At 67.9% G+C, this 55,647-nt stretch carries 42 protein-coding genes (1 of these 42 running past the window's edge); 15 read left to right on the top strand and 27 right to left on the bottom strand.

All coding sequences use genetic code 11. The features are described 5' to 3' along the window. Window positions 1-95: 95 nt before the first annotated feature. From AC1DCZ_RS13065 to AC1DCZ_RS13030, 8 genes are all read right to left on the bottom strand, one after another. Complete coding sequence (locus AC1DCZ_RS13065) at window positions 96-1,196, bottom strand: nucleoside hydrolase (protein ID WP_476974966.1); 1,101 nt, start codon at window positions 1,194-1,196, stop codon at window positions 96-98. Window positions 1,197-1,207: 11 nt separating this feature from the next. After that, a complete protein-coding gene (locus AC1DCZ_RS13060) occupies window positions 1,208-2,185 on the bottom strand; it encodes an aldo/keto reductase (protein WP_476974965.1) in 978 nt (325 codons plus the stop codon). Window positions 2,186-2,243: 58 nt separating this feature from the next. Continuing rightward, window positions 2,244-2,462, bottom strand: coding sequence for a helix-hairpin-helix domain-containing protein (locus tag AC1DCZ_RS13055; protein WP_476974964.1), 219 nt, complete (start codon window positions 2,460-2,462; stop codon window positions 2,244-2,246). Between the two features lie 104 nt (window positions 2,463-2,566). Beyond that, on the bottom strand, window positions 2,567-3,124 hold the full coding sequence (locus AC1DCZ_RS13050; protein WP_476974963.1) for a hypothetical protein: 558 nt from the start codon (window positions 3,122-3,124) through the stop codon (window positions 2,567-2,569). Window positions 3,125-3,207: 83 nt separating this feature from the next. Beyond that, on the bottom strand, window positions 3,208-5,181 hold the full coding sequence (gene dxs, locus AC1DCZ_RS13045) for a 1-deoxy-D-xylulose-5-phosphate synthase (RefSeq protein ID WP_476974962.1): 1,974 nt from the start codon (window positions 5,179-5,181) through the stop codon (window positions 3,208-3,210). A 152-nt stretch (window positions 5,182-5,333) separates the two neighbouring features. Beyond that, window positions 5,334-8,147, bottom strand: coding sequence for an aconitate hydratase (locus tag AC1DCZ_RS13040; protein ID WP_476974961.1), 2,814 nt, complete (start codon window positions 8,145-8,147; stop codon window positions 5,334-5,336). A gap of 166 nt (window positions 8,148-8,313) precedes the next feature. Next, complete coding sequence (locus AC1DCZ_RS13035; protein ID WP_476974960.1) at window positions 8,314-9,657, bottom strand: class I SAM-dependent RNA methyltransferase; 1,344 nt, start codon at window positions 9,655-9,657, stop codon at window positions 8,314-8,316. Beyond that, window positions 9,654-11,630, bottom strand: a complete 1,977-nt coding sequence (locus AC1DCZ_RS13030) for an APC family permease (protein WP_476974959.1) — start codon at window positions 11,628-11,630, stop codon at window positions 9,654-9,656. The genes AC1DCZ_RS13035 and AC1DCZ_RS13030 overlap by 4 nt, the downstream gene beginning before the upstream one ends. A 156-nt stretch (window positions 11,631-11,786) precedes the next feature. Here AC1DCZ_RS13030 and AC1DCZ_RS13025 point away from each other — a divergent pair, with 156 nt between their 5' ends. Next, on the top strand, window positions 11,787-12,458 hold the full coding sequence (locus AC1DCZ_RS13025) for a potassium channel family protein (protein WP_476974958.1): 672 nt from the start codon (window positions 11,787-11,789) through the stop codon (window positions 12,456-12,458). After that, window positions 12,459-13,202, top strand: coding sequence for a potassium channel family protein (locus AC1DCZ_RS13020; protein ID WP_476974957.1), 744 nt, complete (start codon window positions 12,459-12,461; stop codon window positions 13,200-13,202). A 21-nt stretch (window positions 13,203-13,223) separates the two neighbouring features. Here the strand turns inward: AC1DCZ_RS13020 and AC1DCZ_RS13015 are convergent, their stop codons facing one another. From AC1DCZ_RS13015 to dut, 4 genes are all read right to left on the bottom strand, one after another. Next, a complete protein-coding gene (locus AC1DCZ_RS13015; protein WP_476974956.1) occupies window positions 13,224-13,985 on the bottom strand; it encodes a DUF3159 domain-containing protein in 762 nt (253 codons plus the stop codon). Next, window positions 13,982-14,422, bottom strand: coding sequence for a hypothetical protein (locus AC1DCZ_RS13010; RefSeq protein WP_476974955.1), 441 nt, complete (start codon window positions 14,420-14,422; stop codon window positions 13,982-13,984). The genes AC1DCZ_RS13015 and AC1DCZ_RS13010 overlap by 4 nt, the downstream gene beginning before the upstream one ends. Beyond that, a complete protein-coding gene (locus AC1DCZ_RS13005; protein ID WP_476974954.1) occupies window positions 14,415-15,149 on the bottom strand; it encodes a DUF3710 domain-containing protein in 735 nt (244 codons plus the stop codon). Before AC1DCZ_RS13005 ends, AC1DCZ_RS13010 begins: the two co-directional genes overlap by 8 nt. A 178-nt stretch (window positions 15,150-15,327) precedes the next feature. Then, window positions 15,328-15,813, bottom strand: coding sequence for a dUTP diphosphatase (gene dut, locus AC1DCZ_RS13000; RefSeq protein ID WP_476974969.1), 486 nt, complete (start codon window positions 15,811-15,813; stop codon window positions 15,328-15,330). A 135-nt stretch (window positions 15,814-15,948) separates the two neighbouring features. On the opposite strand from dut, the gene AC1DCZ_RS12995 reads away from it, so the two are divergent. Further along, entirely contained in the window at window positions 15,949-16,434 is a 486-nt protein-coding gene (locus AC1DCZ_RS12995; protein WP_476974953.1) for a DUF3093 domain-containing protein, read from the top strand. On the opposite strand, the gene AC1DCZ_RS12990 is transcribed toward AC1DCZ_RS12995, so the two are convergent. Next, window positions 16,431-16,730 carry a DUF4193 domain-containing protein gene (locus tag AC1DCZ_RS12990; protein ID WP_018772415.1) on the bottom strand — a complete coding sequence of 100 codons (300 nt, stop codon included), beginning with the start codon at window positions 16,728-16,730 and terminating at the stop codon, window positions 16,431-16,433. The two genes, AC1DCZ_RS12995 and AC1DCZ_RS12990, sit on opposite strands and share 4 nt — an antisense overlap. Window positions 16,731-17,052: 322 nt before the next feature. Here AC1DCZ_RS12990 and sepH point away from each other — a divergent pair, with 322 nt between their 5' ends. Next, window positions 17,053-18,429, top strand: a complete 1,377-nt coding sequence (gene sepH / locus AC1DCZ_RS12985; RefSeq protein ID WP_476974952.1) for a septation protein SepH — start codon at window positions 17,053-17,055, stop codon at window positions 18,427-18,429. A 68-nt stretch (window positions 18,430-18,497) separates the two neighbouring features. On the opposite strand, the gene AC1DCZ_RS12980 is transcribed toward sepH, so the two are convergent. The 3 genes from AC1DCZ_RS12980 to AC1DCZ_RS12970 all read right to left on the bottom strand — a co-directional run bounded on the left by AC1DCZ_RS12980 (window position 18,498) and on the right by AC1DCZ_RS12970 (window position 23,349). Next, the gene (locus tag AC1DCZ_RS12980; protein ID WP_476974951.1) at window positions 18,498-19,775 is read right to left on the bottom strand and encodes an alkaline phosphatase family protein; all 1,278 of its coding nucleotides are present in this window, start codon (window positions 19,773-19,775) and stop codon (window positions 18,498-18,500) included. Window positions 19,776-19,791: 16 nt separating this feature from the next. Continuing rightward, window positions 19,792-20,535, bottom strand: a complete 744-nt coding sequence (locus tag AC1DCZ_RS12975; RefSeq protein WP_476974950.1) for a DUF5998 family protein — start codon at window positions 20,533-20,535, stop codon at window positions 19,792-19,794. 111 nt (window positions 20,536-20,646) lie between these two features. Beyond that, window positions 20,647-23,349 carry a bifunctional acetate--CoA ligase family protein/GNAT family N-acetyltransferase gene (locus AC1DCZ_RS12970; RefSeq protein ID WP_476974949.1) on the bottom strand — a complete coding sequence of 901 codons (2,703 nt, stop codon included), beginning with the start codon at window positions 23,347-23,349 and terminating at the stop codon, window positions 20,647-20,649. 67 nt (window positions 23,350-23,416) lie between these two features. Between AC1DCZ_RS12970 and AC1DCZ_RS12965 the strand changes: the two genes are divergently transcribed. Further along, window positions 23,417-25,957, top strand: coding sequence for a DNA gyrase/topoisomerase IV subunit A (locus AC1DCZ_RS12965; protein ID WP_476974948.1), 2,541 nt, complete (start codon window positions 23,417-23,419; stop codon window positions 25,955-25,957). 77 nt (window positions 25,958-26,034) lie between these two features. On the opposite strand, the gene AC1DCZ_RS12960 is transcribed toward AC1DCZ_RS12965, so the two are convergent. After that, complete coding sequence (locus AC1DCZ_RS12960) at window positions 26,035-26,418, bottom strand: VOC family protein (protein WP_476974947.1); 384 nt, start codon at window positions 26,416-26,418, stop codon at window positions 26,035-26,037. 272 nt (window positions 26,419-26,690) lie between these two features. After that, window positions 26,691-28,316 carry an HNH endonuclease signature motif containing protein gene (locus tag AC1DCZ_RS12955; protein WP_476974946.1) on the bottom strand — a complete coding sequence of 542 codons (1,626 nt, stop codon included), beginning with the start codon at window positions 28,314-28,316 and terminating at the stop codon, window positions 26,691-26,693. 534 nt (window positions 28,317-28,850) lie between these two features. Between AC1DCZ_RS12955 and AC1DCZ_RS12950 the strand changes: the two genes are divergently transcribed. Further along, window positions 28,851-29,369: a DinB family protein gene (locus AC1DCZ_RS12950; protein WP_476974945.1), complete on the top strand. Its 519-nt coding sequence runs from the start codon at window positions 28,851-28,853 to the stop codon at window positions 29,367-29,369. A 73-nt stretch (window positions 29,370-29,442) separates the two neighbouring features. Here AC1DCZ_RS12950 and cydD read toward each other — a convergent pair whose 3' ends face one another. Genes cydD through AC1DCZ_RS12935 form a run of 3 tightly spaced genes read right to left on the bottom strand, consistent with a single transcriptional unit; the run spans window position 29,443 to window position 35,738 of the window. Continuing rightward, a complete protein-coding gene (gene cydD / locus AC1DCZ_RS12945) occupies window positions 29,443-33,054 on the bottom strand; it encodes a thiol reductant ABC exporter subunit CydD (protein WP_476974944.1) in 3,612 nt (1,203 codons plus the stop codon). A gap of 6 nt (window positions 33,055-33,060) precedes the next feature. Then, complete coding sequence (gene cydB / locus AC1DCZ_RS12940) at window positions 33,061-34,110, bottom strand: cytochrome d ubiquinol oxidase subunit II (RefSeq protein WP_476974943.1); 1,050 nt, start codon at window positions 34,108-34,110, stop codon at window positions 33,061-33,063. Between the two features lie 35 nt (window positions 34,111-34,145). After that, the gene (locus tag AC1DCZ_RS12935; RefSeq protein ID WP_476974942.1) at window positions 34,146-35,738 is read right to left on the bottom strand and encodes a cytochrome ubiquinol oxidase subunit I; all 1,593 of its coding nucleotides are present in this window, start codon (window positions 35,736-35,738) and stop codon (window positions 34,146-34,148) included. Between the two features lie 318 nt (window positions 35,739-36,056). Between AC1DCZ_RS12935 and AC1DCZ_RS12930 the strand changes: the two genes are divergently transcribed. Both AC1DCZ_RS12930 and AC1DCZ_RS12925 read left to right on the top strand, forming a co-directional pair. Continuing rightward, the gene (locus AC1DCZ_RS12930) at window positions 36,057-36,443 is read left to right on the top strand and encodes a BlaI/MecI/CopY family transcriptional regulator (RefSeq protein WP_476974941.1); all 387 of its coding nucleotides are present in this window, start codon (window positions 36,057-36,059) and stop codon (window positions 36,441-36,443) included. Between the two features lie 6 nt (window positions 36,444-36,449). Then, window positions 36,450-37,439 (top strand): M56 family metallopeptidase, encoded by a 990-nt coding sequence (locus tag AC1DCZ_RS12925; protein WP_476974940.1) that lies wholly within the window; start codon window positions 36,450-36,452, stop codon window positions 37,437-37,439. A 96-nt stretch (window positions 37,440-37,535) separates the two neighbouring features. On the opposite strand, the gene AC1DCZ_RS12920 is transcribed toward AC1DCZ_RS12925, so the two are convergent. Further along, on the bottom strand, window positions 37,536-39,644 hold the full coding sequence (locus AC1DCZ_RS12920; protein WP_476974939.1) for a DNA gyrase/topoisomerase IV subunit B: 2,109 nt from the start codon (window positions 39,642-39,644) through the stop codon (window positions 37,536-37,538). 239 nt (window positions 39,645-39,883) lie between these two features. Here AC1DCZ_RS12920 and AC1DCZ_RS12915 point away from each other — a divergent pair, with 239 nt between their 5' ends. Continuing rightward, window positions 39,884-40,105: a DUF7455 domain-containing protein gene (locus AC1DCZ_RS12915; protein ID WP_476896114.1), complete on the top strand. Its 222-nt coding sequence runs from the start codon at window positions 39,884-39,886 to the stop codon at window positions 40,103-40,105. Window positions 40,106-40,267: 162 nt separating this feature from the next. On the opposite strand, the gene AC1DCZ_RS12910 is transcribed toward AC1DCZ_RS12915, so the two are convergent. The 4 genes from AC1DCZ_RS12910 to AC1DCZ_RS12895 form a co-directional block, all read right to left on the bottom strand. Continuing rightward, on the bottom strand, window positions 40,268-41,605 hold the full coding sequence (locus AC1DCZ_RS12910; RefSeq protein WP_476974938.1) for an RNA polymerase sigma factor: 1,338 nt from the start codon (window positions 41,603-41,605) through the stop codon (window positions 40,268-40,270). A 268-nt stretch (window positions 41,606-41,873) separates the two neighbouring features. Then, window positions 41,874-43,154: a DUF4192 family protein gene (locus AC1DCZ_RS12905; protein WP_476974937.1), complete on the bottom strand. Its 1,281-nt coding sequence runs from the start codon at window positions 43,152-43,154 to the stop codon at window positions 41,874-41,876. Between the two features lie 77 nt (window positions 43,155-43,231). Further along, complete coding sequence (locus tag AC1DCZ_RS12900) at window positions 43,232-44,563, bottom strand: MFS transporter (protein ID WP_476974936.1); 1,332 nt, start codon at window positions 44,561-44,563, stop codon at window positions 43,232-43,234. 34 nt (window positions 44,564-44,597) lie between these two features. Then, a complete protein-coding gene (locus AC1DCZ_RS12895) occupies window positions 44,598-45,536 on the bottom strand; it encodes a proteasome assembly chaperone family protein (protein WP_476974935.1) in 939 nt (312 codons plus the stop codon). A 311-nt stretch (window positions 45,537-45,847) separates the two neighbouring features. Between AC1DCZ_RS12895 and AC1DCZ_RS12890 the strand changes: the two genes are divergently transcribed. The 5 genes from AC1DCZ_RS12890 to AC1DCZ_RS12870 all read left to right on the top strand — a co-directional run bounded on the left by AC1DCZ_RS12890 (window position 45,848) and on the right by AC1DCZ_RS12870 (window position 51,951). Next, entirely contained in the window at window positions 45,848-47,374 is a 1,527-nt protein-coding gene (locus AC1DCZ_RS12890; RefSeq protein WP_476974934.1) for a leucyl aminopeptidase, read from the top strand. 254 nt (window positions 47,375-47,628) lie between these two features. Beyond that, complete coding sequence (lpdA, locus tag AC1DCZ_RS12885; RefSeq protein ID WP_018772391.1) at window positions 47,629-49,014, top strand: dihydrolipoyl dehydrogenase; 1,386 nt, start codon at window positions 47,629-47,631, stop codon at window positions 49,012-49,014. Window positions 49,015-49,140: 126 nt separating this feature from the next. Further along, window positions 49,141-50,889 (top strand): 2-oxoglutarate dehydrogenase, E2 component, dihydrolipoamide succinyltransferase, encoded by a 1,749-nt coding sequence (gene sucB, locus AC1DCZ_RS12880; RefSeq protein WP_476974933.1) that lies wholly within the window; start codon window positions 49,141-49,143, stop codon window positions 50,887-50,889. Between the two features lie 117 nt (window positions 50,890-51,006). Then, on the top strand, window positions 51,007-51,375 hold the full coding sequence (locus AC1DCZ_RS12875; protein ID WP_476974932.1) for a hypothetical protein: 369 nt from the start codon (window positions 51,007-51,009) through the stop codon (window positions 51,373-51,375). A 147-nt stretch (window positions 51,376-51,522) separates the two neighbouring features. After that, window positions 51,523-51,951, top strand: a complete 429-nt coding sequence (locus AC1DCZ_RS12870) for an OsmC family protein (RefSeq protein ID WP_476896106.1) — start codon at window positions 51,523-51,525, stop codon at window positions 51,949-51,951. Window positions 51,952-52,050: 99 nt separating this feature from the next. On the opposite strand, the gene AC1DCZ_RS12865 is transcribed toward AC1DCZ_RS12870, so the two are convergent. Further along, on the bottom strand, window positions 52,051-55,566 hold the full coding sequence (locus AC1DCZ_RS12865; protein ID WP_476974931.1) for a S41 family peptidase: 3,516 nt from the start codon (window positions 55,564-55,566) through the stop codon (window positions 52,051-52,053). 73 nt (window positions 55,567-55,639) lie between these two features. On the opposite strand from AC1DCZ_RS12865, the gene AC1DCZ_RS12860 reads away from it, so the two are divergent. Next, window positions 55,640-55,647, top strand: the beginning of a protein-coding gene (locus AC1DCZ_RS12860; RefSeq protein ID WP_476974930.1) for a TIGR01777 family oxidoreductase. 895 nt of this gene lie beyond the right edge of the window; the window shows 8 of its 903 coding nt (coding positions 1-8); the start codon lies at window positions 55,640-55,642; its stop codon lies beyond the right edge, outside the window.

Genomic DNA, 55,647 nt, shown 5'->3' with positions numbered 1-55,647 from the left:
CCCTTCGGCGCGAGAAAAGCATTAGGGTGGGACACGAAGACCTCCGTTTGTGGAACTGGACTCTAGACAAGCCCCACTCCACTCGGAGGTCTTCTTCATGTCACCCCACCACGCCGAATGTCACCAACCTCCGTGGGTAATACACCTAGCCGGCGGGCCAGGGCACCCACGGAGGAAATCAGCTCCTCAAAACAGTGTTCCGGATTGTTCCCGGAGACAATCCGGGCGTTGGGCGGCAGCCCCCAGAGCCCGCGGAAGTCCGCAACCGTGGTGCCGATCAGCAGCGGTGACACGGTCTCGACGTCGACCGTGGCCAGTCGTGAGCCGAACGGTGTGCGTTGCACCGCGGCGCAGGCCGCGAAGGCGTCGTGCACGTGGGCGACATAGCCCTGGTCGTAGAGCCGGTGGAACTCCATGTAGAACCGGATCGCGTCGGACAGGCACGCCACGAGCGGGTTGCTGGAGGTACTGCGCAGCCCCTCGGGCTGTTCGGGCAGGACAAGCTCGGGGCCGTCCGCGCCGGCAGCCTCTGCGAGGCGCCGCAGGTGCTCCGGCCGCATTTCGATCCGTTCCGTGCTTTCCAGCGCGCACACGAGCGGCAGTTTGTCCTCGGGCAGCCCGCGGTAGGCCTCGAAGACCTCCTTGGCGGCGTGCGGGTCCACGGAGACGTTCCATTCGGCCGTCGGTGTGGTGTTGCCCTGGTAGTAAAAGCTGCCGCCCATGATGACGAGGCCTTTGAGCAGCCGCGGGAGCCCGGGCTCGCGCCGCAGCGCCAGGGCGAAGTTCGTCAACGGGCCGGTGATCAGCCCCGTGATCTCCCCCGGGTGTGCCCGGGCCTCCTCCACCCAGACGTCGACGGCGTGCCGGCTCGAGATCTGCTGCGCGGGCCGCGGCAGTTCGGCGTAGCCGATGCCTTGCGGCCCGTGGGTCTCTTCTGTCGTGACGAGCGGGATCTCCAGCGGCACCTCGGCGCCGATGGCCACCTCGATCCCCTGCCGGCCGCACAGCTCCAGCAGGGCCAGGTTGTTCAGGGCCACCTGCCGCGCGCCCACGTTCCCTGCGGTGCAGGTGATGGCCTGCACGTTTACCTGCGGGCGGGACAGAAGGTAGACCAGCGCCAGGGCGTCGTCAATGCCGGTGTCGACGTCCATCAGGATCGAGTGCGTAGCGGGAGGGGCCGCCGCGAAGCTGCTCATGGCCGGACCGCTCAGAACAGGGCCACTTTCGGTGTCCTGGGGAAGAGATCGTCGAGTTCGGCCAGCTCGGCGGCGCTCGGCTTCCAGGCGACCGCGGCAGCGTTCTGCCGGACCTGCTCCGGCTTCGTGGCGCCGGCGATGACGCTGCTGACGGAGGGCTGGGCGGCGAGCCAGGAGAAGGCAACCTGGACCTCGTTGAGGCCGCGTGCCGAGGCGAAGACGCTGAAGGCGTCCAGCTGTTCCCAGTCGGCGTCGTGGACCAGGTTGGTGCGGGTGTGGCTGAGCCGGGACCCTTCGGGGGCGGTGTCCCTGGCGTATTTCCCGGTGAGCAGGCCGTTGGCGAGCGGGAAGTAGGGCAGCACGCCCAGTCCGTACGCCTCTGCGGCGGGCGTGACCTCGAGCTCGGCGCGGCGGTCCAGCAGGTTGTAGTGGTTCTGGCTGGACACGAAGCGTGCTCCCCCGCGGGCCCGGGCCACGAATTCCGCCTCGGCAATCTGCCAGCCGGCCCGGTTGGAGTGGCCGATGTAGCGGACCTTGCCGCTGGTCACGAGCTCGTCGAGGGCAGCGAGGGTCTCGTCGATGGGGGTCAGCGGGTCCGGCGTGTGGAACTGGTAGAGGTCGATCCAGTCCGTGCCAAGCCGCCGCAGGGAGGCTTCAGCGGCTTTTATGATGTAGCGGCGGGATCCGCGGGCTCCGAAGTCTTCGCCGTTGGCCCCGCGCATATCCATGCCGAACTTGGTGGCGACGACGGCGTCGTCGCGGCGGCCGGCGAGGGCCGCCCCGAGCATGGTCTCGCTGAGGCCGGGCTCGCGGCCGTAGGTGTCGGCGACGTCGAAGAAGGTGATGCCGGCCTCCAGGGCGGCATGCACGACGGCGTCGGTCCCCTCCTGCGATTCGGTCGCGGTGCCCGGTCGGCCCAGATTGTTGCAGCCGAGTCCCACAACAGAGACAGTCAGTCCGGAATTTCCTACGCGGCGGTATTCAGTCATGGATTCACCCTATAACGGCCGGCCGCGCCGTCCCGGCAGGCAGGCGCTCCCGGGTCCGCTACCCGGCGGGCAGCTCCAGGCCGCATTCGTCCATGGCGTCCTGGATCTGGGCCAGCGTCCGCGGGCAGACCCCCGGCATGGTGGAGAGCGTTCGATGGCCGAGCTGCACGAGTTGTTCCAGCGTCTCCACCCCCACATGTGCGAGGGATCTGCGGGCTTGGCTCGCAATCCCTCGTGGAATCGGGGTGCGGCCTGGTTCAATCGCTTTCGGCGTCATGACGGGTGCCTTCCGTTCGGTTTGCCCCCAAAACTGATGTGTTCCTTGAGATGCGAACTGCAGGTGAAGCGACGGGCGTGTTCAGCCAGAAAACGGTTCCCGAACTACAGGGTAAAGCCGTTGGCCGGTTTCGGCGAATGCTTGAGCTTGAAGGTGTTCTCACCGAACGGCGCGGCACCAATGCTCAGCTTGGTGAAGTCCAGGTCTTCGCCGCGGATGCATACCTTGATGGCGTTGACGGTCTTGTTGACCTCCGGGGTGAGGCAGAAGATGTTGAGCTTGGAGTCCGAGAACTCGGAGCGGTCGACGACCCCCAGGCCGCGCCAGGCCAGGTGGCTGATCAAAGCGTCCTTGGCTTTTTCTTCCAGGTAGCGGTCCCGGTCAGTGCCTTCCCTGGTCTTGAGCGCGTACTGCGCCACGACCCAGAACTGCTCTTCCTCCGGGATTTCGGCGTAGCCGTCCTCGGCGCACTGCACGGCGAAGGCGTCCATGAGGCCGTCAGCTGCGGCCGCGTCGGCTACATCGGTCTCGTCGGTCTTGCTCTGGTGCCCGACCACGCCGTGGTTCATGACGAACTGGCTGTAGTCCTCGTCAAACCAGGCCTCCCTGAATTCGAGGACCCCTTCTTCATTGCGCTTGTAGACCCGGATAATTCCGCTCATGTGCCAGTTCCTTCCTGGACCGTCCCGCGACGGCACCTTTTCAGTGCTGGCGCGGGGGGGTGTTTGATACGTGGACGTGCTGGCTACAGCAGCGGCAGGCTGCCGGTGCTGGGGTGCTCCTGGCCGGGCAGGGGGCGTGCAAACGGCACCTTGGTCCCCAAAACCTGCGCGACGACGTCGTGGGTGACCTGCTGGGCGGTCAGTCCGACGCGTTCCAGCACCTCGCTGCGGGTTCCGTGGTCCAGGAAAGCGACCGGAAGCCCGACTTCGTTGAGGGCCGTGTCCACACCGGCGGCCCGCATTTCCTGGCGGATCCGGGAGCCGACGCCGCCGGCGCGCACGCCGTCCTCGATGCAGATGACGAGGCGGTGGTGCGAGGCGAGGGCGATGATGGATTTCCGGACCGGCAGGACCCAGCGGGGGTCCACCACCGTGGAGCTGATGCCTTGGGCGCCGAGCCGGTTCGCGACATCGAGTGCGAGTTCGGACATCGCGCCGACGCTGACGATCAGGACGTCGTTTTCCGTCGAGCCGGCCGGACGGCGGGCGAGGACGTCCACCCCGTCGCTGAGCCGTTCGAGGGCTTCGACCTCGGCACCGACGCTGCCCTTGGAGTACCGGATCACGCTCGGTGCGTCCTCGATGGCCACGGCTTCGCGCAGCTCCTCCCGGAGCCTCGTGGCATCGCGGGGTGCGGCGAGGTGCAGGCCCGGAACGATCTGGACCATGGCCATGTCCCACATACCGTGGTGGCTGGCGCCGTCGGGCCCGGTGACTCCGGCCCGGTCCAGGACGATCGTTACCCCTGCTTTGTGCAGGGCCACGTCCATCAGCAGCTGGTCGAAGGCGCGGTTCAGGAAGGTCGCGTAGACGGCGACGACGGGGTGCAGTCCCCCGAAGGCCATGCCGGCGGCAGAGGTCAGGGCGTGCTGTTCGGCGATGCCGACGTCGAACACGCGCTCCGGGTGGCGCGCCGCGAACTTGTGCAGCCCGACGGGGATCAGCATGGCGCCGGTGATGCCCACGATGTCTTTGCGTTCATCGGCGATGTCGGCGATCTCATCGGCGAAGACGGAGGTCCAGGACTGGGCGCCGCCGGCCTCGGTCGGCACACCGGTCTCTGGGTCGATAATCCCGACGGCGTGGAACTGGTCCGCCTCGTGGGCTCGGGCCGGCGCGTAACCGTGGCCCTTCTCCGTCATGGCGTGCACGATCACGGGTCCGGCGTAGTTCTTGGCCGTGGACAGGGCGTGCTCCATGGCCTGGAGGTTATGGCCGTCCACCGGACCGATGTACTTCATGCCGAGGTCCTCGAACATCCCTTGCGGGGCCCACCAGTCCTTGATGCCCTTCTTCATGGCGTGCAGGCTCTTGTAGGTGAACTGCCCGACGGGGCCGCCGTCCTGCAGTTTCCGCTTCCACCATTCCAGGGTGCCTTCGTAGGCGGGGGCGGCGCGGAGGGAATCGATGGTGGGCCGCAAGGACGCGAGGTAGTCGGCGAAGCCGCCGACGGTGGGCGCGTAGGACCTGCCGTTGTCGTTGACGACGATCACGACGCGGCGCTTCTTGTCCGCGGCAATGTTGTTGATGGCCTCCCAGGCCATGCCTCCGGTCAAGGCGCCGTCACCCACGACGGCGATCACGAAGCGGTCGCCGTCGCCGGTCAGCTGCCGGGCACGGGAGATACCGTCCGCCCAGGACAGCGACGAGGACGCGTGCGAGCTCTCGACGATGTCGTGCTCGGATTCGCCGCGGTCAGGGTAGCCGGACAGGCCGCCCTGCTGGCGCAGGGTGCTGAAGTCCTGGCGGCCGGTGAGGAGCTTGTGCACGTAGGACTGGTGTCCGGTGTCGAAGACGATGCTGTCGCGGGGGGAATCGAAGATCCGATGGACGGCGATGGTCAGTTCCACGACGCCGAGGTTCGGCCCGAGGTGACCTCCCGTCTGGGACACGTTGCCGATCAGGAAGTCCCTGACCTCGGCTGCCAGCTGATCCAGCTGCGCCGCGGACAACTTGCTCAGGTCCTGCGGATTCCGGATGGTGTCCAAGATTCCCAACGGCCCCTCCTTCGGGTGGTAGACATGCCGTTTAACTCTAACGCCTCAGGACCAGCCCGGGCGCCGGAACGCGCAAGGCCCCGGCCGGTCATGGACCGGCCGGGGCCTTGCGCCTGGCTTGTGCGTTGCCTGATCCGCCCTGGGGCGTTCCGCTAGTGAGCGGAGATCTGGCGCAGCACGTACTGCAGGATGCCGCCGTTGCGGTAGTAGTCGGCTTCGCCCGGGGTGTCGATGCGCAGGACTGCATCGAAGGCCGTGACCGAACCGTCTTCGGCTGTGGCAGTGACCTTGAGGGTCTTCGGCGTGGTGCCTTCGTTCAGGGCGGTGACGCCCTCGACAGCGAAGGTTTCCGTGCCGGTCAGCCCAAGGCTGGCAGCGTTCTGGCCCGCCGGGTACTGCAGCGGCAGGACGCCCATGCCGATCAGGTTGGAGCGGTGGATACGCTCGTAGCTCTCGGCGACAACAGCCTTGACGCCCAGGAGCGCGGTGCCCTTGGCAGCCCAGTCACGGGACGAACCGGAGCCGTACTCCTTGCCGGCCAGGACCACCAGCGGGGTGCCGGCAGCCTGGTAGTTCTGGGCGGCGTCGTAGACGTAGGCCTGCGGGCCGTCCGCCTGGGTGAAGTCCCGGGTGAAGCCACCCTCGACGCCGTCGAGCAGCTGGTTCTTGATGCGGATGTTCGCGAAGGTGCCACGGATCATCACTTCGTGGTTGCCGCGGCGTGAGCCGTAGGAGTTGAAGTCCTTGCGTTCGACACCGTTGGCGATCAGGTACTGCCCGGCGGGGGTGTCCGACTTGAAGGAGCCGGCCGGCGAGATGTGGTCCGTGGTCACCGAATCGCCGAGCTTGAGCAGCACGCGGGCGCCGGTGATGTCCGTGACCGGATCCGGCTGTGCCTTCATGCCCTCGAAGTACGGGGGCTTCCGGACGTACGTGGACTTGGCATCCCAGGCGAAGGTGTCGCCGGCCGGGGTGTCGAGTGCCTTCCAGCGGTCGTCGCCGTCAAAGACGCCCTCGTAGCCGCGGGCGAACATCTCCTTGTCGATCGAGGAGTCGATGACCTGCTGGACCTCGACCGGGTTCGGCCAGATGTCCTTCAGGAAGACGTCGTTGCCGTCGGCGTCCTGGCCCAGGGCGTCGGCGTCGAAGTCGAAGTCCATGGTTCCGGCCAGGGCGTACGCGATGACCAGCGGCGGGGAGGCCAGGTAGTTCATCTTCACGTCCGGGTTGATCCGGCCTTCGAAGTTGCGGTTACCGGAGAGCACCGCGGTGACGGAGAGGTCGTTGGCCTGGATGGCCTCGGAGATCTCGGCGTCGAGCGGACCGGAGTTGCCGATGCACGTCGCGCAGCCGTAGCCGACGATGTAGAAGCCAAGCTTCTCCAGGTACGGGGTCAGGCCCGACTTGTTGTAGTAGTCGGTGACGACCTTGGAGCCGGGGGCGACCGAGGTCTTGACCCACGGCTTGGAGGCGAGGCCCTTGTCGACGGCGTTGCGGGCCAGCAGGGCGGCGGCCAGCATCACGGACGGGTTGGACGTGTTCGTGCAGGACGTGATCGAGGCGATCGAGACCGCTCCGTGGTCGAGCTCGAACTCGCGGCCGTCAGCGGTCTTGACGCTGACGGCGTTGGACGGGCGGCCGTTGGACTTCGGTCCGTGCGCGTGCGGCGCATGGTCCGTGAGGTGCGTCCCGGAGGCGGTGAAGGACGGTGCGTCGGACGCCGGGAAGCTCTCGTCGATCGCTTCGTCCAGGCTGCCGTCTGCTAGGTCTTCCTTCACGTAGTTGCGCAGGTCCTCGCGGAACTGGGCTTTGGACTCGGTGAGGATGATGCGGTCCTGCGGGCGCTTCGGGCCGGAGATCGACGGGACAACCGTCGACAGGTCCAGCTCGAGGTACTCGGAGAACTTGATCTCGTGCGAGGGATCGTGCCAGAGGCCCTGTTCCTTGGCATAGGCCTCGACCAGGGCGACGCTCTGCTCGGACCGGCCGGTGAGGCGCAGGTAGTCGAGGGTGACGTCGTCGATCGGGAACATCGCGGCGGTGGAGCCGAACTCCGGGCTCATGTTGCCGATGGTGGCGCGGTTGGCCAGCGGCACAGCCGCAACGCCTTCGCCGTAGAACTCCACGAACTTGCCGACCACGCCGTGCTGGCGCAGCTGCTCGGTGATGGTGAGCACGACGTCGGTGGCGGTGGCGCCGGCCGGGATGGACCCGGTCAGCTTGAAGCCGACGACGCGCGGGATGAGCATGGAGACGGGCTGGCCGAGCATGGCCGCCTCGGCTTCGATGCCGCCGACGCCCCAGCCGAGCACGCCCAGGCCGTTGACCATGGTGGTGTGCGAGTCGGTGCCAACGCACGTGTCCGGGTAGGCACGGAGGGCTCCGTCAACCTCCCGGGTCATGACGGTGCGGGCCAGGTATTCGATGTTCACCTGGTGCACGATGCCGGTTCCCGGCGGGACGACCTTGAAGTCGTCGAATGCCGTCTGGCCCCAGCGCAGGAACTGGTAACGCTCCCCGTTGCGCTGGTATTCGATCTCCATGTTGCGCTCCAGTGCGCCGGAGTTGCCGAAAGCGTCGATCTGGACCGAGTGGTCGATCACCATTTCGGCCGGCGCCAGCGGGTTGACCCGCCTGGGGTCGCCGCCGAGTTCCTTGACGGCCTCACGCATGGTGGCAAGGTCCACTACGCAGGGCACGCCAGTGAAGTCCTGCATGATCACGCGCGCCGGCGTGAACTGGATTTCAGTGTCGGGCTCGGCGCTGGGGTCCCAGCCGGCAAGTGCGCGGACGTGATCGGCCGTAATGTTGGCGCCGTCCTCGGTCCTCAACAGGTTTTCAAGCAATACCTTGAGGCTGAACGGAAGGTTTTCTGCACCTTCGACGGAGTTCAACCGGAAAATTTCGTATTCGGTACCGGCTACATTAAGTTTGCCTTTTGAACCGAAGCTGTCCACAATGCTCATCGCAGGACTCCTCTCGCAACTGTTTCATCTTTGCCGCGCCGCTGACCCCTTGCTAGTTAGGTCACCCTAACCAGCACAAGAATCAGTACAAACGGTGTACAGATTGCGTGGGATCAGCCGTGTTGATGGAGCGCGACGACGGACTACTCCGCCCATCCTAGTAGTTTCAGCTCCCCGGAGTCAGTAGCGCCACAGTCTCCATGTGGTGGGTGTGCGGATACAGGTCGAAGGCCCGCAGCCCTGCCAGGCCCCAGCCACCCTGCTGGAAGTAGCCGAGGTCGCGGGCAAACGACGCCGGATCGCAGGAAACGTACGCGATGGCCCGGGGTCCGGCTCCGATCAGCTGGCTCACGACCGCCTTGCCGGCACCGGCCCGGGGCGGGTCCAGGACGAGGGCGTCGAAGCTGCGCGGTTTCTCCCGCAGCACCCGTTCCACCCGGCCCTGGACGATCTCCACCTGGGCGGCGTCGTGCAGGTTCTTGCGCGCATCGCGGCTGGCGCCGGGCGAGCCTTCGATCGACAGCACCGATCCAGTCACACCCACGGCATCGGCCAACGGTGCCGTGAAGAGCCCGGCGCCGGCGTAGAGGTCGCCCACCACGGCCCCCGGCGCCACGTAACCGCCGTCGCGCAGGAATCCGGTGACGGCCCCCACCAGGGTGTCGGGGGCATCCCGGTGGATCTGCCAGAAGCCGTCGCCGGTGACGCGGTATTCGTGGCCGGCCGCGGCTTCCTGGACGTACGTGCGTCCGCGCAGCTGCAGCACCTCGCCCTTGTCAGCGTCAAAGCGCGCCACGGAGACGTCGTCGGGAAGCTGGGCGAGGATGGCGCTGAGGCGTTTGGCGCGCGTTCCGGCGGCGGGGACCAGGAGCACGAGCGGACGCGAGCCGTTGGCCGGGGCCGCGACCTCGACGCGTTCAATCCCCTGCAGGTCGATGTCCCACAGCCGGAGGGCGTTGATGCCGTCAGCGGCCAGCGGCATCCCGCGAACGGGGAGGACGGTGTCGGAACGGTGGGCATGCATACCGAGCTTGCCGCCCGGCGTGACGGCGAAGCCGGCGCGGGTCCGCCAGCCGAGGCCGGCAGCCGTTCCCGGCGCGGCGTCGTCGCCCACGCCTTCCACCACGGTGTCGCGTTCGACGCCGGCGAGGCGCCGCAGCTGTTCGGCCAGGACCTCGGCCTTGAGGCTGCGCTGGCGCTCAAGTGAGATGTGGCCCAGTTCGGCGCCGCCGACGGGAGGGTGGCGGTGGGACCAGGACCGCGGGGAATCCGCCAGGTCCCAGACGTGCGCGACCCGGTCCGGGGACGCCTCCAGTACCTCCACGACGTCGGCGCGCCAGAATTTGGCCCCGGCGCCGTCGTCGGTCAGCCGGACGCGGACCTTCTCGCCGGGGATCCCGTGGCGGACGAACACCACGCGTCCTTCGTGCCGGGCGACGCAGTGCCCGCCGTGGGCGACAGGCCCGACGTCGAGAACGAGATCGGTGTGGGCGTGCGTGTCGGTGCTCATCGGATGTCCTGCAGTTTCTTGGCTTCTTCGGAGGATTTCAGCTGCCACGGCACGCTGGCCACCATGACGCCCGGTTCGAAGTGCAGCCGGGTCTTGATGCGCAGCGCGGTCTGGTTGTGGACCAGCTGCTCCCACCATTTGCCGACCACGTACTCGGGGATGTAGACGACAATCAGGTCACGCGGCGAGTCGCGGCGCATGTTCTTGATGTACTCCATGATCGGAGACACCGTTTCCCGGAACGGGCTGGCGAGCACCGTCAGCGCGACGGGGATTTCCAGCTTCTCCCAGTCCGCGAGGGTCTGCTCGGTCTCCTCGGGGCTGATGTCCACGGTGATGGCGTCCAGCCGGGACGGGCGCGAGGCGCGGGCGTAGGCCAGCGCGCGCAGGACCGGTTTGCGGACGTGCGAGACCAGCAGCACTGCATGGACCCGGGTGGGCAGGGCCCGCGGGGACGAGTCCTCGTCGACGGCGAGTTCCTTGGCGACGTTGTCGTAGTGGGCCCGGATGCTCCACATGATGAGGAACAAGATGAACATTGCCAGCAGTGCGATCCAGGCGCCTTGCTGGAATTTGGTGATCAGCACGATCAGCAGGACGAGCGCCGTCATCCCGAAGCCCACCAGGTTGATGGTGCGGGACTTGATCATGTGCAGGCGGGCGGCCGGATCCTTGGCGAGCTTCAGTTCCCGTCCCCAGTGCCGGACCATGCCCAGCTGGCTCATCGTGAAGGAAATGAAGACGCCCACGATGTAGAGCTGGATGAGCTTGGTGACGTCAGCGTTGAAGGCGACGATCAGCACAAGGGCCCCGGCGGCCAGCGCCAGGACGCCGTTGCTGAAGGCCAGGCGGTCTCCGCGGGTGCGCAGCTGCCGCGGGAGGTAGCCGTCCTGGGCCAGGATCGAGCCGAGCACCGGGAAGCCGTTGAAGGCCGTGTTGGAGGCGAACACCAGGATCACGCCGGTGGCTGCGACCACAATGTAGAAGGGGATGGATCCCGCGCCGAAAATCGTCTGGGCGATCTGGCTGATGGCGGGATTCTGGATGTAGTCCTCGGCCAGCGGCCGGCCGTTGAGGAGGAACTCCTTGGCCGGGTCACCGACGATGTGGACCTTCGTAACATTCGCCAGGTAGATGATGCCGGCGAGCATGGAGGATGCGATCACGCCAAGAAGCAGCAGTGTGGTGGCCGCGTTCTTGCTCTTGGGCTTCTTGAAGTTGGGCACGCCGTTGCTGATCGCCTCAACGCCGGTCAGCGCCGCGGCGCCGGAGGAGAAGGCCCGGAGCAGCAGGAATGCGCCGGCCAGCCCTACCAACCCCTCATCGAAGCCGGTCTGCGGCACGATCGTGAACGCAGCCGACGGCGCTTGGCCCAGGTGGCCGGTAGCGGCCTGGAAGATGCCGACGGCCGTCATGCCCAGGATGGAGGCCATGAAGATGTAGGTCGGCACGGCGAAGACGCTGCCGGCCTCCTTAATGCCGCGCAGGTTCACCAGGGCCAGGAGCACGACGCCGATGGTAGCGATCAGGGCCTGCTGGCCGTGCAGTGACGGCACGGCGGTGGTCATGTAGGCGGCGGCCGACGACATGGACACGGCGACGGTGAGCACGTAGTCCACCAGCAGCGCAGCCGCGACGGTCAGGCCCGCGTACTTGCCCAGGTTGACGTTGGCGATCTCGTAGTCGCCGCCGCCGGACGGGTAGGCGTGGACGTTCTGGCGGTAGGACGCGACGACGGTCAGCAGGACCACCATGACGGCAAGGCCCACCCACGGCGAAACGGCCACTGCACTGACGCCGGCCAAGGCCAGCGTCAGGAGTATTTCATCGGGCGCATACGCCACGGAGGACAGCGCGTCCGAGGCGAAAATAGGAAGCGCGATCCGCTTCGGCAACAGGGTGTGGGCCAGACGGTCGTTCCGGAAGGGCCTGCCTACCAGCACCCGCTTCACGGCATTGAATATTGTCAGCACTACACAAAGCTAGTCTGATTCGGACGCGATGTCATGACGGCGAACTGCACGGGGCCCGCGGCTCGGTCCCGCTGCCCCGCGGGCTTGGCTTCGGCGCGGCCCGTGGCCGGTAGAGTTTTACGCAGTATCAGATACATTCGATTTGAGGAGGAACGTGTGGCGCACTTCGTGATCATGGGTTGCGGCCGTGTGGGAGCAACCCTGGCGCACACGCTCGAGGACGCAGGCCATTCGGTGGCCATCATCGACCAGGACGACCGTGCCTTCCGGCGCCTCCGGACGGGTTTCTCGGGCCGCAAAGTCACCGGCGTCGGCTTTGACCGGGAGACGCTGAAGCGCGCCGGGGTCGAAGAGGCCTACGCCTTCGCGGCCGTCTCCAGCGGCGACAACTCCAACATTCTCGCCACCCGCGTAGCCCGTGAGACGTTCCATGTCCCGCACGTTGTAGCCAGGATCTACGATCCGGGACGCGCTGAGATCTACCAGCGCCTCGGCATCCCCACGGTGGCCGCGGTGCGCTGGAGCGCGGACCAGGTGCTGCGCCGGATCCTCCCCGAGCAGCACATCGCCGGCGATTTCCGGGAGCCCTCGGGCAGGCTTGTCCTGGCCGAGGTGGAACTGAACCCGGACTGGATCGGGCATCCGGTGACGTCGGCCGAGAAGGCCGCGGGCATCCGGGTCGCGTACCTGACCCGGTTCGGCGAAGGCATGCTGCCCGTGGCCGGAACCTCGTTCCAGGATGGCGACACCGTCCACGCGATGCTGAGCGTGGACCGCAGCTCCGAGGTAGCCCATATTCTTGCCAAGTCCCCCGCCAAGGAGTCCTAAGTGAAAGTCGTCATCGTCGGCGCGGGCAGCGTCGGTTCTTCGATCGCCCGCGAACTGCTGGCCCACAAGCACGAAATCCTGCTGATCGACCTCAAGCCCGAGGTGATCGGCCGCAGCGGGCTGCGCGGCGCCCACTGGCTGGTCGGCGATGCCTGCGAGCTGAGCACCCTGCAGGACGCCAAACTCGAGGACGCCGACGTCGTGGTGTCCGCCACCGGTGACGACAAGGTCAACCTCGTGGTCTCGCTGCTGGCCAAGACGGAGTTCGGCGTCGGCAGGACTGTCGGCCGCGTCAACAACCCCAAGAACGACTGGATGTTTGACGACTCCTGGGGCGTGGACGTCGCGGTTAACACCCCGCAGCTGATGACCGCCCTGGTGGAGGAAGCGGTGGAGATCGGCGACCTCGTCCGGCTGCTCACGCTCCAGACCGGGGTGTCGTCCCTCGTCGAGTTCACCGTCCCCCACGATTCACACGTCATTGGCCGGACCGTGGGCGATGTCGACTGGCCCGAAGACTCCACCCTGGTCGCGATCCTGCGGGACCAGGCCCCGATCACGCCGAGCCGCGATGACGTGATCGACGGCGGTGACGAGCTCTTCTTCGTGACCACGATCGTGGCCGAAGACGACCTCCGCGCGCTGCTCGCGCCCGAGTCCCCCATTGACGACCAGCACCCGGTGACCTCCGACCAGCACGGTCACGGCACCCAGCCCGCGGGCGACGACGGCTTCGACGGCTAACCCCCGGTTGTGGGGAGCCGGCTAGGTGGGCCCGGCTCCGTTGGCGGCCGGCCGCGGGGCAGGCTTGGTCAGCAGCCAGGCAATCCAGATGCCGAGGATGTAGAGCGGGGTGCCCATGAGGAGCCGGGTGGTGGCGAGGGCGGCCAGGCCCTGCTCCCCCATGAAGTAGAGCGGCACCTGCACCACAAGCCGCAGGACCAGCACGGAAACTATCACCCAGGTGCCGATCCTGTAGGCCCTGACCCGTTTCGGGTCCTTGCGCCAGTCAAGGCCCTCGTTGCGGACGAAGCCGAAGAGCAAGCCGGCGATCGGCCAGCGCACGGCCACCGAGATGGACATGGCCACGATGTAGCCGATGTTGGTGAAGAACCCCAGAACGTAGAAGTTCTCTGCCTTGCCGGTCGAGGTGGCCAGCCAGGCGGAGAGTCCGACGCCGATGAAGCCCGCCAGCGCCTGAGTCAGCGGTTTGCGCTGGAGAAGCCGGGCCGCGGTGAAGATAGCGGCCACTGCGAGGGAAGCGACGACAGCCAGCGTCAGGTTCTCCCTGTCGATGGTGAAGGCGATCAGGAAGACGAGGCCCGGCAGGATGCTCTCTGCAATGCCCTGGACGCCGCCGGCGCTCTTGAGAACGTCGATGTTCCCGTCGCTAGTCCGGTGCAGCCCGGCCTTTGCGGCGTATCCTTCGGCCAGCTGGGCCACGGTCGGCTGGCCTGCGCCGGAGTCTTCAGGCTCCTGGGCGACGGGCTCCTGGCTTCCACGCTCGGGGTACTCGGGCAAGGTCATTGCTCCTCCTGGCGGGAAAGTATTTCGTAGCGCGGATTGAACATGGTGGGCAGCCCGTCGCGCATAGTGACCATGCCCTCCATCCGGAGCTCGGTGCCGGCGTCGACTCCGGGGATGCGGCGCCGTCCCAGCCAGATGACCCGAAGCCGGTCCTTGGGGCCGGACGGCCGCTGCCGCTGCGCGCCGGCCGCCACCCGGTTACTGGGCACGCCGGGGGCCGGAACGCTGAGCACCGGCCCGCCTTTGGCGGCGCCAGCCACTCGGGCCTTGGGCGCGGGGGTGTCGTGGTCGATCACGATCGCCATGAACGAAGCCACCTGGACCGCCGGCACGTAGGTCACTGACTCGATGAAGCCGTGGCAGAGCACCCGCCCGCGGTCCGGCAGGTTCCTGACGGAGACCGAGGCGACAGGTTTCTTGCTGGCCGCATCAGCCAATCTGGGTAATCTCCGGTCCGCGTTCTGGCTGTTCCAACTCCGGGGAAGCGGCCGGGGCCGGGGACGGCGCTGCGCTGTCCTTGGGGAGGCGGAGCTGCAGCAGGTCGCGGGGAGGCATCGGGTTATCGCCCCGCACCACCACGATCTGCCGGAAGAGCGTTTCGAGCCCGGCTGCGGCCTCGCGGTCCAGCGCGGCCTCGCCGCCCAGGACACCCCGGAGGAACCAGCGCGGACCGTCGACGCCGATGAAGCGCGCCACCCGGTAGCCCTCGCTGCCGTCCGCACCGCTGGCAGGGAGCTTGGCGAGGAGCTCGGTGCCGAAGTGGCCCTCGATCTCCTCGACCTGGCCGCCCTGGCTGCCGACGGACTGGCCGATCTGCTCGCGGATTTCGTCCCAGAGCGTTTCAGAACGGGGCGCCGCAAAAGCCTGCAGCTGGAGGCTGGAGCCTTCAAAGTCCATCGTGACGGCCACGACCCGCTGCGTGGCCTCCTCGACCTCCAGGCGGAGCTGCAGGCCCTCGCGGGGCGCGATCAGCAGTGCGCCGAGATCAACGTAGCCGTCCTGGCTCTCGATTTCCGAGACATCGAAGGGGCCGGAGGCACGGCGGACGTCCCCTCCGGCGGCATCGCCGGCCGGAGTCCCGGAACCGCTGGCAACAGCCTCCTGGGTTTCCCCCGGCTCCGTCTGCTGTTCCTGCTTGGCTTTCCTGCCACGCCCAAAAACCATGGGGTTGTCTCCTTAGTTGTAATCCTGTGTTGCCGCAGCAGTTCGTCAGGCGCCATCGGCGACGGCTGTCCACAGGGCGCCGGCCTCTTCCGGCAGCGCCTGCCCAAGTACTCCGGCACTTGTAACCCTGCACTTGAAAATCCTGCAAAATAACTCCCGGACGGACGGGAACCTGGGCTCAGGCAGGTGCCCCGAAGCCCCCGGTGGACCCGAAGCCGCCGCCTCCGCGGACTGAGCCGTCGAGTTCCTCGACGGGAAGGAACCTGGCGTACTCCACGCGCTGAATGACCATTTGTGCAATTCTATCGCCGCGCCGCAGTTCGATCGCCCGATGGCGGTCCGTGTTCAGCAGTGTCACGGCTATTTCGCCGCGGTAGCCGGCATCAACCGTGCCGGGGGCGTTCACGACCGTCAGCCCGTGCTTGGTGGCGAGGCCGGACCTCGGGTGGATCAAGGCTACGAAGCCGTCGGGAAGGGCAATGGACACGCCCGTCGGCACGAGGCGGCGCTCCCCCGGTTCCAGTACGACGTCCTCGCGGGCGCGCAGGTCCGCCCCCGCGTCGCCCGGGTGCGCGTACGACGGCGGCTCCAGGCCGTCGTCGAGCATTTTCAGCTGCACCGTCAGGGTGGGCGTCCCATACTCGGCAGCGCTTTCGGCGGCCATCTCTACGGCGGTGGTTTCTTCAGTCACAGTCCCTCACTCTAACGCCAGCCCAGGGATCGGCCTAGCGCCGCCCGGGCTGCCCCGTCCTCCTGGCCCCGAGATGAAATAGCCCGGGAAAGATGAAAAGCTGGGCTCATGCCGGAATCCAGTGCAGCTGCGCCTGCCCCCAAGAGCGCCCCCCGTGACGCGACCGTCCTCTATAGCGAGAAGCTCTGGCCGAACTTCTGGATCTGGCTGGTCTCGGCGGGACTGTCGAGCGCCGGAATCCTCATGCTGGCGCCCATCAGTATCGCCGCCGGCATTACCGCCGCGATCGTGATGTTCGTGGTCATCTCCGTGCTGCTCATCCTGTCGACGCCGGCCATCACCGTGACCAGGTCAACGCTCCGCGTCGGCCGGGCCACCATTGAACGCGGCTTCGTCGGCACCGCGGCCGCGTACCGCGGCAAGGAGGCCACGGCCGAGCGCGGGACACGGCTCAACGGCCTGGCGTTCCTGTGCATCCGCGGCTGGGTGGACCCGGTAGTCCGCATTGAGATCACCGATCCGTCTGACCGCACGCCGTACTGGTTGACCTCCAGCCGGCACCCCGATCAGCTGCTTGCCGCTCTGGCTGCCTAGCCCTCGCAGTCCTTGCAGTACTTCAGGCCGTCCTTTTCGCGGGCAATCTGTGAGCGGTGGCGGACGAGGAAGCAGGAGGCACAGGTGAATTCATCTGCCTGGGCGGGCAAGACCCGCACCAGCAGTTCCTCTCCGGAAAGATCCGCACCGGGGAGTTCATAGCCTTCGGCAAGATCGGATTCATCTTCATCCACCACGGCCGAGGGCTTCTCCGTGCGCCGCGCCTTCAAGGCCTCGATGGAATCCTCGCTGAGGTCCTCTTCGGTCTTGCGCGGCGCATCGTAATCTGTCGCCATTGTTTGTTGCTCACACTCCGCATTCGTTTTGTTGGTTCGCCGTTCGAGGGCGCCGCCGGGCTTGTAGCCGTGGGCTTCCGGGAGCGGTTCACCGATGTCAACGCCGGACCCGCGGTTTTTGTGCCCGGCGTGGCGTCATTTTTGCTTAAGCACTTCCGGAAAGCCAGAGTCCAGCGGTCCGGGGTCCCGGCGGACCCCCTCCACCGGCCGAAAAAACGCGGAAAGTCGCGGAAAATCACGGCGCGCCTGCCGTCCTACCCCGAAATAGGGCCCGCGGGTGGCAGAGTTTCGCTTGATAGTAATGCCAGGGTGGAGGATTTGTATGCAGGATCTACGGCTTGTAGGCGTCCACGACGACGGGGAGCATCTCCTGTTGAGCGGCACCGGCGGCGAGATGTTCCAGCTGCCAATCGATGAAGCACTTCGAGTGGCAGCCAGCCGGACGTCGGCGAAGGGCGCTTCCGGCGCGGGCGCGCCGCCCGTTGCCATGTCTCCGCGCGATATCCAGGCGCGGATCCGCAGCGGGGCAACGGCCGCCGAGGTGGCGGAACTCTCCGGAATTCCGCTGGCGAAAGTGCAGCGGTATGAAGGACCCGTCCTTGCCGAGCGCGAGTACATCGCCCAGCAGGCCCGCAGGGTCGAGGTCGCTTCGCCGGCCCCCGGCCACGACGTCTACCGGTCTGTCTTCGGCGACAACCCGGCGTCGCTCAGCGAAATGGTCGAGCACCGCCTGACAGCCCACGGGATTGCACCGTCGACTGTGGAGTGGGACTCCTGGCGCCGCCCTGACGGCAGCTGGAATGTCGTGGCCCGCTTCGAACCGAGGTCCGGCGGCCCGTCCGGCATCGGTGAAGAACCGCCCGCCATGTGGACGTTCAATCCCGCCAGGAAGTCACTGCAGAACGCGAACCGCTGGGCCCAGCAGCTCAGCGAGCTTGAGCCCCTGGACGGTCCCGTGCCGGCACGTCGGCTCTCCGCCGTCTCCGACCGGCCCTTCGACTTTGAAACTGACGCCGATGCCGCCGCCCGCACAGCGACCGCCCAGCACACTGTCATCCAGCAAATGCTGCTCCAGCAGGACCGGATCCACCAGGAGCAGGACGCCGACGGACTGCTGGACATGCTTCGCTCCCGGCGCGGGCAACGACTCGGACTGGACGAAGACGCCGACGACGCCCTTGCACTGCTCCTGACGAACGGCGTACCGGCCGCCCACCCCCGGCCCGCCGAAGTGGCCGAAGCAGCCGACGACGCGGCGCCCGCACCGGCCGAGGCCCAGCCGGGCACGACGGACGCCGAGGACCCCGCAGCACCTTCCGCGGAGGCGGCGCCCCCGGCGGACCCCGATGCCTTTGCGCGACGGCGTGACGGCCGGCCCTCCATGCTGTCCCGGCTCACCCTGGCACCCCGCCAGCCGGAGGAGGACGACGCCCTGAAGCTGCACGACGGCGTCAGCACGGACACTCGCGAAATCACCATCACGGCATCGAAGCTGCGCCCGGTCAGCCAGGGACCGACATCGAGCCCCGGACTGGACGAGCTCCTCGGCGGCGGATCGTCCCGGCGCCAGCTCCGCGACGGAGCCCAGGGTACCCGTGACGAAACCGAAGCGGAGCAGCCGGAACGCCAGCCCGCCAAGCCGAAGCGCTCCAGCGTCCCCAGCTGGGACGACATCGTCTTCGGGACCCGCGGCGACTGAGGCCCCGCGGGTTCGGCCCCGCAGCAGGGTTCACCGGCGTTCAGCCGCACTCCCCGTTCGCTGGGAGGTCAGCCCCGCGGGGCCTTCGTGCCCTCGGCCCGGAAGCAGAGCAACGGGACTTCACGCTCCGCTTTCGTCAGCGAACCGTGCTGGCCCACGACGGCCAGCGCGGTAGGCCGGACCCGGCGCGTGTCATAGAGTGCCAGCGCGTCGCGGGCCGCGATCATGACGTCACCGATCCGCCCGGCCACCGCAGGGCGGACGTCACCGAACAGGCCGCCGGCAATCGCTTCCTCACGGGTGAAAGCCCAGATCCGGTCGCCGAAACGGGACCGCCACGCATCCAGCAGCATTGCCCGTCCGGCGTCGCCCGCGCCGTCTTCGAGGTAGAGGTGGACCATCCGCGGCTCGCCGGCTGTGTGCCGCACGCCGGCGATGAGCTCCGCTTCGGCCGAATAGTCGATCCGCTGGGACTCGGGAACATCAACCATTCCGTGGTCCGCCGTGAGCAGCACGGTAGTGCCCGGCGGCAACGTGGCATTGAGGCGCTTGACGGTCGCATCGAGTTCTTCGAGCTGGTGTTCCCACTGGGGCGACTGGCAGCCGTACCGGTGGCCGGCCTTGTCCAGTTCGTTGACGTAGAAGTACATCAGCGAGGGTCCGGAGCCGGCCATGGCCTCAGCGGCGGCGGCGGTCCTGGCATGCGAGGTGGTCCCGGTCACGAAGCGTCCGCCCCGGAGCGCGGCCTGGGTCATGGCCGAGCTGCTGAACTGGGGCAGGCTCACGGTGGTGACGTCCACGTGCCCGGCGGCCAGCTCAAATACCGTGGGGAACGGCTGCCACAGCCGCGGGTCCACGCCCGCGTCCCAGTTGCCGAGCATGTTCACCACCCGGTCCTGGTCCGGGTCCAGCACGTCGTAGCCCACCATGCCGTGCTGCCCGGCGGAAAGTCCCGTGCCGAAGCTGGCCAGCGATGCCGCAGTGGTGGACGGGAAGGCGGAATCCAGGGACACGGGCACTTTGCCCTGGCCGGCCTGCATCACCGAGCGCAGGAAGGGGGTGTGGGCCGTCTTCTGCTTGAGCAGGTTGCGACCGAGCCCATCGGCAAGCACGACGCACACGCGTTTGGCGGGAGGCAGGTCCAGCCGGTTGTCGAAGCCCGGGACGCCGAGGCTGGCCGCGGCGCTGGTGAGCACTTCGGCGATGGAGCGGCTGCCGAATGCGGGGGCCAGCGGCAAGGGCCAGGCGCCCGCGGTTGCCGGGGCAGCGGAGGCGGACGGCGGCAGGACGGTGGCTGACGCCGCTGCCGGACGGGCGGCGACGGGAGCGGAGGGTGGCACGGGCACGCGGACCGGCGCCATCTCAGCGCTGATGGCCGCGGCTGAGGCGGTTCCCGAAGACGCCCATCCGCGGGCGGGGCGGCAGGCCTGGACCGGCGTGCGGGGCCGCGGCGGAAGAATTGGTGTTCACGGCGCGGAGCGCGCGGGCAAAGAGCTTGGCGTCCTGCACGGCCTGCAGTCCGTCGGCTTCGGCACTGATGCGCAGCACGATGTCTTCCTGCGCGATGGTGCCGCTGTAGCCGTGGTCCGCCTCGCACTGCGGGTCCCCGCAGCTGGCCGGGCCCATGTCGAGGCGTTGCCCGCCGGACCAGGCGATGGAGAGGGTGAGCTCCCGGACGGGGTCGGAGGGCTTGTAGTCCTGCGGCTGGGCGTACACGTAGCTGAGCACCACGGAGCGGATCTGGGTGACAGGGACGGACTCGGTCGACACCTGGGCGACGGTCTGCTCTCCGGCCTCATCGAGCTGCTGGTCATCGACGTGGGTGATCACCAGCATGTCCTCCGTCAGCACGAGCACGGTGATGTGGCGGCGGACCTCGGCCCGGTCGAAGTGCGTCTCCAGATGCACCAGGTGCGCCACGCAGTCACGCCCATCCAGCGCGTCCGCAACGACGTCGGCCACAAGCCGGGGGTAGAAACCGGCCTGCTGGAGGGCCCCTTCCAGGCTCTGGCCCTGCGCACTGTGGTCATGGAGGCCGTGGTGGTGCGCGACCTGGCGTCCCGGGACGGGCACCTGGGGATTTGATGCTGGAGGCTGGAAGGTCATGGTTTCCATTTTCACAGATCGGCCATGGAGTTGCTAACTGCCGGGCCGCCCGCTCGGAGGCATGGCGCTGACTGGAAGCAATGGCGCCGGGCGGTGCCGGGCGGCAGGGGTTTAGCGGCGCATTGCGCGCCGGGCACTGTCGGTGCGCTGGGCGGCGTTGGCGATCCGGACGTCGGCCGCCAGGATCGAGGCGCCCTCGGGCCCGGCGAGGACCGGGTTGAATTCGACGAGGGCGATCTCAGGATGGTTGTCCTTGAGGCGGGTCAGCCGGGCCGCCAGGTCTTCCAGTGCCGCGGCATCCACGGCGGGCAGCCCCTGGTAGCCGAAGAGTTTCCGGGAGGCCCGCGGCGCCCGGATGAAGTCGTGGAGGTCGGAGCCGGACAGCGGCGGCACGCGGTGGGCCCAGTCGTCGAGCAGGTTGACGGCATCCCCTGCCAGGCCGAAGGAGACCACCGGCCCCAGCAGCGGGTCCTCTATGGCGCGGAAGGTGCAGGCCTGCCCCACCGGCACCATGGACTGCACTTCGAGGGACGGTGAGCCATAACGTTCCAGGGACTTGCGCATCTGCGCTATGTTGCGCCGCAGCGACGCGGCATCCTGGATGTCCAGCCGCACGCCGCCGAGGTCCAGCCGGTGCCGCAGGGCAGGGTCCGTTGTCTTCAATGCCACCGGCCAGCCGAGCCTGCCTGCCGCTGCCACGGCCTGCTCGGCCGTCTCGAACCCCTCGGACGGGACGACGCGGATGCCGTAACGGGCCAACACCCCTGCCGCCGTCCCGGCGTCGAGTCGAACGAGCTGCTCGCCTCCCACGTGCTGGAGCAACTGCTCCAGGTCGGCGCGGGCGGCGGCCGGCTGACAGCCGTCGGGTTCTACGAACAGGCCCTGGTCCCGGTCGAGCCACTGGGCGTAGCGGACGACGGCCGCGAGGGCTGCCACGGCCGCTCCCGGGTTTGAGTAGCACGGTACGGCAGCCGAGTGTGCCGCTGCGGCGTCGTCCGCTCCCACCATGCCTTCGACATTGATGGAGGGGTCCAGGATGCCGCTGAAGGCCGCGACCACTGGTTTTCCGGCCGCAGCGGAGCATTCGGCCAGCACGCCGGCGATCTTCTCCACCGTGAGCCCGTGCGCGGGGAGCAACGCGACGACCACGGCGTGGACGGTGTCGACCGTCAGGGTCTCCTGCAGGCTCCGGCGCAGCGCCGGCAGCGCTGTGGACATGCCGGCGTCGAGGTCGACGTCGGAGACGATGCGCTCGACGCCGAGCCCCTGCGCGGCCGCGCTGTCAGCGACTACCTTGCCGAGGGCGCGGGAGTTGCTGAAAACGGCGAGTCCCGGACCTGTGGGCAGCGGCTGGCTGGAGACGATCTGGGCGACGTCCATGAGTTGTTCGATCGTCTCGACGCGGATGACGCCGGCCTGGCGCATCATGGCGTCGAGGGCCTCCGGCGGCGCCTGCGTGGTGCGGACGGCGTGGCCGGGCGGGAGGTTCAGGCCCATGGCGTCGGATTTGGCGACGATGACGGGTTTGGTCCGGGCCAGCCGGCGGGCCAGGCGGGTGAACTTGCGCGGATTCCCGATGGACTCGAGGTAGAGGCCGACCGCGGTGGTGTCGGCGTCGTCCTCCCAGTACTGCATCATGTCGTTGCCGGACACGTCGGCGCGGTTGCCGGCCGAGAGGAACGCGGAGATGCCTACCCGGCGTCGGCTCGAAGCGGCGTAGAGGGACACGCCGATCGCCGCCGACTGGCTGAAGAGCCCCAGGCCGCCGCGGCGGGCGAGGGAGGGCGCCATCGAGGCGTTGAGGGATACTGCCGGGTTGGCGTTCACAATCCCCAGCGAGGCCGGGCCGATCACCCGCATGCCGTTGGCGCGGGCCTGCCTGACCAGTTCGCGCTGCCTCTGAAGTCCGCGGTCGCCGTCGTCCGCGTACCCGGCGGTGGCCACGACGATCCCCTTGACGCCCGCGGCGCCGCAGTCCTCCACGACTTTGGGGACCTCGTCGTACGGGACCGCAATGATGGCGAGCTTGACCGGGCCCGGCACCTCGGAAAGCTTGGCGAAGGAGAGCATCCCGGCAAGTTCCAGGGCCTCCGGGTTGATCGCGTAGACCGGGCCGGTGAACCCGCCTTCGATGATGTGTTCGAGCAACTGGTAGCCCACGGTGCCCCATTTGCGGCTGGCTCCAATGACCGCCACGGAGGACGGGGCCAGCAGTTCCTGGATGCTGCGCGCCTCGGCGCGGTGTTCCCGGGACTCCATCACGGCCCGCGACTTGTCCGTGGGGTCGATGTTGAACTCGAGGCTGACGACGCCGTCGTCGAAGTGCCGTTTGACGTCATAGCCCGCGTCGGAGAACACCATGAGCATCTTGCGGTTTTCCGGGAGCACTTCGGCGCTGAATTTGCGGATCCCGTTTTCGCGGGCGGCGGCGGCGAGGTGTTCGAGCAGGATGGAGCCGATTCCGCGGCCCTGGTGGGCGTCCGCGATGTTGAACGCGACTTCCGCTTCCTCGGGGTCATCCAGCCGGTCGTAGCGGCCAATCCCCATGATCTCCCCGCCGATGGTGATCACGAGGGCCACCCGGTCCTTGTAGTCCACCTCCGTGAAACGCTTGAGTTCCTTGCCCGAGAGCTTGGACTTGAAAGCGAAGAACCGCATGTAGATGGACTTTTGCGACTGGCCGATGTGGAAGGCCTGGACGGCCTCGGCGTCGGACGGGTGGATGGGGCGCAGATGGGCTGTGCCGCCGTCGCGCAGGACAACATCGGCTTCCCAATATTCCGGATATACGCCGTGCTCGGGCTGATCCACCATAGGCTTAGCCTAGTCATAAACGTACGCAGTACCCGTTCAGCACCCCCTAGAAGGACCTTCCAGCCTTATGGCCCGCCGCCAAACCACGTCCCCCGCCGGGGAAGCCAGCCAAGATTCCGCAGGAATATTCGTAGAAAACATCGTCGATATTGATGTCACTTCCGAGATGGAGGGCTCGTTCCTCGAGTACGCCTATTCGGTGATCTACTCCCGGGCGCTCCCCGACGCCCGCGACGGCCTGAAGCCCGTGCAGCGGCGGATCCTGTACATGATGAGCGAGATGGGCTTGCGCCCGGACCGGGGCCATGTCAAGAGCGCCCGTGTGGTGGGCGAGGTCATGGGCAAGCTGCACCCGCACGGCGACGCGGCGATCTACGACGCCATGGTCCGCATGGCCCAGGACTTCTCGCTCCGGCTGCCCCTCATTGACGGCCACGGCAACTTCGGCTCGCTCGACGACGGCCCGGCAGCACCGCGGTACACGGAAGCCAGGCTGGCGGCGGCGGCGCTGACGCTGACGGACCACCTGGACGAGGACGTCGTCGATTTCGTCCCCAATTACGACAACCAGCTGACCCAGCCGGACGTGCTGCCGGCGGCGTTCCCGAACCTGCTGGTCAACGGCGCCACCGGCATCGCCGTCGGCATGGCGACGAACATGGCCCCGCACAACCTCGTCGAAGTGATCTCCGCGGCGCGGCACCTGATCGAACACCCGGACGCCACCCTTGAGGACGTCATGAAGTTCGTGCCCGGCCCTGACCTTCCCACCGGCGGCCGGATCGTGGGCCTGGACGGCATCCGGGACGCGTACGCCACCGGGCGCGGGTCCTTCAAGACCCGGGCCAAGGTCGAGATCGAGCAGCTCTCCGCACGGCGGACCGGCCTGGTGGTCACGGAACTGCCCTACATGGTTGGCCCGGAGAAGGTGATCGAGAAGATCAAGGACGCCGTCAACGGCAAGAAGCTGACCGGCATCAGCGACATCGTGGACCTGACCGACCGCAAGCACGGCCTGCGCCTGGTGATCGAGCTCAAGAACGGCTTCAACCCGAACGCCGTGCTCCAGCAGCTCTACCGCTACACCCCGATGGAGGATTCCTTCGGCATCAACAACGTCACCCTGGTGGACGGCCAGCCGCAGACCCTCGGCCTGCTGCAGCTGCTCTCCGTCTACGTGGACCACCGCATCACCGTGGTCCGGCGCCGCACCGCCTTCCGGCTGGGCAAGAAAAAGGACCGCCTGCACCTCGTGGAGGGCCTCTTGGTCGCGATCGTCGACATCGACGAAGTCATCCAGATCATCCGGTCCTCGGACGAGGCGGCCGCGGCCCGGACCCGGCTGATGTCCATTTACGACCTCTCCGAGATCCAGGCCAACTACATCCTGGAACTCCGGCTCCGGCAGCTGACCAAGTACTCCCGCATCGAGCTGGAGAAAGAGCAGGAGGAACTGCGCCGCGAGATCGCCGAACTCGAAGCCATCCTCGGCTCCGACGAACGGCTCCGCGCGCTGGTTTCCACCGAACTGGCCGACATCGCCGAGAAGTACGGCACGCCTCGGCGCACGGTGCTCCTCGAATCCGAGGCGGTCTCCCCCACGGTCGCTGCCGCCCTCGCCGCCGCACCCGGCGCCAAGGGCAAGGCCGCTCCCCTGGCGCTCGAAATCTCCGACGACCCCTGCTGGGCCATCTTGACCGCATCAGGCCAGATCGCCCGAACCGCCAACCAGGACAGCCTCGCCGAGACCGGGCCCCGGACCAGGCACGATGTCTTCTCCTCGGTCGTCAAGACGTCCGCCCGCGGCGAGATCGCGGCCATCACCTCCCAGGGCCGCATGTTGCGCCTGCAGGTGATGGACATGCCCGTCCTCCCGCCGACGTCCGGGACCCCGAACATGGCCGGCGGCGTACCGGCCAAGGATTTCATCACGCTCCTGAAGGGCGAATCGCTCGTGGCGTTCGCGCCGCTGGACCAAATACTGGCGGTCGGCACCGCCCAGGGCGTGGTCAAGCGCGTCCAGCCGGACTATCCGCTGAACCGCGAGGACTGGGAAGTCATCGCCCTCAAGGACAAGGACACCGTGGTGGGTGTTGCGCCCGCCGCTTCCGACGACGACGACCTCGTCTTCCTGACGCGCCAGGCGCAGCTGCTGCGCTTCAGCGCGGCTGCCGTCCGCCCGCAGGGCCGCACCGCCGGCGGCATGGCCGGCATCAAGCTCGCCGCCGGGGACCGCGTCCTGTTCTTCGGCGCGGCCGCACCGGCGGACACCGCTGCAGTCGTTGTGACCATCGCGGGCACCGAGGGCGCCCTTCCGGGTACAGCTCCCGGCGCCGCCAAAGTCACGGCACTGGCGGAATATCCGGCCAAGGGCCGGGGCACGGCCGGGGTCCGGGCACACCGGTTCCTCAAGGGCGAGGACACGCTGCTCCTCGCCTGGGCCGGACACGGCCCGGCGAAAGCGTCCTCCCTGGCCGGCGTGGCAAGGTCACTGCCCGGCGAGCACGGGCGCCGGGACGGATCCGGCATCCCCCTTTCACAGGCCATCGACGCCATCGGCCCCAGCATGGCGTGGTTCGGGGAGCCGGGGTCCGGGACGGACGAGTAGCCCCCGGACGCACCTTGTCAGGGAGGGGAGGTCCGGGCGGCGGGTCCGGCCGGGCCCGCATTCAGTGGACGGCCCGGCTAGGCCATGTGGTTGAGGTTCAAGATGTTGCCTTCGGTGTCCAGGAACCACGCGGCCAAACTCCCGTCGGGCGTGGTGGCAATGCCGTCCTCGGTCTTCAGTCCCGGGAAGTCGTATTCTTCGAAGACGACTCCATTGGCCCGGAGCTCCGCAACGGCAGCCGGCAGGTCGTCGACCAACCAGCCGATCTGCGTGTTCTTGGCGGTACCCGCATTGGGTGTCTGATAGAGCAGGAACCCGGTTCCGCCGCCGCACTTGTACTGCAGGTTGTCCTCGGCATCCGGGTTCTCGGGTTCGAGCCCGAGTTTGTCGCGGTAGAAAGCACGCGCACGGGCGATGTCCGCCGCCGGCAGCACTCCGCCGACTTGCTGATCCTTGAGCATGGCTGTTCTCTCTCTTTCCAGGCCCGCCCCCCGGAAGGAATTTTACTCCTCCGACTGCCCGGCGTATCTGCAAAACTGGGCGCGGTTTTCCGGCGGCGGCCAGCTGTATTGCGCTTATGGACTTCGCGTTGCCAGGCTTGGGCCAGTGCGCCGCAGCCACTCGATGGATCGGTGTCACTCCCGAGCCGTGGTCACTGTCCGGGGGCCACCACGTGGGAAAGCATTTGTGGAGATGCTGCGGTCATCCGTGGGGTCGTCCCTGCGGGCCGCGGTCACGCGCCCGCGCTGAGGTCGGCGGGTTTAAAGTAGTGGTTGCGGCGCGGCCGTTGCCGGGGGTCGAGGTGGGGTGGCGGGATGAACCAGGGCACCCCGGTCCGGATTTGGATGGTCCAATGTTCTTTGTGGATCACGTGGTGGTGATGGGAGCACAGCAGTGCCCCGTTGTCCGTGCCGGAGGTGCCGCCGCGGGACCAGTAATCGATGTGGTGTGCTTCGCACCACGGTGCGGGGATGGTGCAGCCGGGGAAGGAGCAGCCCTGGTCCCGGGCGGTGAGGGCCTTGCGGATGTGCGGCGGGAAGATCCTCGAGGCGCGGCCGATGTCCAGGATCCGTCCTCCGCCGCCGAGGACGACCGGGATGATGTCCGCGTCGCAGGCGATCTTCCGGACCGTGGAGGCCGTGACCGGTCCGGTGAACAGCAGGGTCCCCGTGTGCTCCAGTGCCCGCTCCGCTGATGCCGGGCGGTCGAGCCGGGCCAGGAGGTCCCGGTAGTCGATGGTGACCATGACCTGCGGGCGCAGCCCTCCCGTGGCGGGCAGCGAACCGGCCGCCAGCGCGGCCTTGCAGGCCCCCACCAGCCCATCGAGGAGCTTCTGCGGCCGGGACCGCAAGTCCAGTCCGGCCGCGCTGGGGTCATCCTCCGAAACGGCGGCCCGGGCAACGCCGGCCGTGACACCGGAGGCAGGGATGTCCCCCGCGGAAGGGAGCTGGGAGGACGTTTCACCTTCTGGCGCCGTGCCCGGTGCGCCGGAACGACCGGCGCGGGGGTTGGTCGCGGTGTTCATCACGGTCAGGAGGTGCTCGAACTGGTCGGTGGTCGCGAAGATCTCCACATGGTGCAGGCCGTGGCGCTGCCGGCGGATGAACGCGCCCTGAAGCTGGCGCAACAGCTCCTCGGAAGGTTCGGCACCGTCCTGGTCCATCGCGTCCGCCCAGCGCCGCGCGACCCGGACCAGGAAGTCCGCATCGTTCCCGGCCGCCGTGCGCGTCAGGGCGTGCTCCATCCGCGCCGCGGACTCCGCATCACACACCTGCCGGACCCGGTCGAGCGCCAGCGTGACAATCGTGGCGGCCCGGGACGCGACCTCACCGGCCGCGACGGCGGCACCGAGTTCCCCGCGCACGGCAGGCAGCGGCTCCCCGGTAAATCCCTGCCGGGGCAGGATGCTCCCGGCGAGGGCGAGCCGGCGCCGGCCCTCGGCCGCGCCGATCAACAGCCGCGCCCGCAGGAACTCAACTGTGTTCCGGCACCCGTCATCCACCGGAACCACCGCACCCGACCGGGACACCGGCCCGCCCCTGGAGACTCCGGCCGCCGTAACGGGCGAAGCACCATCCCCGGCCCGTGTCCCACCAGCCGCGGTGGCCACAGCCGCCAACGTCGCCCCGCTCCCGCCGGAACCGTCCCGCCAGCCCGTCGTCCACGATGCGGTGACCTTCGCGGCGTCCGCCGCAGCCTGCTTCCAGGTCCGGTCCACCGCGCCGGCCGCCACGAGCTGGAGATACTCCACATGCCTCGAGATCTCCTCCATCCGGCCGGCGAACTCCGATGCCGCACGGAAACCAAACAACGCCGCGTCCTGCACCGCCGTCGCGCCGATCATTTGGAGTGCGGCCAAAACGCCGTCCACACCAGGCTGAAAGCCCGGGTCCGTTCCCTGAAACGAGCAGGGAATCGTGCCGCAGGCGAGAGCGGGGCCGGTGCACCTCTCCGTGCCCTGCCCCTCGTCCTCGAAAGGAATGAAATCCCCGACGGCTTCCACAATCACAGTCTGCCAGTGGGGTGTGACGTTTTAGCCGGACCGGGCGTGGGCCGGACCATCGAGACTTTGTCCAGAAACCTGGACGTGGCGCCAGGCTTGAGTCGGGGGAGGAACCCCCTCACATCCGAAAATATGGGCCGACATTGCCCACCTACTATTACTGTCCCGGCGAGCTCCATGACGCGATGACCATCCGTGCTCTCTCAAGTCCGGACGAACAGCCCCATTCGATGCAGACACTCTTGCGGGCCGTTACCGACGCCTTCGACAGCGAATGGAGGGTGCGGGCGATGTTGCGCTCCCGGTACAACTCCCCGCCGTCCGCCCTCGCGCTCCGGATGCCGCCGGGGCACGGATGCCCGGTGGACCGAATGCACTTACACTGCTGGAATGCCTATCATCCCGGATACCAAGGACTGGACCTGGGTCCTGTCACGGCCCTGCCCAGAGTGCGGTTTCGATGTCTCGGTGGGGACCCCGGCCACCGCGCCGGGGATCATCACGAGCATGCTCCCCCGATGGCGTGCCGCCGTCCGGCGGCCGGACGCGGCGGAACGGCCCGATGACGCCACGTGGTCGGTCCTCGAGTACAGCTGCCACGTCCGGGACGTCTTCACGCTCTTCGATCACCGGCTGTCACTCATGCTGGCGGAGGACGACGCCCGGTTCGATGACTGGGACCAGGACCGGACTGCGATCGAAGAGGACTATGCCAACGCCGACCCGGCCGGGGTCGGCGCCGAGCTGACCGCCGCGGGCGAACAGATTGCCGCGTCCTTCGCCCGCGTCCCGGAGGACGACTGGGGCCGCAAGGGAACCCGCAGCAACGGCTCGGTGTTCACCGTACTGACCTTTACGCAGTACTTCCTGCACGACGTCGTCCATCACCTCCACGATGTGGACGGCTGACAGAACCCTCCCGGAGGCCGAGAGGGCCGTAACCGGCGCCATGTCGGTCCATGGGCAACAGTCCCAGACCGGGCTATGCCCGCGCCGGAACCGCCGCCAGGGCGGACCCTTCGCCCGCAGCAACCGCAGCAACCGCAGCAACCGCGGCAGCCGCCGAGTCAAGATCCAGCCGGGCATCCGCGGCGTCGATATCGTCCGGGTTGTGCGTCACGAGAACCACAGTACGGTCCCGTAGACCGTCCCGCAGTTCGGCCAGCATGGTCCGGCCCGCCTCCGCGTCCAGGTGCGCCGTGGGTTCATCGAGCAGGATCACCTCCGCCCCGGTCATGAGGGTGCGCGCCACGGACAGTCGCTGGCGCTCTCCGCCGCTGAGAAATGCACCGCCCGGGCCTATCCTCGTGTCCAGAGCATCCTCAAGGCGCGCCAGTAGCGGGCCGAGGCCTACGGCGGCGAGGGCCGCCTGAAAGTGCCCGTCCAGCACTCCGCCGGCAGCGCGGTCATCTTCGCGCGGCTTCTCCGGGAGCCCCAGCATCAGGTTTCCGCGGATGGTGGAGTCGAAAAGGTGTGCCTCCTGCGGGCACCACGCTGCGCGGCCGCTCAGGAAGAGCCGGCCGCTTTCGGCCGGAAGGAAGCCGAGGATGACAGCCAGCAGGGTGGATTTACCGGATCCGGACGCCCCGGTCACAGCGAGCCAGTGTCCGGGCTCGGCCGCCGCCGTGAGTCCGGAGAAGACCGCATTGCCGCCCGGCCAAACGGCGGCGAGCCCCTCAAGTTCGATTCCCGGAGCGCCTCCGGGCCGTGAGGCCACGGCAACGAGGCCGGATGCATCCTCCGTGCCCCCTGCGTGGCTCCGGTCCAGCACCCCGGCGTCGCTGATCCGACGCAGCACCGTGCGGAGCGCCGGGTACTGCCGGACCGCCGTCGTGATGGCCGCATAGGGTTCAACGAGGGCAAGCTGCAACAGGACGACGACGGCGACCGTCGCCGGCACGGCCGCGCCGCTGGCCACCGCCGGCGCGGCCAGAACGGCGCTGGCCAGGGCGGCAGCCCCGCAGGCCAGCATCGTGAGGCCCTGGCCGAGCCCTTCTGCCCATGCGGAGCGCTGGGATGCTGCTGTCGCGGCCCGGTCGGCCCGGCCAATCGCCTCAAGGACGGGGGCAGCCACGCCGTTCGCGTGCAGTTCCGCCCGGGCGTCCAAGGCCGCGGCGACGTCACGGAGCACGCCGGACCGGAGCCGCTGTTCGGTGCCGGCGGCCATGCGGTCGGCGGCAAGGGCCAGCGCCGGTGCCGCGAGCAGGCTCACCAGTGCGGCCGCAACCACCGCCGGGAGGGCGCCCGGCAACAGCATCCCGATCCCGGCCACTGCGGCCGCGGCAACCGCGACTGCGGTCACGGGCGGCAGTACGACGCGGGGCAACAGCTCCCGGAGCGTGTCGACGTCGTCCACCACGGCGCCCAGGACGTTGCCGCCCTGCAGGAGCCGGCGCAAGGATAAGGCGCGCCGGCTCAGCGATTCCCAAAGCCGGCCCCGGAGCCGGGTCAGGGCGGCGAAGACGGCGTCGTGCAGCAACAGCCGCTCGGCGTACCGCAAGGCCGCCCGGCCGACGCCAAAAAACCGCACGCCGACGATGGCGGTGAGCAGATACAGGATCGGCGGCTGTTCGCTGGCGCGGATGATCAGCCAGCCGGAGAGCCCGGCGAGGGCAACGGCGAACAGGGCCGCCAGGGTGCCCACGGCGCCGGCGGCCGCAAAGCGGCCCGATACCGGCGCCAGGAGCCGGCGCAACTGCGTTCCGACAGAGCCGACGGGAACAGTGCGGGCGTCCGGTCGTGCCCGCGCCGGGGCCGTGTCCAGTCCAGCGTTCCGTTTGGCAGTCGGGGCCGCGGCCGTGACCGTGGTCGTGGTCGCGGCATGGACGGCCGACGGCGGTCGGATCGCCGCATCCCGCACGTCCGGGTCTTCCCCGGCGGATGCCGGCAGCGGACCGGGGCCCGGATATTCGATGCCAGGGTGGCCGTCACCGTGCGAAGCCACCGCGACGAGCACGTCGGCCAGTTCCCTCGTCTGCCGGTCGTGCGCGACGAGCAGCACGGTTGCCCGGCCCCGCAGCCCGGCGATTGCCCGGCTGACGACGGTGGCGGACTCCCGGTCCAGGTGGGCCGTGGGCTCATCGAGCAGCAGGACGGTGGCTCCTGCCTCGATCCGGGCCAGCCCGCGGGCCAGTGCCACGCGGCGCAGCTCGCCCGGGCTCAGTTCCGCCGGGTGCTTGTGCGCCAGATGGGCCGCGGCAACGGCTGCCAGGCAACGCCGCGCTGTGTCGCTGGCGGCCGCGGCGTCATCAGCGCCGGCGCCGGCCAGCGCGGATGCCGGCGCGGATGCCGCAGCAGACGCCGGCGCACCGAGGTACAGCCGGACCTCCTCCAGCACAGTAGACGCCACCATGACCGGATGCTGCGGCACCCAGGCGGTGTTCGCTGTCGTGAATCCTTGAAGGCGACCGCTGATCGCTGTTCCGGCGCCTCCCGCGATGGTCCCGGCCAGCACGCCCAGCACCGTGCTCTTGCCGGCGCCGCTGGCTCCGTCGAGGGCCGTGATCCTGCCGCGTGCCGCGGTGAAGCTGAGCGGCCCTACGGCAGGGTCCGTCCGGCCGCGGTAGCGGACCGTCAGGCCCTCTACCGCAATTTCGGGCGGCCCGTCCGTCCCGGTCTGCCGGGACGGACGGGCGGAGGCTGCGGCCGGTCGCAGTGGAGCTGGTTCCGGCCCCTCAAGGACCGTCGCGGTGTCGGCGAGCGCGGCGCGGCCTTCATCGCTGGCATGGTGGGCGGTGCCCAGCTCGCGAAGCGGAAGGTAGCAGTCGGGGGCCAGGATCAGCGCCAGCAGCCCCGCTTCGAGGGCGATGTCCCCGTTGACCAGCCGGACACCGATGAAGACGGCCACCACGGCCACGGAAATCGTGGCGATCAGTTCCAGGGCCAGAGCCGAGAGGAAAGCGGTGCGCAGGGTCCCCATGGTCCGGGAGCGGTACTCCTCCGAGATATCCTCCAGGGCCTTACGCTGCGCTGTGGCGCGGCCCAGGCCCACCAGGACGGGGAGTCCCTTGGCAAGTTCCAGCATGTGCCCGGAGAGCCGGGACAGCGCGGATTGGGCTTCCCTGACCCGTTCTTGCGTGTACCGCCCGATCAGGATCATGAACAGCGGCACGAGTGGCACGGTCAGTACGATCACCACGGCACTGATCCAGTCCGCAAACAGGATGCGGGCCCCGAGCAGCAGCGGGATGGCCGCGCAGTTGACCAGGGCCGGAAGGAACTGCGTGTAGTAGCTGTCCAGCGCGTCGAGCCCCCGCGTGGCCAGGACGGCGAGCCCGCCGTCGGAGGGGCCTGCGGAGCGGGTTCCGCTGCGCAGCGCCCGCTCCAGCAGCTGCGCGCGTAGCTCCTCTTTGACTCCCAGCGCCGCGCGCCGGGAGGCGACGGCCTGCGCCCAGACGGTGACGGCGCGAAGTGCCACTCCCGCGGCCCCCCAGACAAGCGGCTCAGCCCAGCCGGGATTGTGCACCATCAGCCCCGCGAGCATCGACGCCACCGCCTGTCCGATGAGCACCAGCGAGAGTGCCTTCAGGGCGGCGAGCAGGCCCAGCAGATAAAGGGCGGAGCGCGTTGCAGGGCCGGCCGGGAAGGGTCTCATCAGCTTCTAGTCCTTGGGGGCGAGCGCTTTGGCGGCGATCGCGGGAAGGAAGCTGTGGGCCTGGGGAATATGCGCGGCACTCACGCGGCGACGGAACACCCAATACGTCCAGGCCTGGTACGCCAGGACCAGTGGCAGCCCGATGCAAGCCACAATGCTCATCAGGCCCAGCGTGTAGTCCGAGGAGGAGGCGTTGGAGATCGTCAGGTCGAACGCGGGGTTCAGCGTGGACGGCAACACCACCGGGAACGCGGCGCCGAAGATCGACGCGCTGCCGAGCAGAAGGAAGACGCCCAGGGACAGGAACGCCCTTCCCTCCGCACCGTTGCGGGCGAAGTTCCAAGCGAATGCGGCGGCCACGACGGCGAGCACGACGGCGGCCACGGTCCAGGCCTCGCCGCTGAGCAGCTGCAGGCTGACGGCCCAGCCCGCAATCGGCAGGAGCAGCACCGGCAGTAGCCGGACGAACCACCGCCGCGCCCGGTGGCGGACGTCGCCGTCGGTCTTCAGTGCCAGGAACGCCAGCCCGTGCAGGAGCGAGAACCCGACGACGGCGAGGCCGCCGAGCACGGCGTAGCCGTTGAACCACGCGAACGGGCCGCCCTCGCGGTCACCGTTCGCGTTCAGCGGGAGCCCGGTGGTGGTCAGGGCCAGTGCGGCGCCCACGCCGAAGGCTGCCACGAGCGAGCCTGCCGAGATGGCCCAGTCCCAGCGCGCACGCCACTGCGGGGTGTCCACCTTGCCGCGGTACTCGAACGCCACGGCCCTGAAGATGAGCGCGACGAGGACCAGCAGGAGCGGCAGGTAGAGTGCCGAGAACAGGGAGGCGTACCAGAGCGGGAAGGCCGCGAAGGTGGCGCCTCCGGCGGTCAGGAGCCAGACCTCGTTGCCGTCCCAGACCGGCCCGATCGTATTGAGCAGGACGCGGCGTTCGGTGTTGTTCCTGGCGAACCCTTTCATCAGCATGCCGACACCGAGGTCAAAGCCCTCGAGAAAGAGATAGCCCGTCCACAGCGCCGCGATGGCAATGAACCAGATGGTGGGTAGCAGTTCCATGCTGAGAATCCTCTGCGCTTCCAGGTTGCGGTGGCTTAGTAGGCGAAGGCCAGGACGTCGTCCCCGGCTCCGGGTTTGCCCGGACCGGGCGTTTTGTCTTCGTTTTCGTCGGCGGCGGCGTGGGCGAGTTCGGGCATGGCCGAGACCACCCCGCCGCGGATGTAGGTGACCAGGAGCCTGACCTCGACCACCAGCAGCACCGCGTAGACGGCCGTCAGGACCAGGAGGGAGGTCAGGATTTCCCCGGCGGACACCCCCGGGGAGACGGCTGCGGCGGTGAACATGAAGACCTGGTCGATTCCGCTGGGATCCGGGTTCGGGGCGACGACGAAGGGCTGGCGGCCCATCTCCGTGAAGATCCAGCCGGCGGCGTTGGCGCCGAAGGGTGCCAGGATGCCGAAGACGGCCAGGCGCATGAGGCCACGGGAGGCCGGCACTGTCCCCTTGCGGGTGAGCCAGAGCGCCACGAGGGCAGCGAGCGCGGCGAGTCCGCCGAACCCGATCATCATCCGGAAGCCCCAGTAGGTGACCTCCATGACGGGCACGTACTGGATGTCCTGGCCGGCGTGGGCACCGTAGATGGGGTTGTCCGGCAGGGTGGTGCCGTACTTTGCCTTGTACTCGTCCAACAGGCTGTTGACGCCTTTGACTTCGGTGGTGAAATCGCCCTTGGCCAGGAAAGACAGGATGCCGGGGACCTCGATCACGGCAACGATGTCGTTGCAGTTCTTCGATCCGAGGTTGCCGACGCTGAGGACGGAGAATCCGGTGCCGTCGTGGCAGGCCGCTTCGGCGGCAGCCATCTTCATGGGCTGCTGTTCAAACATCAGCTTGCCCTGCAGGTCGCCGGTGACGGCGGTTCCGGCGAAGGAGATCATGGCAACGACGGCACCGATCCTCAGCGAACGGATCCACACGGCGTGATCGGTGCGGTCGCGGCCGGAGATGGCGGCCTCGCCGGGAATTACCTTGCCGTCGGGACCGACGGTGTCGATCCCGTCGTGTCGGCGGCGCCACAGGTGGTACCAGGCGATGCCAAGCAGGAAGCCGCCGGCGACGGCCAGTGCGCCGAAGAGGGTGTGGGGGACGGCGACAAGGGCCGTGTTGTTAGTGAAGACGGCCCAGGCATCCGTCATGTGGGGCCGGCCGTTGACCATTTCGACGCCCACGGGGTGCTGCATCCAGCTGTTGGCAACGATGATGAAATAGGCGGAGAAAGCGGAGCCGATCACGGTGACCCAGAGGCAAGCGAGGTGGACGCCGCGTTTGAGCTGCTTCCAGCCGAAGATCCAGAGGCCCAGGAACGTGGACTCCACGAAGAACGCCAGGAGGGCCTCCATTGCCAGCGGGGCACCGAAGACGTCGCCCACGAAGCGGCTGTATTCGCTCCAGGCCATGCCGAACTGGAATTCCTGCACAATGCCGGTAGCGACGCCCATGATGAAGTTGATCAGGAAAAGTTTGCCCCAGAACTTCGTCATCCGCAGGTACTCGGCCTTGCCGGTGCGGTACCAGAGCGTCTGGATCACAGCCACGACCAGGCCAAGGCCGATCGTCAGGGGCACCATCATGAAGTGGTAGACGGTGGTGATTCCGAATTGCCAGCGTGCGATTTCCAAGGCGTCCAAGGCAGTCCCTACTTTTGGCTAGGTTTGAGCAAGTTCTACATAGCGTAGAACTGATAGTTCTACAGAGTGTAGAACACATCGGCGCTTCCCAGTAACCCAGACTCCCACGGCCCGTCACAGCCCGCAATGGGGCCGGGAGCCCGACGCCGACACCTCCGCGCGATGCCGCGCGACGCCGACCGACACGCCGGAGCGACGCAGTTCTACCTCATGTAGAAAGAATGCGCAAAACACGGTAAATTTAAGACTGAAGTATTCACGCCCCGCCCCGGCAACAGACGCATCACGCCGGAGCGGCCATCAAAGAAGGACGATCGAATGGCAAGTCTCGGTGAACTGGAACGGGCAGTGATGGATCTGCTCTGGGCAGGCCATGAGGCTGCAACGGCCAACACCCTGCGTGACCTGCTCGCGCAGAGCACGCAGGCCCAGGACGGCACGGCCGGCCACGAGGGCAAGGACCTTGCCGTCACCACGGTGCTCACAGTGCTCTCCCGCCTAGAGCGCAAGGGTCTCGTCGAGCGCGAACGCGGCACGCGTCCGCACCGCTACCAGGCGGTTTCCAGCCGTGCAGACCACACCGCGGAACTCATGCATGAGGTCCTGGGATCCGCTCCGGACCGTGAAGCTGTGCTGGCACGGTTCATTGGCTCGGTCACTGACACTGAAGCGGAAACACTGCGCAAACTGCTGGGCCGCAGCTAGCGCCCGATGTTCTGGACCTCATATCTTCTGGCGGTCCTGGCGGTAGTACTGGCATGGCCGGTGCCCATCGTTCTTTCCCGTGCCCAGTGGCCGGCCCGCTCCCCCTTCACGGCGATGCTTCTCTGGCAGGCGATCGCGCTCGCCGGCGGTCTGTCCATGATCGGCGCCATGCTGGTCTACGGGCTGGAGCCGGTCGGGGACAACCTGCTGGCAGGTCTCAAAGCCCTGGCCGGAATGGTCTTCAACAACGCGCCCACCACGGAGCTGGGCTTCTGGCACATCTTTGCGCTTTCCGCCGCGGCACTCCTGACGGCCCACCTCGTCTTCACCCTGCTGCTGACCTACTACAAGATCCAGCGGCAGCGGCGGCGGCACCGGGAGCTCCTGGCCCTCCTCGCCTCGCCGTCCGATGACGGCCCTGGGACCATGGTCATCAGCGTGGACTCCCCCGTGGCCTACTGCCTCCCGGGCGGGGCACGGTCCGTGACGGTCTTGTCGGACGGGCTGATGGCGGCCCTGGAACCCGCCGAACTGCGTGCCGTGCTCATCCACGAAAACGCCCACTTGAGCCAGCGGCACCACCTGCTGCTGTGGGCTTTCGCCGCCTGGCGCCAGGCACTTCCCTGGCTTCCCACCACGCGGCTGGCCCAGGAAGCGGTCAACTCCCTGATCGAGATGCTGGCCGACGACGTCGCGCTGAAGACCGAGAGCCGGGCCACCCTCATCAAGGCGATCGCCATCGTGGCGAGCGGCTCCGCGGGCGCGCCGGCCAGCCGGCTGGCCTTCAGCGAAAATGGGATGGCCGAGGGCGATACCGGCCAGCCGGGCGCAACGGGAGGGTCCGGATCGGCACGCACGACGGCGTCGCGCGTCAGCCGCCTGCTCTCGCCGCAGCCTCCGCTTCCGGAAGCACTGCGTACCGTGGTCCTGGCGGCCTGCGTGCTCCTGCTGGCGCTGCCGACGGCGCTGTTGCTCGTCCCGGGCCTGCTCGGCTGAACCAGCCAGCTCAATCACGGCACCCGGTTCAAGCCCAAAACAGCGTGAGGGCCGCCCCCGAGCGCGGCTTGACACGCGCCCGGGTTTAGATGACGCTCAGGCGTCGATCCGTTCCCGGTCCAGGCTCGCGGCGCCGGCGATGATGAAGTCCTTGCGCGGCGCGACGTCGGAACCCATGAGCAGGTCAAAGGTGTCCTCGGCCTGCTTCGCGTTCTCGATCCCCACTTTGCGCAGCGTGCGGTGCCGGGGGTCCATCGTGGTCTCGGCCAACTGCTCCGCGTCCATCTCCCCCAGGCCCTTGTAGCGCTGGATCGGCTCCTTGTACCGCTTGCCCTCCTTGGCCAGCCTGGCCAGCAGGACGTGCAGCTCCGCCTCCGAATAGGTATAGATCATCTCGTTGGCCTTCTGGCCCGCGTTGACGACCTCGACACGGTGCAGCGGCGGGACGGCGGCAAAGACCCGGCCCTCATCGATCATGGGCCGCATGTAGCGGAAGAACAGCGTCAGGAGCAGCGTCCGGATGTGGGCGCCGTCGACGTCGGCGTCCGTCATGAGGATGACCTTGCCGTAGCGGGCGGCGCCAATATCAAAACTCCGGCCCGAGCCGGCACCCACCACCTGGATAAGGGCGGCACATTCGGCGTTGGAGAGCATGTCCCCCACCGAGGCCTTCTGGACGTTGAGGATCTTGCCACGGATGGGCAGCAGCGCCTGGAAGTCCGAGGAGCGCGCCAGCTTGGCCGTGCCGAGGGCCGAGTCGCCTTCCACAATGAAGAGTTCGGAACGGCCGACGTCGTCCGTGCGGCAGTCCGCGAGCTTGGTGGGCATCGACGAGGTCTCGAGCGCGTTCTTGCGGCGTTGCGTTTCCTTGTGGACGCGGGCCGAGATGCGCGACTTCATCTCGCTGACGATCTTCTCCAGGAGCAGCGCGGACTGGGCCTTGTCGTTGCGGTTCGCGGACGTCAGCTTGGCGTTGATCTCCTGCTCCACCACCTTGGCCACGATGGCGCGGACGGCGGAAGTGCCGAGGATTTCCTTCGTCTGCCCCTCGAACTGCGGCTCGGCCAGGCGGACTGTCAGGACCGCGGTGAGCCCGGCGAAGATGTCGTCCTTTTCGATCTTGTCGTTGCCGGCCTTGAGTTTGCGGGCATTGGTCTCGACGGCTTTGCGGAAGGTCTTGAGCAGCGCCTGCTCAAAACCGGATTGGTGGGTTCCGCCCTTGGGCGTGGAGATGATATTGACAAAGGTGCGCACCGTGCTGTCGTAACCGATCCCCCAGCGGAGAGCGACGTCGACTTCGCAGTCCCGCTCGACCTCAGCGAGCTGGCTGTGGCCCTTTTCGTCAATGACGGGCACCGTCTCCTTGAACTTCCCCGCCCCGTGCAGGCGCCAGATGTCCGTCACGGCGGGGTCTGCGGCGAGGAAGTCGACGAACTCGGAGATGCCGCCGTCGTGGTGGAAGATTTCCTCGTGCGGCCCCGACTCCCCCGGCGTGCCCGCAATCTTGCGTTCGTCCCGGACCGTCAGCTTCAGTCCGGGGACCAGGAAGGACGTCTGGCGGGCACGCGCGGCGAGCTCGTCGTAAGAGAACTTGGCGTCCGGCGTGAAAATCTGCCGGTCCGCCCAGTAGCGGATGCGCGTTCCGGTGACGCCGCGTTTGGCCTTGCCCACGATGTCCAGTACTGAACCGTCCACGAACGGCTCGAAGACTGCTGCCGGGTCCGGCCTGGTGCCCGGGTCCTTGAAGCGGCCGGGCTCGCCCCGGCGGAAGGACATCTTGTAGGTCTTGCCGCCGCGGTCGACTTCGACGTCCAGCCGGGAGGACAGGGCGTTCACAACCGACGCGCCGACGCCGTGCAGGCCGCCGGACGCGGTATAGGAACCGCCGCCGAACTTGCCGCCGGCGTGCAGTTTCGTGAAGACCACCTCGACGCCGCTCAGTCCGGTCTTGGGTTCGATGTCCACCGGGACGCCGCGGCCGTCGTCGTGGATCTCCACCGAGTTGTCCGCGTGCAGGATGATTTTGATGTCGTGGCCGAAGCCTGCGAGGGCCTCGTCGACGGAGTTGTCGATGATTTCCCAGAGGCAGTGCATGAGACCGCGGGAGTCCGTGGAGCCGATGTACATGCCCGGGCGCTTGCGGACGGCCTCGAGGCCCTCCAGCACGGAGAGGTGCCGGGCGGTGTAATCAGAACTGGGTGCCACTGGTCGTGAACTCCTTTTGCGACGGGACCTGCCACAGCGGGCAGTCAGAGCATGTTGACGCTCTTCCCAGCGTAGTCGGACTGCCGCCGTTCACCGGGTTGCCACTCCTCCGGGGGCCGCACACCGGGGTACCCGTTACCGAGACGTGATACGCGTACAGCGAAAGTGGGCCATCCTTGCGATGGTTCCGCAGCGAATGCTGGTTATATAGGTATACCGAACTACCAAGGAGGCCGAACATGACAACAGCAGTTGCGAACCGCACACTCACCACCGTTGACCGGTGCGATCGTTGCGGAGCACAGGCATATGTCCGGGTTGTTCTCGGAGCCTCCGGCGGTGAGCTGCTTTTCTGCGGCCACCACGCCCGCGCCGTGGAACCGACACTCAAGCCGCTCAGCTCAGACTGGCACGACGAGACTGCACGGCTGAATGAGAAGGCGCCGGTTCCGGTCGACTAGTTCCGTTAGCGTTCAGCCGAGCTGACCTGACCTGAGACCAAAACTGGCCAGGGCCCCTCCATTCCGGAGGGGCCCTGGCACTTTAACAACGCGGAGGCACTCCCCGCCCATTCATCCGAAGATTATGGGCGCGAAGTGACTCCGCGCTGCGCTGTGCGGGTTCTAGTCCAGGTAGTCGCGCAGGACCTGGGACCGCGACGGGTGCCGCAGCTTGGACATCGTCTTTGATTCGATCTGGCGGATCCGCTCACGCGTGACGCCGTAGACCTTGCCGATTTCGTCTAAAGTCTTCGGCTGTCCGTCGGTCAGGCCAAAGCGCATCGCCACGACGCCTGCTTCACGCTCGGAGAGCGTGTCCAGCACCGAGTGCAGCTGTTCCTGCAGGAGGGTGAAGCTCACAGCATCCGCCGGAACCACGGCCTCGGAGTCTTCGATGAGGTCGCCGAATTCGGAGTCGCCGTCCTCGCCGAGCGGGGTGTGCAAGGAGATGGGCTCGCGGCCGTACTTCTGTACTTCGACGACCTTCTCGGGGGTCATGTCGAGCTCGAGGGCCAGCTCCTCCGGGGTGGGTTCGCGGCCGAGGTCCTGAAGCATCTGCCGCTGGACGCGGGCCAGCTTGTTGATGACTTCCACCATGTGCACCGGGATACGGATGGTGCGGGCCTGGTCTGCCATGGCACGGGTGATCGCCTGGCGGATCCACCAGGTGGCGTAGGTCGAGAACTTGAAGCCCTTGGTGTAGTCGAACTTCTCGACTGCACGGATCAGGCCCAGGTTCCCTTCCTGGATGAGGTCCAGGAACAACATGCCGCGGCCGGTGTACCGTTTGGCGAGCGAGACCACGAGGCGGAGGTTGGCCTCCAGCAGGTGGTTCTTGGCGCGCTTGCCGTCGTGGATCACGAACTCAAGCTCACGCTTGAGCTTCGGGTCCATGGTGCCGTCGTCGGCGTTGATCTTTTCTTCGGCGAACAGGCCGGCTTCGATCCGGAGAGCGAGATCCACCTCCTGCTCGGCGTTCAGCAGGGCGACCTTGCCGATCTGCTTGAGGTAATCCTTGACGGGGTCGGCCGTGGCGCCGGCCGACATGACCTGCTGCACCGGGGCGTCGTCGTCATCAGCGTCGGAGTAGACGAAGCCGGAGCCGGTGGTGGCTGCTGCCTTGCCTGCTGTTTCTTCGCCGTCCTCACCGAGTTCGGCGGCGCCGGGCGTGATGTCATCGAGGTCCTCGTCGACGTCGGCATCATCCGAGTCGTCGTCGCCACGGGCGGATTTGCCTGCGGCTTCTGCCGCGGCTTTAGCGCCGGGCTTAGGCCCGCGCTTCTTGGGCTCAGGCTTGACGGCCGCCGAAGCGGTCTCGCCGCCCTCGGCGGAAGCTGCGTCTTTGACAGCCTTGTTGGCTGCACGCGTGGCGGCGCGTTTGGCGTTCGTCGCCGCCTTCTTCTCATCAGGGGACAATTCGGCCTGGTCGGCGGGTTCCTTCTTCGCGGAAGACGGGGTCACAGAAAACCTTTCTAGCAGCGGTCTGTGGAATCACCATACGGGCAACACCACTATGACCCTGTCAAGTCCGTGTTTCACATCATGTGCAACCACGGCCAGCAGAGCCACTAAGTAGAACTGCCGGGGCGGCCATAATGTTCCCTGTTTCCAAGGTTCATTGCGGGCACTTGATACACGGACCCAACCGGGTCTCGGCAACCATTGTCTCACGGTTTTTCGAATCGGCCCCCTTCCCCGGGCCCCGCGTGCGCAATATTTGGGCAGCTCCTCACGCTGCGTCCGGTGTGAACTTCTGCCACGCCGCGTCCCGCTTCGACGCCCAGCCGCAGACCGTCCCGCGCCGGGCCAGTTCAGCCAACAGTTCCGCCAGCCGGTAACCCGGGCATTCCTGCAACGCCCGGCTGAACAGCGCGTCCGCGAAAGATCCGCGGCCGCGGCACCACTCGATCCAGCCACGCGCCGCGAGCGAGGCGGCCCGCGATTCCCCGCTGCCGTCAGCGCCCAGCAGCGTGAGGACACGTTCCAGCCGCATCATCAGGGCCCAGTCCGGGACCGCGGGCGAGAGACCCAGCAGAACCTCTCCATAGCCGGGAGCCTCAGACGGATGGCCGCCGGACCCGCCGGTCGGGCTGCCCGCGCCAAGGGGTGGCGCCGCGGCAGGGAAGCCGTCCAGCGGCGGCATCGGCGCGGGCGGCCCGGCGCTGCCGTCGAAGATCCCGAATTCCACGGGGCCGCGTTCGGCCGCCGCGTGGCCCGCGGCAGCCATCACCAGCACGGCGTCGCGCCACGCCTGGACGCAGAGGCTGGCCCGCAGATAGCCGGCGAGCCCCAAAGGCAGGTCCGGGTTAGGGCCGGGCCGCAGTTGCCGGGCCGGCACGGCGTGCAGGACCCGGGCCCAGACGTCGAGCACCTGCGTGAACTGCGTCCGGCTCCGCCGGCGTCGGAAGAATTCTTTCGCCCAATCGAGCTCCGCTTCAAGCGCCGCCGGATCCTCAGGCTGCGGGGGCTCGGCGGCTGCACCCGGGGCGGCTCCGACCATGCTGCCGCGCAACACCATCTCGGCGTTGAGCCTGCTGTTCCTGATCTCCTCGACAGGCCGGCCGGGAGCGCAACACTCCGGATCAGCGCAGTATGCGTTCCGCCAGAAGTCGGCCCCGATGATCCAGGCGTCCCGCACCGGCATGCCGCGTTCCCTGAGGGCGAGCTCCAGCTCAGCCAGGAGCGGGGCCCAGGGACCGGCGCCGCCATCGCGGCCGGTGAAGAGGGCCAGCAGCGAGCCGTCAGCCTCGTCGTCGGCCGCCAAATAGGACGCGACGGTGCGCGCGAAGTCGGCGAGGGCGGCAACCCCGCCGGGCATCCCGCCCTTGCTGCCGGCTGGACCGCCGGCTGGACTGCCGCCGGGAAGGTCGAGCCGCAGGGTAGCGCCGAGCCGTTTGCCCTGCATGGTCATGGCCACGAGGCTGTTCTCCGGCCAGTACCCCAGGGAATGCGGGATGAATCCGAGAATGTCTTCCGGGCCGGTGATTTTCAGATGATCGGGAGGTGTCATGAGGCCAGCTTCGCCGCGGCCGGGTCCGTGTGTAAGCCCGGAAAGCCGCTATGTGGACAACCCTGGAGGATCAGGCGTCACGGGGTGCGGCGGCGCTCCACATTGAGCCGGCGCTGCCGGGCCAGGGCAGTCAGCAGCGGCGGCACAACAGTTCCCTGGGCCGCCATCTGGCGGCGGACCTTCCGCCGGGTCGCGAGGATGGCACCGGCACCGCCCGCCAGCAGCAGGAACTGCACGCCCAAGGCGATGCGGAACGGCTCAAGGCCATACAGCTCGCCATGGGAGAACCCGGTGGAGTGCAGGACGTCGAGCACGAGGCCGATCAGGAAGATGGCCACGAGGGAGGCAATGAAGCCGCCCACGTTCACGATCCCCGTCGCTGTCCCGAGCCGGTGGGCCGGGTTGAAGGTCCGTGCGAAGTCGAAGCCGATCATGGAACCGGGACCCCCCACGGCCAGCACCACGACCAATCCCGCCAGCAGCCACAGCGGGGACCGGCCCGGCATCAGCAGCACCGCCGCCCAGGCCGCGCCCGTGGCGGCCGAGATCAGCAGCACCATGGTGGAACGCCGCAGGGGGTGCCGGGCAACGAAGCTGCCCATGAGCGGGCCGGCGGCGATGGCGGAAGCCACGTAGAGCGTCATGAGAGCCGAAACGGTCCCGCCGTCGAGTCCCTCGGCCGAAATCAGGAAAGGGTAACCCCAGGTCATGGCGAAGACCGTGCCGCTGAACTGGACGGTGAAGTGGCTCCACAGGCCGAGCCGGGTTCCCGGCTGCCGCCACGCATGCCCAAGCGAAATGCCCGTGGCACGCAGGCCTTGCAGGGGCTGGGGTGCCGGATGCCCCGGAGGCAGGTCCTGGAGCAGGACGAGCACCAGGACCGCAGCAAGTGCGGACATCGCGGCGAGCGTCAGGAAGGCAGGCGTCCAGCCGGCCGAGTGCAGGATCATGGCGAACGGCACGACGCTGAAGAGCTGCCCCAGCTGCCCGGACATACCGGTCAGCTGCGTGAGCAGCGGCACCCGGGCGGGGGCGAACCACAGCGGGAGGAGCCTGATCACGGAGATGAAGGTCATGGCGTCGCCCGCGCCGACGAGCACGCGCCCCATGACGCCGCCCGGAATGTTGTCCGCAAACGCCAGCTGGAGCTGGCCGAGTCCCATCAGAATGGCGCCGCCGGCCACCATGGCCCGGGAGCCGAACCGGTCCACGAGCACTCCTACCGGGATCTGCAGGGCGGCATAGACGAGCAGCTGAAGCACGGTGAAGAAGGAGATCTGGGCCGCGCTGGCATGGAAGCGCGCCGTGGCTTCCAGGCCCACGACACCGAAGGACGTTCGCTGGCTGACTGCCACGAGGTACGCGAAGATCCCGATGATCCAGATCAGCCAGGCGCGGGGGGAAGTCACTCCCCCATTATGCCCGCCCTCGGATAAATAGTATTTATTCTCCGGGTTCTTTACGAGCCAGATAGGCCTCGACTGCTGCGCCGAGCGCGTCAGCATTGGGAAGCTGGTCGTTCTCGTCGGCGAGCAGGGATCGCCGCACTGTCCCTTCAGCCTTCTCGTCATACCGCGTCTCCAGCCGGGCCACAACCTGCTGGACTTCCTCCGAGGCGTCAATCTGCTCGGCGATCTGGCGGCCCACCTCCCGGCCGGCCTCCCGGAGCCGGTCTGTGGGAAGCATGAGCGAGGTGGCCGCGCCCAGGTACTCCAGTCCGGCCACGGCGGCCGTCGGGTATTCGGCCTCGGCAAGGTAGTGCGGCACGTGGATCACGTAGCCGGCAACGTTGCGGCCCGCTTCCGTCAGCCGAAGTTCCAGAAGGTGCCCGACGGCGGCCGGCACCTCCACAGTCGGCTTCCAGACTGAAATGCCCTCGATCAGGTCCGGCCGGTTTCCGTGGACGGTGACCCCGACCGGCCTGGTGTGCGGCACGGGCATGGGGATGGAATGGATCCAGGTGGCGAGATTGACGTCCAGCTCTTCCACGATCCCGACGACGGCACGCGCGAACCGTTCCCATTGCAGGTCAGGCTCGAACCCGGCAAGGAGAAGGAAGGGGCTTCCCAGCCCGTCCACGAGCCGGTACAGGGCCAGGCTCGGGGCCTGGTAGTCCTGCAGGTGGTCCTCGACAAAGCTGATCTGGGGGCGCCGGGTCCGGTAGTCAATGAGCTGGTCGGCGTCGAACTCGGCAATCATCTCGGAGTCCAGGGTGTCCAGCAATTCGGTGGTGATCTGCCTGACGACATGGCCGGCATCAGCGAACCCGGTGAAACCCATGACCAGGTTCAGTCCGCGCAGCCCGGGGCTGTGGAACAGCGCGGCATCACGCGAATAAAGCGATCGGGGGTCCAGCAAAGAGCCGGAAATCCGTTCAATCACGGCACGTTCCTTTCGCGGTAGCGGCGGTGGGGGCGGGCCCGAAACCCTGGGGCAGACAGTGCACCGCATGGGGCACCGCCGATAACTTCTTCAACGCCCCGAAGTCCGGGCTAATTCCTGCCCCGGGTGTGCTCCAGCTCTCATTAAATTGAATTCCCGCGCGGCGGAGAGGCTACGATCGGAACTGGCCTTATTGACGGCTTTGAAGACACCAGGTTGCGTCTCAATCCGACGCCGGCCCAGGTTCCCATGGCAGGGCGCCGAACATGCAGTTCCTGCCGAAATATCCCAGAGAATAAAGGACTGTCCTCGTGGTCAAGAATACCGAAGTCAAACTTAGTGCAGTCGCAGGGGATCTCAGGAAGTCCCCCAGCGACGCCCTCGTCATCGGCGTGGGACAGGGCCCGGACGGACCCGTCCTGCTGGAGAACCCGCTGACGGCCAAGGCCGCGGAGGCGCTGGCGGAAACACTGAGCGTTCTTGGCATCACCGGAGCCGCTGACCAGGCCCACCGCCTGCCGGGCCTGCCCGAAGCCGGAGCCACCATCCTGATGCTCGCCGGCGTCGGCAAGCTGTCCGCCGGACAGCCGCTCACCGAGGAAGCCCTGCGCCGGGCCGCCGGCTCGGCCGTGCGCCAGCTGGCCGGCGTCGCAACGGTCACCCTGGCCCTGCCGACGGCGTCCCGCGCCGATGTGGCGGCCGTCGCCGAGGGTGCCGCAATGGGCGCCTACTCCTTCACCGAATACCGCTCCTCCCGGGACGGACTGAAGGACCCGGTCAAGAACGTCATCATTTATACCGACCTCGCCACGGACAAGGCCCTGGCCCCGGTCCTGGACCGCGCCGCCCTGATCGGCAAGGCCGTCAACGCCACCCGCACGCTCGTCAACCAGCCGCCCAGCCACCTCTACCCCGAGACGTTCGCCGAGGCCGCCAAGGAACTGGCCAAGGGCCTGCCGGTCAAGGTGACCGTCTGGGACGAGAAGCGCCTGGAAAAGGAAGGCTTCGGCGGCATCCTCGGCGTCGGCAAGGGCTCCACCCGGCAGCCGCGCCTGGTCAAAGTTGAATACACGCCCGCCAAGGCCACCGCCAAGATCGCCCTCGTGGGCAAGGGCATCACCTTCGACACCGGCGGCATCTCGCTCAAGCCGCACCTCGGCATGGGCGAGATGAAGTCCGACATGGCCGGCGCCGCCGTCGTACTTAACACCGTGCTGGCCCTCGCCGGCCTCGGCCTGCCCGTCAAGGCGACCGCCTGGCTATGCATCGCCGAAAACATGCCCTCCGGTGCTGCCCAGCGGCCCGCCGACGTCATGACCATCTTCGGCGGCAAGACCGTCGAGGTCCTGAACACCGACGCCGAAGGCCGCCTGGTCATGGCCGACGGCATCGTCGCCGCGAGCCAGGAGTACCCCGACGCCATCATCGACGTCGCCACTCTCACCGGCGCGCAGCTGATCGCCCTGGGCGACCGCACGGCCGGGGTCATGGGCTCGGACTCGGTCACGGGCCCGATCAAGGCCGCGGCGGACCGCGCGGGCGAGCTGGTCTGGCCGATGCCGCTGCCGGAGGAGCTGCGGGCCAGCCTCGACTCCCAGGTCGCCGACATCGCCAACATCGGCGAACGCCATGGCGGCATGATGACCGCGGCTGTCTTCCTGCGCGAATTCGTGGGCAAGGGCAAGGACGGCGAGCAGATCCCCTGGGCCCACATCGACATCGCCGGCCCGTCCTTCAACAACGGCAGCCCGTACGGCTACAACCACAAGCAGGGAACGGGCTGCACTGTCCGCACCCTGGTCGCCTACGTCGAGGATGTCCTGGCCACGGCCGTCTAGCTGATCCGCGGACTTTGTGGCCAGGGCACCGGTGCCTTGGCCACAAAGCCGCGTGACACTGGACACAAGCGCTCCACAAACACGACGACAAGGTGGAGCATGTATTAGTGGTTCGCTAAGGTGAACTCCGGTAGTCCCAAATCAAGTAGTTCCAAACGAAAGGGAACCGGCCGGCCGGAACAATCACGGCAGGCAGGGTCCACGACCAGATGATGCGTACTCTCGTGTCATCGTTCACGCGAGGGAGCGTTTTAGTGGCCGATCAGGCAACTGCGCAAGAATTCGACATCCTGGTACTCGGCGGCGGCAGCGGCGGCTACGCCACCGCGCTGCGTGCCGTCCAGCTGGGCCTCACCGTCGGCCTCATCGAAAAGGGCAAGCTCGGCGGCACGTGCCTGCACAACGGCTGTATCCCCACCAAGGCCCTGCTGCACTCGGCAGAGCTGGCCGACCACGCCCGCGACTCGGCCAAGTACGGCGTCAACGTGACCCTTGACAGCATCGACATCACCGCTGTCAATGCGTACAAGGACGGCATCATTGCCGGCAAGTTCAAGGGCCTGCAGGGTCTGATCAAGGGCAAGAAGGGCATCACCGTCATTGAGGGTGAAGGCAAGCTCCAGGGCACCGACACCGTTGTCGTGAACGGCACCGCGTACAAGGGCAAGAACATTGTCCTCGCGACCGGCTCCTACTCCCGAACGCTGCCGGGCCTGGAAATCGGCGGCAAGGTCATTACCTCCGACGAAGCCCTCACCATGGATTACATCCCCAAGAGCGCGATTATCCTGGGCGGCGGCGTGATCGGCGTTGAGTTCGCTTCGGTCTGGAAGTCCTTCGGCGTCGACGTCACCATCGTCGAAGGCCTCCCGTCGCTGGTTCCGAATGAGGACGCCACGATCGTCAAGGCTTTTGAGCGCGCCTTCAAGAAGCGCGGCATCAAGTTCTCCACCGGTGTCTTCTTCCAGGGCGTCGAGCAGAACGACGACGGCGTCAAGGTCACCCTTGTAGACGGCAAAACCTTCGAAGCCGACCTCTTGCTCGTCGCTGTCGGCCGCGGCCCCGTCACGGCGAACCTCGGCTACGAAGAGGCCGGAATCACCATCGACCGCGGCTTCGTCATCACCAACGAGCGCCTCCACACCGGCGTCGGCAACATCTTCGCCGTCGGCGACATCGTCCCCGGCGTGCAGCTGGCGCACCGCGGCTACCAGCAGGGCATCTTCGTCGCCGAAGAGATCGCCGGCCTGAAGCCGGTCATCGTCGAAGACGTCAACATCCCCAAGGTCACCTACTCCGAACCCGAAATCGCCACTGTCGGCTACAGCGAGAAGGCCGCCAAGGAAAAGTTCGGCGAAGACCAGATCCAGACCCAGGAATACAACCTGGCCGGCAACGGCAAGAGCTCCATCCTGGGCACGTCCGGCCTGGTCAAGCTGGTCCGCCAGAAGGACGGCCCCGTGGTGGGCGTCCACATGATCGGCGCCCGCATGGGTGAGCAGATCGGTGAAGCCCAGCTGATCGTGAACTGGGAAGCCTACCCGGAGGACGTGGCCCAGCTGGTCCACGCCCACCCCACCCAGAACGAATCCCTGGGCGAGGCGCACCTGGCGCTGGCGGGCAAGCCCCTCCACGGCTAGCAGCTCCGCCCGCACCACCGCAGGAACTCAGAGCCTGGTGCACCCGGCCGGAAATGCCGGGTGCACTAAGCTCGACCAAGGCAGCAATCATCCGCACTAAAGATCAATAAGGAGAACGGGGACGACATGTCTGAATCCGTTAACTTGCCCGCCCTCGGTGAGAGCGTCACCGAAGGAACCGTCACCCGCTGGCTCAAGCAGGTCGGTGACCGGGTAGAGGTGGACGAGCCGCTGCTCGAAGTCTCCACCGACAAAGTAGACACCGAGATCCCCTCTCCGATCGCCGGCGTGATCGAGGAAATCCTCGTCGCCGAAGACGAGACCGCTGAAGTAGGCGCTCCGCTGGTCCGCATCGGCTCCGGCTCCGCCGGGGCAGCCGCACCGGCAGGGCAGGCACCTGCCGCCGAGGCACCCGCCGAATCGCCGTCTGCTGCCGAAGCCCCGGCCCCCGAAGCGGAGGCACCCGCAGCCGCCGCCCCCGAGGCTCCTGCCGCTGCGCCCGCCGGCGAAGGCCACGAGGTCACGCTCCCCGCCCTGGGCGAGAGCGTCACCGAAGGCACCGTCACCCGCTGGCTGAAGAGCATCGGCGACACCGTGGAGGTGGACGAGCCCCTGCTCGAGGTTTCCACCGACAAGGTCGACACCGAGATCCCGTCCCCGTTCGCCGGCACCCTCCAGGAAATCCGCGTCAACGAAGACGAAACAGCCGAGGTGGGCTCCGTCCTGGCCGTCATCGGCTCCGGCGCCTCCCCAGCCGCCGCACCGGCTGCCCCGGAAGCCCCGGAGCAGGAAGCTCCGGCTGCACCCGCACCGGCAGCAGCACCGGCACCCGCCGAGGCGCCCAAGCAGGAAGCTCCCGCCGCCCCGGCGGCAACCCCCGCCGCTGCGCAGGCTGCTCCGGCACCCGCCCCCGCAGCCCCGCAGGCTGCTGCCGCACCGGCAGAGTCCGGCTACGTCACTCCCCTGGTCCGCAAGCTGGCCAACCAGCAGGGCGTGGACATCGCTTCCCTGACAGGCACCGGCGTCGGCGGCCGCATCCGCAAGCAGGACGTGCTGGCAGCAGCAGAAGCCAAGGCCGCCCCTGCCCCGGCTGCAGCCGCGCCGGCAGCATCCGCCGCACCCGCAGCACGACCGTCCGCTGAGCTCTCCTCGCTCCGCGGCACCGTGCAGAAGGCCCCGCGCATCCGCCAGGTCATTGCCCGCCGCATGCGCGAGTCCCTGGACATCTCCACCCAACTGACCCAGGTACACGAAGTGGACATGACCAAGGTCGCCAAACTGCGCGCCCGGGCCAAGAACTCCTTCCAGGCGCAGAACGGCTCCAAGCTGACCTTCCTGCCCTTCATCGCCAAGGCAGTTGCCGAGGCCCTGAAGCAGCACCCGAAGGTCAACGCCTCCTACGACGAGGACAAGCAGGAGATCACCTACCACAACGCCGAGCACCTGGCGATCGCGGTGGACACCGACAAGGGCCTCCTGGTTCCCGTCATCGCTGACGCCGGCAACCTGAACCTCGCCGGACTGGCCGGCAAGATCGCCGACGTCGCGGACCGCACCCGCAACGGCAAGATCGGCCCGGACGAGCTGTCCGGCGGAACCTTCAGCATCACCAACATCGGTTCCGTGGGCGCCCTGTTCGACACCCCGATCATCAACCAGCCGCAGGTCGCAATCCTGGGCACCGGCGCCATCGTCAAGCGCGCCGTCGTGGTCGCGGACGAGAACGGCGATGACTCCCTGGCGATCCGCTCGATGATGTACCTCTCCCTGACGTACGACCACCGCCTGGTGGACGGCGCCGACGCTGGACGCTTCCTGCAGACGCTGAAGGCACGCCTCGAAGAGGGCGCGTTCGAGGCAGACCTGGGGCTCTAACCGCCAGGACCGCAGTTCCCGCAGTGACTGGCCGCGCAGCCGGCCAGTGGAGGGCACCTTCCCGCCAGGGAGGGTGCCCTCCCTCTTTATGGACACTTTGTCGCTAAGCTAGGGCCCATGACCATTCTTTTCTACATCCTGCTCTTCCTGCACATCGTCGGCGCCTCCATGGTGGTCGGTATCTGGATCGCCAACATGAAGACCCCCACGGTGCATCCCCGCCAGCGGGACGGTGCCTTCGTGCAGCTGATCACCGGCATCGCCATGATGGGAATCCTGCCGATTCTGCACAACCAGAACCCGGCCGATTTTGACCCCAACTACTTCAAGCTCGGCATCAAGTTCGCCATCGGCCTGGCCGTGGCCGTGCTGGCCTTCATTGGTGCCCGGAAGGTCAAGAAGGGCGAAGCCGTTTCCACGGGTCTCGCCCACGGTGTCGGCGGCCTGGGGCTGCTCAACGTGGCCATCGCTACCCTCTGGCAGTAGTCCTCCCCCGCCGCTGACGGCGGCGGATCCGATAATCCACTGACAGCGGACACCCGTGCGGCCCCGGTGCTGATTCCCTAGGATAGGAACGGCATGATCCGGCGGATCGCCGGGTCTGCGGGATTTCAACGATCTTGAGGAGTGGACATGGCAGCAACACGCACCGCACACACTGTTTGGAATGGCGACCTGATGACGGGCGCAGGCAACACGACCCTGGACAGCTCGGGGCTGGGTAACTTCGATGTGACCTGGAAGGCGCGCGCCGAGGCTTCCGAGGGCAAGACCAGCCCCGAGGAGCTCATCGCCGCCGCGCATTCGGCCTGCTACTCCATGGCCTTCAGCCTCGCCGTTGCCCAAGCCGGCCACACGCCCGAGGAGGTCAACACCAAGGCCGATGTCACCTTCGTGCCCGGCACCGGTATCACGGACAGCCACCTGACCGTCAGCGCGCGGATTCCGGGGATCACGGAAGACGAATTCCAGCGCATCGCTGAGGAAGCCAAGACCGGCTGCCCCGTCTCGGCTGCCCTCACCGGCATCAAGATCACCCTGGACGCCACCCTGGCCTCCTAGGACCAGGGCATCCGGGCCTGACTCATGCGGGCCCGGCCGTCTACGTCGAAGGCCCCCGTTCCCCCTCCTGGAGGGAACGGGGGCCTTCGACGTGGTGTCTTAGGCCAGGCTGCCGTTCTTCCGTGCGGGCAGCGGGGCGGGACGCACGCGGCGGTAGCCCTCGCGCAGCGGCGGGCGGTCGGTGGGCAGCTCCTGGATCATTTCTTTGAGCGCGCCGATCCCGTATTCGAGCTGCGGGTCCGTGCCGGCAGCGTAGGCGTGCGGCGGGAACGTGACCTCGATGTCGGGGGTGACGCCGAAGTTCTCGACTCCCCAGCCGACGCCGCCGGCGAACCAGGTGGCATACCGGGGCTGGGTGACGCCGGTGCCGTCGGCAAGGGCGAAGCGGTTGTCGATCCCCACGACACCGCCCCACGTCCGCGTGCCGATGACCGGGCCGATCCCCCGCAGCTTGGACACCTGCGTGATGATGTCGCCGTCGGAGCCCGCGAATTCATCGGTGAGGATTATGACGGGCCCGCGCGGCGCGTGGTGCGGGTAGGTCCGGGGTTTTTCGCCGCGCGGCATGCTCCAGCCGGTCACCTTGCGGCCGATGAGCTCCGCGACCAGCTGGGAGGTGTGGCCTCCGCGGTTGCGGCGGACATCGACGATCAGCCCGTCCAGGGCCGTCTCGGTGTCGAGGTCACGGTGTAGCTGTGCCCAGCCGTTGGCCATCATGTCCGGGATGTGGAGGTAGCCGAAGGTGCCCTGCGAGGCTTCCCGGACGGTCCGGCGGTTTGCGGCAACCCATTCCTGGTAGCGCAGGCGTTCCTCGTCCCTGACGGGGATAACTGCCACGCGCCGCTGCTGTCCGGCCAGTTCGCCGTGTCCGGGACCGTTCCTCAGCGTGAGTTCGATGGCCCGGCCTGCGGCGCCAAAGAGCTGCATGGCGGGAGTCCGGGATTCGCTGAGTTCCACGCCGTCGATCGCCAGGAGCACGTCGCCGGTTTTGGCGTCGGCGCCGGGCCTGGTCAACGGGGAAGTGGCCAGCGGGTCGGAGGACTCCCCCGCCAGGATCCGGGTGATTTCCCAGCCGCCGCCGGTGAAGGCAAGGTCCGCGCCGAGGCGGCCCTGTCCGTTGCTGCCGTTCTCCGAGACCGCTGCCGGCCGGACGTAGGCGTGGGAGGTGCCCAGCTCGCCGTGGAGCTCCCAGAGCAGGTCCACCAGGTCGTCGTGCGAGCCGAGCCGCTCCACGATCGGCCGGTAGCGCGCGTGGATGGAGTCCCAGTCCTGGCCGGCCATGTCCTCGGTCCAGAAGAAATCGCGCTGGAGGCGCCAGGCCTCGTCGAAGGCCTGGCCCCAGACGCTGAGGGGGTCGAGTTGAACGCGGATGCGGCTCAGATCCACCTTGACCAGGTCGCCGGACTCTTCGTCTGCCTTGGACGCGGCCGGGGCGACGCGGACCTGCTTGTCCTGGATGAAGATGGTCTTTTCGCCGTCGCCGGAGAGCCGGTAGCTGTCCAGGGCGTCCACGATGGTGGCGGCCTTGCGCCGGGCCAGGTCGAAGCGGACGAGGCTGGGCGCTGCGTTCTTGTCCTCGAGGCTGGCGCGGCCTTCGCCGGTGACTCCGGAGAGTTCGCTGTCGAGCCAAAGGAGTGCCCCCTTTGCCGCTGTGAGGGCGGAGTAGTTCCCCTGGGGAACGGGAACGCTGATGACGCGGTGGGCGAGCCCTTCGGCGTCGACCCGCACAGCGGGCACGTCGTCCTTGCCGGTCTCAGCCGCGGCGGGCCCGGCGTCTACGGCCAGATCGACGGTCGGGCCGAACGGCGACGGCGTGTCGGCAGCGAGGGCCACGAGGTAAGGCTTGATCGGGCTCGGGAAAGACAGGTCGAACGAGTGCCCGTCATAGACCGGGTCGAAGCTGCGGTTGGAGAGGAAGGCCAGGTACTTGCCATCCGGGGTGAAGGCCGGCGACTCGTCCCGGAACCGGCCGTCGGTGACGTCGATGATCGTGCGCTTCTCCCCCGCGGCCATCTGTGCGTCGTCGACCGTCGTGATGCGCAGCCGGCTCCTGGACCCGAAGGACGTGACGGGCTCGGACCAGCCCAGCCAGGCCGAATCCCGGGACCAGGTGAAGCCCTCAATGCTGCCTTCGCCGATGCTGCTCAGAATCGACATCGTGCCCGTCCGGGTGTCGGCGAGGTAGATGTCCCCGAAAGCGGTGCCGACGGCAAGCCAGTTGCCGTCCGGGCTTGCCTCGATGGCGCTGGTACGGGTGGACTTGGGGAAGTCGATCCTGGTCAACTGTCCTGAGGCCTGGCCGTCCTGCGCCGGGGCGTCGTTGGCGTCCGCGGGGCCAACGGTGTCGGCAGCGTCATCCCCGGTGCCGGCGGCGGGGCCGGCAACAGGCGCAACAACGGGGGCGGGGGTACCGGAACCGGTCAGGGCTGCGGCGGACACCGGCTTCGGCAGGGGCGTTCCGCCGTCGGCGGCCTCGGACTTCGGGGCCGGGCGCGACGGCGCGGCGGACCCGTGACCGCCAGGCAGCGGGGTCGTGATGGCTTTCAGGTACAGGGCTTCGACGCCGTCGTGGTCGGCGACGTAGGCGATCCGGCCCTCGCCAAAGGGCCGCGGCAGGCGTGCCCGGACTCCTGGTGTGGCCTCGAGAACGCGGGACGGGCCGTCCTTGTGCCGAAGCCAGTGCAGCGTGCCGTGGGCTTCCACCACGCTGGATGCGCCGGTACGGTCCGGAATGACCTCGCCCAGGTGCCGCGACGGCTTCAGCGGGGCAGCGCGGCGCGCCTGCGAGGCGGAGCCCAGCGAAATCCGGAGCTTGACGGCGTCGGAGCCGAGGTCCGGCAGGAGCCAAAGCTCGCCGGCCGACTCAAAGACCACGCGATCGCCGTCGGTGGCGGCATGCCGGACATAGAAGTCCTCGTGGTCTGTGTGGCGACGGAGATCGGAGCCGTTCGGGAGGACGGAGTAGAGGTTCCCGTAGCCCTCGTGGTCGGAGAGGAACGCGATCCGGCCGTTCACCCACATGGGGTCGGTGAGGTTGCCGTCGAGCCCGGCGGCGAGACGCTCGAACTCGCCGTTGCCGTCGCCGTCGATCCACAACTTGCCGGCGGCGCCGCCGCGGTAGCGCTTCCACCAGGCCGGCTCGCGCGAGAGCACGCTGGCCAGGACGACGGGGCGTTCATCGCCGACGACGGGACCGAACGCCACGGACTCGACGGGGCCGAACGGAAGTTCCTGCGCCCAGCCTCCGGTGACGGGCAGGCTGTAGGCGTGGGTGTGGCGGCTGTCGGCCTGCCGGAACGCGCTGGTGACCACGACGTCGCCGTCGGGGGTGAAGCCCTTGACCCGGGTGGAGCTGTGCCCGAAGTAGCTCAGCTGGCGGTACCCGCCGCCGTCGACGTCCGCCGTGACGACTTCCGGCGCGGTCCCCTGCACCACGGTCCACACGAGGCGCTTCCCGTCCGGGGTGAAGCGGGGGTTGCGGGCAGGCAGCTGCAGCGAGGAGACGCGCCAGGCACGTCCTCCGTCGAGAGGCGCGATCCAGACGTCGTCCTCGGCCACGAAGGTGACCAGATCGCCGTGCACATGCGGGAAACGGAAGTAGCTCGAAGAGGTCATCGTTCGATCATAGTCAAGACGGCACCTCCCCCCGGGAGGTTTCCCCGCCGTGCCGGGCATGGTGAGATGGATCATGCGAAT

This window comes from Arthrobacter sp. 10N418, from assembly GCF_056394725.1.
The sequence above is the reverse complement of the archived record's forward strand: the minus strand, read 5'-3'. Positions and strand labels throughout refer to the sequence as shown.

Bases quoted from the DNA above. Each gene is read 5' to 3' on its own strand.
- AC1DCZ_RS12950 (WP_476974945.1), top strand. From the start codon at position 28,851: ATGCCTATCATCCCGGATACCAAGGACTGGACCTGGGTCCTGTCACGG.
- AC1DCZ_RS12960 (WP_476974947.1), bottom strand. From the start codon at position 26,418: ATGCTCAAGGATCAGCAAGTCGGCGGAGTGCTGCCGGCGGCGGACATC.
- sepH (WP_476974952.1), top strand. From the start codon at position 17,053: ATGCAGGATCTACGGCTTGTAGGCGTCCACGACGACGGGGAGCATCTC.
- AC1DCZ_RS13050 (WP_476974963.1), bottom strand. From the start codon at position 3,124: ATGAGCGGAATTATCCGGGTCTACAAGCGCAATGAAGAAGGGGTCCTC.
- AC1DCZ_RS12930 (WP_476974941.1), top strand. From the start codon at position 36,057: ATGGCAAGTCTCGGTGAACTGGAACGGGCAGTGATGGATCTGCTCTGG.
- AC1DCZ_RS12970 (WP_476974949.1), bottom strand. From the start codon at position 23,349: ATGGTGGATCAGCCCGAGCACGGCGTATATCCGGAATATTGGGAAGCC.
- AC1DCZ_RS12905 (WP_476974937.1), bottom strand. From the start codon at position 43,154: ATGACACCTCCCGATCATCTGAAAATCACCGGCCCGGAAGACATTCTC.
- AC1DCZ_RS12965 (WP_476974948.1), top strand. From the start codon at position 23,417: ATGGCCCGCCGCCAAACCACGTCCCCCGCCGGGGAAGCCAGCCAAGAT.
- cydB (WP_476974943.1), bottom strand. From the start codon at position 34,110: ATGGAACTGCTACCCACCATCTGGTTCATTGCCATCGCGGCGCTGTGG.
- cydD (WP_476974944.1), bottom strand. From the start codon at position 33,054: ATGAGACCCTTCCCGGCCGGCCCTGCAACGCGCTCCGCCCTTTATCTG.
- AC1DCZ_RS12870 (WP_476896106.1), top strand. From the start codon at position 51,523: ATGGCAGCAACACGCACCGCACACACTGTTTGGAATGGCGACCTGATG.
- AC1DCZ_RS12925 (WP_476974940.1), top strand. From the start codon at position 36,450: ATGTTCTGGACCTCATATCTTCTGGCGGTCCTGGCGGTAGTACTGGCA.
- AC1DCZ_RS12875 (WP_476974932.1), top strand. From the start codon at position 51,007: ATGACCATTCTTTTCTACATCCTGCTCTTCCTGCACATCGTCGGCGCC.
- AC1DCZ_RS13035 (WP_476974960.1), bottom strand. From the start codon at position 9,657: ATGAGCACCGACACGCACGCCCACACCGATCTCGTTCTCGACGTCGGG.
- AC1DCZ_RS12995 (WP_476974953.1), top strand. From the start codon at position 15,949: ATGCCGGAATCCAGTGCAGCTGCGCCTGCCCCCAAGAGCGCCCCCCGT.
- AC1DCZ_RS12975 (WP_476974950.1), bottom strand. From the start codon at position 20,535: ATGACCTTCCAGCCTCCAGCATCAAATCCCCAGGTGCCCGTCCCGGGA.
- AC1DCZ_RS12865 (WP_476974931.1), bottom strand. From the start codon at position 55,566: ATGACCTCTTCGAGCTACTTCCGTTTCCCGCATGTGCACGGCGATCTG.
- AC1DCZ_RS13065 (WP_476974966.1), bottom strand. From the start codon at position 1,196: ATGAGCAGCTTCGCGGCGGCCCCTCCCGCTACGCACTCGATCCTGATG.
- AC1DCZ_RS12915 (WP_476896114.1), top strand. From the start codon at position 39,884: ATGACAACAGCAGTTGCGAACCGCACACTCACCACCGTTGACCGGTGC.
- AC1DCZ_RS13055 (WP_476974964.1), bottom strand. From the start codon at position 2,462: ATGACGCCGAAAGCGATTGAACCAGGCCGCACCCCGATTCCACGAGGG.
- sucB (WP_476974933.1), top strand. From the start codon at position 49,141: ATGTCTGAATCCGTTAACTTGCCCGCCCTCGGTGAGAGCGTCACCGAA.
- AC1DCZ_RS13060 (WP_476974965.1), bottom strand. From the start codon at position 2,185: ATGACTGAATACCGCCGCGTAGGAAATTCCGGACTGACTGTCTCTGTT.
- AC1DCZ_RS13015 (WP_476974956.1), bottom strand. From the start codon at position 13,985: ATGACCTTGCCCGAGTACCCCGAGCGTGGAAGCCAGGAGCCCGTCGCC.
- AC1DCZ_RS13040 (WP_476974961.1), bottom strand. From the start codon at position 8,147: ATGAGCATTGTGGACAGCTTCGGTTCAAAAGGCAAACTTAATGTAGCC.
- AC1DCZ_RS13005 (WP_476974954.1), bottom strand. From the start codon at position 15,149: ATGGTTTTTGGGCGTGGCAGGAAAGCCAAGCAGGAACAGCAGACGGAG.
- AC1DCZ_RS12990 (WP_018772415.1), bottom strand. From the start codon at position 16,730: ATGGCGACAGATTACGATGCGCCGCGCAAGACCGAAGAGGACCTCAGC.
- dut (WP_476974969.1), bottom strand. From the start codon at position 15,813: ATGGCCGCCGAAAGCGCTGCCGAGTATGGGACGCCCACCCTGACGGTG.